Source organism: Arthrobacter pascens (assembly GCF_030816475.1).
Taxonomy (GTDB): Bacteria; Actinomycetota; Actinomycetes; order Actinomycetales; family Micrococcaceae; genus Arthrobacter; species Arthrobacter pascens_B.
The window spans coordinates 571,181-628,234 of the sequence record NZ_JAUSXF010000001.1; the positions used below are offsets into that span (position 1 = coordinate 571,181).

The following is a 57,054-nucleotide window of genomic DNA, read 5'->3' on the forward strand; positions in this document are numbered from 1 at the left end:
CCGACCACATCAACTAGGATGGGGGATATGCGTACCCACCAGCTTGTCCTGCATTGGATCGAGAGTCAGCTCTCCGAGGGCCAGCTGAGCGTGGGCGGCCGGCTTCCTGCCGAACGTTCCCTTGCCGAGCAGCTCCAGGTCTCCCGGACGTCCGTGCGGGAGGCCATCCGGATCCTTGAGGCCATGGGCGTGGTCAGGGCCGGCGTCGGCTCGGGTCCGGAGGCGGGGACCGTGGTGATCTCGGATCCGACGGCGGCGCTTGGCTCAGCGCTGCGGCTCCACGTCGCGACGCAGCACCTTCCGGTCTCGGACATTGTGGAGACCCGCGTCCTGCTGGAGTCCTGGGCTGCGGCCCGTGCCCGGCCGGACGCGCCGGAACTACAGGCTGCCGGCGCGCTGCTGGACGAGATGGACGCCTTCGGGAATGACGGCCCGGGGGGACTTGCCATGACCGTTGATGACTTCCTGGCGCTGGATGTCCGCTTCCACCTGGCCCTCGCAGATGCTGCCGGAAATACCGTGGTCAGTGCCATGATGGGCTCGTTGCGCGAATCCATCCAGGGGTATGTTGCCCGGCTTACGGCCAATCTCCCGGACTGGGATGCCACGGCCTCGCGCCTCCGCGCCGAGCACCGTGAGATCCTCGCGGCCATCCGGAACGACGACGGCGGGCGTGCCGCCAGGTTGGTGGCCGAGCATATCGAGGGGTACTACCGGGAGGCCGGTCTCAGGCATCCGGATGAGGGCATCCGGTCTTCCCTGTGACCGGCCGCTAGTTTTTCGCGGGTCCGCTGCTGGCCCGGACCTCCAGGCGGGGCTGGTACCGGCCGCCCGGTGTGTCGCTGCTTTCCTTTCGGATGAGCGCCCTCAGCTGCTGCCACGCCTGCTCGCCGAGTTCAGTGATGGGGACAGCTGCAGTGGTGAGGGTGGGCGTGGTGTACCTGGCGAAGGGGATGTCGTCAAAGCCCGTCACCGAGATGTCTTCGGGAACGCTGACGCCGCGTTCATGCAAGCCGCTCAGGAGGCCCATGGCTACGAGGTCGTTGAAGGCCAGAATGCCCGTGGCGCCGCTGTCCAGGACGGCATCGACCGCCCCGTGGCCTGTATCGAAGTCCGAGCCGCCATCGAGCATCCGGACTTCCACCTGCGGGTGGGCGGACTTGAATGCCTCCAGGCCCTGGAGACGGAGCGCGTTGGACGCGCTGCCGGCTGGACCTGACAGAAATGCGAGCCGGGTGTGGCCGAGCCCGAACAAATGTCCGGCCAGGTCCTGGACCCCCTGGCCGTAGTCCACTACCAGGCTGGGCACCCCCGCGGTCGCCGTCGTCCTGTTGACCAGCACCAGCGGGTGCAGGGACGGCGCTATTTCCTCAAGTTCTGCGTCACTCATGCGCGGTGCGCACAGCACCAGGCCGTCGCACCGGCGCCGGGCCTCGCCGGCCAGGATGGCTTCCTCGCTGGAAACTTCGAAGGAATCTGCGATCAGGACGCGGTAGCCGTCCTGGGCCGCTGCCCGGCTCAATCCGCGCAGGATTGCCTGGAACGTAGGGTTGGCCAGGTCCGGCACCACAATGCCGATGGTGTCTGTCTTGCCGAGTGCAAGGCTGCGCCCGACCGGATTCGGCTGGTACTTGAGCTCCGCTGCCGCCGCGCGGACCCGTGCCGCGATGTCAGGATCAACAGTGAAGTTTCCGTTCATCACCCGCGAAACCGTGGCATGTGAGACCCCGGCCTTGATGGCAACGTCCGCGATGCCGATCCTGCCGGTTGCCGATTTCCTGACCATGTCTGCCTTTCGTCAGTCCCTGGAACCATTCTGCCGGCCGGGGCGGGCGCAGGATCCGGGACCAGAGGTGTCCTGAGAGAAGCATATAACGCTGGGAAACCGATTTCTGCCCCGGTAAAACTTCCTTTGAAGCTCCAGGACCCTTGAATCACCAGGCTCTAAGGAGTCCATCGCCAGAAAACGCTTTCTCTTATAAGAATAGTGGTTGACGGGACCGTGAGTCTCTTGATAGAAATCATATAACGAACCTGAGAAAACGCTTTCTCGTCCATTGTGACACCACCTACTGCAGCGCAGGGAACCACGCTCCGCCCGCACCAACCACTGCCGGCAACCGTCCGAGCACGAAGCCATTTGAGAGGGCCCCATGGTCAACACAGCCGAGTCCAGTTCTGCGACCACGGTCTCCACTTCCGAATCCCTCACGGGCAAGGCAGCAGATCCGGCTGCCGGGACATCCCGGTCCACCAAAGCGCGGATCGCACTCATAGGCACCGGCGGCCGTTCGGAAATGTATATACGCGCCATCTTCGGCAAGCACTCGGACCCTGCGGAACTTGTGGCCTTCTCGGATATTAACCCCGGCCGCGTGGGGTTCTACCAGAAGCTGATCCGGGAACTGGGTGCTGCCGGTCCCGTCGCTTCCTTCGATCCCGCGGACCTCACTGCCTTCATTAAGGCCAACAACATCGACCGCGTCGTGGTGACCACACCTGACTACACGCACGCGGACTACATCGTTGAGGCGCTCACGGCCGGCGCCGACGTCGTAGTGGAAAAGCCGCTCACCATCGATGCGGAGGGCTGCCGCCGGATCACCAAGGCCGTGCATGAGACAGGCCGCAACGTGGTGGTCACTTTCAACTACCGTTACTCGCCGCGCAACAGTGCGCTCAAGGAGATCATCCAGAGCGGCGTGATCGGCAAGGTCACCTCCATCGATTTCAGCTGGTTACTGGACACAGTCCACGGCGCGGACTACTTCCGCCGCTGGCACCGCGAGAAAAAGAACTCCGGCGGCCTGCTGGTCCACAAGGCTTCCCACCACTTCGACCTCGTCAACTGGTGGATCGATGACGTGCCGGAGCGTGTCTTTGCCTCCGGCGGACTCAGGTTCTACGGCGACCAGAACGCAGCCGAGCGCGGCCTCGGGCCCAGGCCTGAACGCGGCACCCCGGACGCAGGGGCCCCGGCCACCGGCGAGAAGGATCCGTTCGCCCTGGACCTGCGGGAGGACGAGCGGCTCAAAGCGCTCTTCCTGGACAACGAGCACTACGACGGCTACCGCCGCGACCAGGACGTCTTCACCGCCGGCATCACCATCGAGGACAATCTGGCACTCGTGGTGGAGTACCAGGGCGGTCCGCGGTTGAGCTACTCACTGAACGCGCACAGCCCCTGGGAAGGCTACCGGGTGGCCGTCAACGGAACCGAAGGCCGGGCCGAGCTTGACGTGGTGGAACGTGCCGCAGTGCAGTCCAGCACAGACAAGAAGATGGTGCTGGACCCGAGTGCAACCCCGGTTGAAGAGGACGACGCCGTCCGCCGCAACGGCGAACGCCTGGTGGTCCAGCGCCATTGGGAAGCTGCCTACGAGGTGCCCATCGTCAACGGTGAAGGCGGCCACGGCGGCGGTGACGAACTCCTTCTCTCCGACCTCTTCAACGGGCCGGGCGAGGACCCGCTGGGCCGGCCCTCCGGATACCTGGACGGACTGCGCTCCGTGTCCGTGGGCATCGCCGGCAACCGCTCCCTTGAGTCCTCCCTGCCCGTCCGCATCGAAGACCTGGACCTCGGCGTCGACCTCCGCCGCGGCAACTGACTCCTGCCCGGGAACAATCAATCGAAGGAAAAACCATGAGCAGGATCTTCGTTACCGGCGGCTCCGGCCGCCTCGGCCGCAGCGTCGTGGCCGGACTCGCCGCAAAAGGCCATCAGGTAATTTCCGTAGATCGGGACGCCGTCCCGGCCGATCAGCTGCCAGCCGGCGTCGTGCAGGAAACCGCTGACCTCCTGGCTCCGGGGGAGGCCTTGCGCCTTCTGCAGGAAACCACGCCCGACGCCGTCATCCACCTGGCTGCGATAGCGGTGCCTTTCAGCGCGCCGGAGGATGTCATCTTCGCCACGAACACGCGGCTCGCCTATACCGTTATCAGCGCGGCCACGGAGCTGGGCGTGGGCAGGATCGTCACGGCCAGCAGCCCCACGGTCCTGGGCTACGGTTCGCCGGCGGGCTGGCTGCCGGCAGGCTTCCCGGTGGATGAGCGCACCACGCCGCGGCCCTGGAACGCCTATGCGTTGTCCAAGCTGATTGCCGAACAGACACAGCAGATGTTTGCTGCGGCTCAGGGGGACAGGATCCGTTACGCCGCTTTCCGCCCCTGCTACGTGATCTCACCGGAGGAATGGGAAGGAGCGCCCACCCAGCAGGGGCATACCGTCGCCGAACGGCTCGCCGATCCGGGCCTGTCCGCACCCGCCCTGTTCAATTACGTGGACGCCCGGGACGTGGCGGACTTCCTGGACCTGCTGCTGCAGAAGATGCCCTCAATTCCCAACGGGGAAACCTTCTTCGTCGGAGCCGCGGACGCCCTGGCCACCGCGCCCCTCGCTGAGCTGATGCCGAAATTCCTGCCGGGCAGCGACGCCCTCAGTGCCGGACTCACCGGAACCAGCCCCGCCTTCTCCATCGCGAAGGCCCGGCAGCTGCTCGGCTGGGAGCCCAGGCGCAGCTGGCGGACTGAACTCAAGAGCACAACCACCCACGAGACCTCCGCAGCGCTGGTTACGGCCGGAACCGGATCGAAGGAGCCACAATGAAATTCGACGGCGTACTGTTTTTCCCCGTCACCCCCTTCACGCCCGAAGGCGCGGTTGACGTGGACGTCCTCAAGGAGCACATCTCTTCCAGGCTCCCGTTCGGGCCTGGCGGGGTCTTCCCCGCCTGCGGCACGGGAGAGTTCCATGCCCTCAGCATCGAGGAAGTGCGCACCGTGGTGACCGCCGCCGTCGAGATTGTAGCCGGCAAGGTGCCGGTGGTTGCCGGGGCAGGCGGCCCGCTCGGCCACGCAATTGCAGCAGCCCGCGTTGCGGAGGAGGCCGGCGCTGATGCCCTCCTGGTCCTGCCGCCGTACCTCGTCACCGGCCCGACGGAAGGGCTCGTGGCCTACATCGAGGCTGTGGCGGATGCCAGCAGCCTCCCGGTGATCGTCTATCACCGCGGCAACGCGAAGTTTACGGCGGCCTCCATGGCGCAGCTTGCTACCAATCCCAAAGTGATCGGTTTCAAGGACGGACTGGGCGACGTCGGCCTGGCGCAGGAAATCGTGTCGGCGGTGCGCGCGACAGGACGGGAGGACTTTGCCCTGTTCAACGGACTGCTGACCGCCGAACTGAGCCAGGGCGCCTACCGGGGCCTCGGCATTCCGCTCTACTCCTCTGCAGCCTTTGCCATGGCTCCCGAGATCGCCAAAGCGTACTACGACGCCTACATTTCTGGCGATGAGGAACGCCGAAACGCCCTGCTGGAGGGTTTTTACGCCCAGCTGGTGCAGCTTCGGGACGAGACGCCGGGCTTCGGCGTCTCGCTGATCAAGGCGGGTCTTCGGCTCGGTGGACTGGCTGTCGGCCCCGTGCGCCCGCCGCTGGTGGATCCCAGTGAGGACCAACTGATCCGGCTGAAGGCCATCCTTGCCAAGGGCTACGAGCTGGCTGGCCGCTGATGAGCCTGCCGGTAGCCGAAGCAATCAGGACAGCGCCGCTCATCACCGGCCTATCCACCCGGCTGCTGACCGTTCCGCTGCAGCGCAGCTGGGGAGCTGAAGCCCCGGAAAACCATGTGATCGTCACCGAAATCCACACGGACGACGGCGGCTCGGGGTACGGTTTTTCCTGGACACCCACTATTGGTCCCCAGGCGGTCAAAGCCCTCCTGGACTACGACATCGCCCCCTTCATTACGGGGCTGCCCGCCCATCCGGAGCTGGTGTGGGATCAGTTGTGGAAGCGCCTGCACGAGGCTGGCGGCGGAGGCCTGACCACCATCGCGATGGCCGGCGTCGACCTTGCCCTCTGGGATCTCCAGGCGCGCCGGGCGCAGACCTCGGTGACCGGGCTGCTGGGGCAACGCCAGGAGTCAGCCGAGGTGTACGGCTCGGGCGTGAACCTGCACTACCCGCTTGACGAGCTCGTCGCCCAGACAGAAAGATGGGTGGCCGCCGGACACCGGGCGGTGAAGATCAAGGTGGGCAAGCCTGACATCCGCGAGGACGCCGAGCGGGTGGCAGCGGTCAGGTCCGTGCTGGGCCCGGACCGCAAGCTCATGATCGACGCCAACCAGCGCTGGGACCTGCCCACCGCACTTAAAGCCTTGGACGTCCTCACTGAATACGGGCTGGAGTGGCTCGAAGAGCCCCTCCGCGCGGACGACCTGTGGGCCTACCGCCGGCTGCGCAGGCACTCGCCGGTTCCCATTGCCCTGGGTGAAAACCTGCACACCATCTACCGCTTCCGCGATTTCATCAACGCCGAAGCGGTGGACATCATCCAGCCCAACATCGTCAGGGTTGGCGGGATCACTCCGTTCCGGCGGATTGCCGAACTGGCCCCGACCAACAGTATCCGCGTGATGCCGCACCTGTTGCCGGAGCTCTCCGGCCAGCTGGCGCTGACGCTTGCCGAGCCCACGCTGGTGGAGGACGTGGAAGATGCGTCCTTTGAGCGGCTGGGAATCCTGGCCGGGCCATCACCCGTACGGTTCGCCAACAGCCGGCTGACGCTGACCGACCGGCCCGGCCTTGGCCTCCGCTTCCGAACAGCAAACGACGCAAAGAACAGGTAACTCCAGTGACAACTGCAACCCTCTCCCTTTCAGAGCTCACTGCCGCCGCAACCAGGGCGGCATCCGTCGCGGCAGCCGCGTCCGACGAAGAGCGGGCCGGCTGGCTCCACGCTGTGGCAGATGCGCTGGACGCCAACGCGGCCGAACTCGTGGAAATCGCCGACTCCGAGACGAGGCTGGGCTCAGTCCGGCTCACCAGCGAGGTGGCGCGAACGTCGGGCCAGCTGCGGCTCTTTGCCCGCGTAGTCACCGAGGGCTCATACCTTGAGGCCGTCATCGACCACGCCGATCCGGCCTCCACCCCGCCCAAGCCGGACCTTCGCCGCCTCCTGCGGCCCATCGGCCCCGTGGCTGTCTTTTCCGCATCCAACTTTCCCTTCGCGTTCTCCGTAGCCGGGGGCGACACCGCCTCGGCGCTGGCGGTGGGCTGCCCCGTGATCGTCAAGGCGCACTCGGGCCATCTCCGGCTCTCCGAACGGACGGCGGAGGTCGTCGTCGAGGCTCTGCACTCCTCGGGCGCCCCCGAGGGCCTCTTCGCGCTGGTCAGCGGCCGCGAGGCGGGCACCGCCCTGGTGCAGGACCCGGCCATCAAGGCCGTAGGCTTCACCGGATCCATCCCCGGTGGACGTGCGCTTTTTGACCTCGCAGTCTCCCGGCCTGAGCCGATCCCGTTCTACGGCGAGCTGGGCAGCCTGAACCCGGTAGTGATCACTGCCGCGGCGCTCGCCGAGCGTTCCGGCGGGCTTGCAGCCGGGCTGGCCGGATCCTTCACGCTCGGGGCGGGACAGTTCTGCACCAAGCCGGGCCTGGTCTTCATTCCGTCAGGAACCGGCTTTGCCGCGGAGCTGGCGGAAGCCAGCAAGGACAAGCCGACGGCGGCCATGCTCACCACACGAATCGCCGACGCCTACCCGGACGGCTTGCGCAGTGTCGCTTCAGTTCCGAACGTGGACATCGTCAGCGGCACTGTGGACCAGGATGCAACGGTGGACGGCGCGGCACCTGTGGTGTTCTCCACCTCCGCCGCCAACGTCCTGGAACGCGCCGACGAGCTGCTGGAAGAGTGCTTCGGACCCACTACGTTGCTGATCGAATACCAAGACCAGGACGAACTCTCGAAAGTCCTGGCCAAGGTCCCGGGAAGCCTGACGGCCACTCTGCATGCGCAGCCAGGCGAGGACGTCTCGGGGCTCGTGGAGCAGCTGTCCAGCCTCGCCGGCCGTGTCCTGTTCGATGGCTGGCCCACCGGGGTTGCCGTGAACTGGGCACAGCAGCACGGGGGCCCGTACCCGGCTACTACCTCACTGTTCACCTCTGTGGGCGCGACGGCGGTTCGCCGGTTCCAGCGTCCGGTGGCCTACCAGGACGCTCCGGAGGAGGTCCTGCACCCTGCGCTGCGCGAGGGCAATCCGCTGGGCATCCCCCGGCGCGTTGACGGCGAGCTGGTGCTGCCCTAGCCTGTCCTGGCCGTGTCAGGCTTCGGAAAGCATGCCTGGGCCCTGCGGCCCAGGCATGCGGCGCCTACCCGACGGGCTGGGCTTCCTTCTCTCCGGCCAGGAGTTGCCGAGGGAGCGGATCGAGGTGGCTGATACCGGCGGGAGTGATCCGCAGGACACGTGCGGTGGAGATGTCGTAGAACAGTCCGGCTATCTGGATGCGTCCGGTCCCCAACGCTTCCTGAAGGCCAGGCCGGCGCTGGAGCCGTTCCACCTGTACTGCCACGTTGACCATCGCCAGCTGGTCGACGGCGGTGTACCCGGCATCCGCTGCGGCCGCCTGAACCGGATGGGCGTCCCGGAATGCTGCCAGGCTTGGCCTGGCATGATCGAGCCAGACGTCAATGGCTCCCCGTTGCCCGGAGCCGGACGGTGTGGCGGGCGATGATTCCTTGTCGGAAGAGTGCGCATCGGCGTACAGCGCGGTCATAGCGCCGCAGCCCGAGTGTCCGCAGACCACGATTGATTTGACGGACAACTCGTTGACGGCGAAATCCAGTGCAGCGTCGATGGACGCGTCCCGTCCGTCGTCGCCGACTACGTTGCCCACGTTTCGGACAGTGAAGAGGTCCCCCGGGCCGCTGCTGGTGATCAGGTTAGGAACCACGCGGGAGTCCGAGCAGGCGAGGAACAGTGTGTCCGGGTCCTGGAATGAGGACAGCTCCTGGACGTGCGGGCGTACCAGGTGGGCGTTGCGGCGATGGTAATTGTCCACGCCCGTCAGAACCGAACGCAGGGGTGCCGGGACGTCCGGCGCCGCAGCGTGTCCCGCGTGGATGCGGCGCTGCCAGCTGCGCCAGGGCGCGAACCCGCCCCGAAGTGCTGAACGCGATGTTCCCCGGCTGGGCGGCCCGGCCTGCGCTGCATGGAGTGTGGCGGTACCGCTTTCCTCAATCACCACCCTGCCTCCGGTGGCCTCATGCCTGTTGTGCCAGGCATCGAGGGTGTCGTGGACGGGGTGATCGAGGAAGTCCACCTCCAGCTCGACAGTGACATTCGAGCCCGCTGGAACTGACGCCAGCACCGTACTCAGCCTCGGGAGTGAGAGGAAACTGCAGGATCCGTCGATGACCACCCGCCAGTGCCCGCCGTCTCCCGTGGCAAGCTGCTCAGCATGAATGCTGGCCCGGGCCACCCGCCACAGGACAACTCCGACCGCCAGGAGCAGGCCGGTCAGAACTCCCGCGAGCAGGTTGACGAAAACCACACAGAACAGCGTCACGCCGTAGACGGTGAGGTCGCCCGTGACGCGTGCCGTCCTGATGTCCGCCACCCGGACCAGCCGTGAGCCGATGACGATCAGCAGCCCTGCGAGCACGGCCTCCGGAACGAGCTGGATCAGGTTCGCCAGCAGCAGTGAGAAAACCAGCACCCAGACGCCGTGGAGTACTGCGGACTTCCGGGTCCGGGCGCCGGCCTCGACGTTGGTGGCGCTGCGAACGATCACGCCGGTGACGGGAAGTCCTCCCAGCAGCCCGGAGGTCATGTTGGCCGCGCCCTGGCCCAGGAGCTCGCGGTTAAAATTGGTTCGCTGCCCGTGATGCATTTTGTCGACGGCCACCGCGGAGAGCAGGGACTCCACGCTGGCAATCAGGGCGACGGTCACTACACCTATGACCACGGCCGTCCAGTTTCCGTCAGGAACCTGGGGAAAGGACAGGGCGTCCAGCAGTGAGCCGTCGAACGTGATTCTGTCCACGTTGAACGGCAGGGACAGGGCAGTTGCCGCGATGACGGCGACGAGTGGCCCGGGAACCCGGCGGAAGGCGGAGGGAAGGTGCTTCCAGGCGACAAGCACGATGATGACAACTGCTCCCAGGACCGCAGCCGGGATGTTGGCCTCGAGAATGCTTCCCGGAATCGCGGTGATGTTTTCCCAGGCCGAGCTGGCGGATTCCGAGCCGAGCATGACATGCAGTTGCTGGAGCACGATGGTGATGCCGATGCCGGCCAGCATGGCATGCACCACGACAGGTGCAATGGCCAGCGCGACGCGGCCGATCCGGGCCACGCCGAACAAGGCCTGGAGCAGGCCTGCCGCGGCGGTGATGGCGCAGGTGGCCTGCCAGCCGAACTGTTCGATCAGGCCGGCGACGATGACTGTGAGCCCGGCGGCCGGTCCGCTGACCTGCAACGGCGAGCCGCCAAGGCTTCCGGCCACAATCCCGCCCACGGCGGCGGCGATGAGGCCGGCCATGACAGGAGCTCCTGACGCTGCCGCTATGCCCAGGGAGAGGGGAACGGCGACGAGAAACACCACGAGGGATGCGGGGAGGTCCCAGCGGAGCCCGTCTGTCAGGAAGTGCCGGTAGCTCTTGGGTGGAGGTGGGCCCGAGGGGCCCGGCTGGATGTGCTGGACGTCCTTTTGGCTGGGGGTGGGCGGATCCGTCATGGCTGCTGCCGGTGGCATGTGCAGTCCCTTCACTGGTACGTGGCGGTCCTGTTTCACGCTATTGACCTGCACGTTTAGCCCGCAAGGACATCAGGAGTGAGAAGAAACACGCCGGAAAACCGCTGTGGCCCGGTAAAACCGCAGCCAAACGCCGGCACATCAGCTGCCGGCCGGGGGGCCCGTTATGCCTGCCGCCCCGCCGTCATGGGCCGAAGGGCCGGGCTACGGAAAATGGCCGGGGAATCAAGTCAAATCAGCGTTGTGGCGCCTTCCGTGCCGCAGGTCGGCCTCAAATTTCCTGGCAAGACCGGCGAAAAACTCCCATTGGTCTATACCAATGACCCAATGTTGCGGCGCGAATTTTGGCTTTCCGGCCTGACCTGCAATGTTCCCATCGAGGGGCCGGCGGCCGCGGGGCCGACGGGCCGTGGGGCCGACGGGCCGCGGGCCGGAAGGGGTCAGAGCTGCAGGGTGAGCGGCCGCCGGAGGCCGTTGACAATCGTTGACGGCCAGCGTTCGTCGGAGGTGAGGACCGTGAGGCCCGAGTCCGTGAGCTGGACCGTGTCCTCGATCTTGACGGCAGGCGCGGACGGGTTCCAGGTGAAAGCCTGGTTCAGGACAACGGCGTCGGTAGTGGTGGCGGTGACTCTCGGGTCCCGCCCGGCATAGCCCGCAGGCCCGCCCTGGTGGTGCTTTTCCCATTGCTCCGCCCCGAATCCATGCCGGGCATAGGCCGCCTTGACCTCGGCGAATATCCTGTCCAGCCGCGCCCCGGGAACAGTGGCATCGAAAATATCCGCCTCCACTGCAGCGATCCGTGCTTCCGCGTCGCGCTCTGCGGGAGGGCCGTCGTCGAACCTTACCCAGCGCGTGATGTTGGCTACGAGCCCGTCCCGGCGGGCGCACACTACCGCCATGGCGCGGCGGCCTAGCGGCGAGTGGGTGGCCAGGGGATGACGGAAAGTGCTCCGCGAACTGCCGCTGCACAGGAGGACCAAGGGTTCTGCGCCTGCGGCCACTACCCGGCCGGCCAGCCTGGACGCGATCTCGAACTCGGTGGTGTCCGGCCGGGCGCCTGAAAGGACGTCTGTCATCATGCCTGCCAGCTCGGCGCAAAGGCTGGCGTAGCGCGCGCTCTCGCCCGGCAGGAGCTGCTGCCGAGCTTCCCGGAGCTGCCCGCTCACGTCAGCCTCGGTTAGCGGCGCGCTAGCGTGGGTATCGCTGCCGGAACCGGTTCCGACGGCGGCGGCGGCCTTCCTCAGGTCCCCGTACCAGGGCACCTGGTGCAGGGAGACGCCCGCCGGGAGTTCCTCGGCCGCGATGCGCCCGGCCTCGTTGGCAAACGTCACCAGGTGGTCACCGTCCCGGTCCACGAGGATCGCTGCGATGGGGTCCCCGGCGAGGCTGATGTGGACGCGGCTGCCGTCCAGGTACCAGGTCAGCGCAGTGTGGCTGGTCAGCAGGAGGGAGTCCCGGCCCGTCGAATCGAGAATGTCCAGCACCCGTCGCCTTTTGATGTCCCGGTCCGGCGGGGACCCCGGCGCTCTCCGGACGGCAGGGTCCTGGGCTTGCGGAACGGCGTTGGGCAGGCTCCCACCGGTTGGCGCCGCTGTGGCCGGAGCCGCCGGTGGCTGAGCGGCCGCGCTGGTTGCTGTCTGGCTCATGACTGTTTCCCCCGCTGGTTGATCAATCTCTCGACTTCATGCGTTCCCAGAATCCCGTCAGCTATGAACACGGTCACGCTGCGCCGCACCGGAGCACTGGGTTCGGCGATGACGGGCGTGTCCCAGGCAAGGGACTGGCCCACGCCGGGATATCCCTCCACACGGACGAACCAGGGGTCGCGGGTGCCTTCCGAGGCGACGAACACCAGTGTGGCCGCGCCGCCGGTGAACTTCCCCGACCAGGCCAGCCACGGCGTGATACTCCCATGGACTGCAGCCTCACCGGTTCCGGCGGGGGTCCAGACGGTGGCTTCGGCGCATTCCGGGAACCGCCAGAAGAAGCCGCCGTAGCCGCCCCCGGTGCGGCCGTTCGATCCGGGGCTGCCGAGGCTGACCGGCCGGTCACCGGCCGGGGAGAGGGCGAAATCCAGTGTCAGCCGCCAGGCGGAATCACCGGCAGCGGCCCACCCCCAGGTGCGCCGCTCGTAGAGTACGGAGGCGCCGTCGGGACCGTTCCAGGCGAGGGTCTCGCTCAGCCGGCCATCCCTTTCGGGGGAAGTGCTGTCATGTGAGGCCCGGACAGGGGAGGCGCTGTCAGGGGAGTCAGTGTCAGCTGAGCCAACGCGCACGATGCGCCCGTGGTCGGGCCGCCAGATGTATTCGCCGGCGGCACGGGTATAGGTGCGCCCGCCCCAGAAATTGATGCCGTCCACGTCCTGGAGTGCCACGCCAGCGCCAAGATGCCACACATGGTCCAGCGGCTGGTGGTCTGTGACAACGGTTCCGGCGAGGGTGCGGACCGGGTGAAGGTAGGGCCGCGGCGACGAAATGGCGCGGACCCGGCTCCCATCCTGGTAGTCCGCGACGGGCTTACCGTCGATGGCGAACGTCCGGACCGGGGGCACGGTGCGGGCCCAGGGCAGACCCAGCTCCGCAAAGGTTGCCTGGGCCGTGACGGCCCGCCCGATCACTCCGGCAATGCCATGGACCACCGGGTGCGCGTCGTCGCCGTCGCCCTCCCAGCTGAGGTATTCAGGGCCGATGTGCCGGGGCTCGGGTGCAGCGCGGATGGCTTCCAGTACGCATGTGAAGGCGCCGGTGTCGGCGAGGCCGGAGAGCAGCGGCGAGCCGGACTTCCGTGCCTCAATCAGGTTCTCCAGGAGGTCGGTCCGGCCGAAGGCTTCACGGCGCTCGCCATCCGGCGTGGTGATGACCAGTTCGTCCTCTGTGTAGAAAAACGTGATGTCCCCGCGCGTCCCGTGGACAGTTACGGACGGATGCTCTTGTTCGGGGGCGCACAGGGTGAGCGCGCAGAGCAGGGTTTTTCCGGCGGCGGTGCGGACCCGGATCACGGAGGTGTCGTCACTCTGGGTGTCATGCGCGCGGTAGAGGTCCGTCTCCACAGAGTCGACGTCGGCAATAGTGTGCGCGCCCGCCACACTGAGGGCGGTGGCAACAGCATGGGCCAGGGCATTGGTGGCCACGCCATCCACCACGTCTACACCGTCAAGGCTCCGCTTTCCGGCCCAGCGTGAGCGCTTGAAGTATCCCTTGGTCCGCAGCCACATCCCCTGGGCACTGAGGCCAAGCACGTCCCCGATGGCACCGGATTCGATGGTGTTGCTGATGGCCAGCAGGGCCTGGGAACCTAGGCTCTGGAAGCCCACCTGTACCAGTCGCCCAGCGGATTCTGCTGCTGCGAGGAGCTCCTGGAACTGGGCCATGGAGGCCACCGGCGGCTTTTCCACGTACACGTCAGCGCCGGCGCCGAGGGCCGCCAGGGCAAGGGGCGCGTGCGTCTGGATGGGTGTGGCCAGGATGACGACGTCGGGGACCGGTCCCGCTGCCAGCAACTCGTCCAGGGTGTTGTAGATAGCGACGGAACCCGCGAGCCTTCCCGCCTCCGGAGGATTAGGGTCCGCGACGCGGACCAGCTCTACAGCGCCGGCTTCCTCCAGCCTGGCCAGGTTCGCGAGGTGCTGCTGTCCAAAGCCGTGCACTCCCACCAAGGCAATGCGCGGGCGGACAGCAGGGATCCCGCTTCCTGCTGCGGAGAGGTCGGAGGCTACAGGGGCGGATTGTTGAATCATCGATGTCCTCGGGCGCTAAGGGTTGGGGGATGAACGGGTGCGGTCAGGCGGGCTTCCGGCGCCCAGGGTCCTGGCGAGATAGCTGATGGCTTCATGCTGCATTTCCGCTGTGAACATGTGGTTGCCGGGCCAAAAGCTGCCTGTGTAGGTATCCCGTCCGTGCAGCGACTCCAGCATCCGGTGCGCGGCACGCATGCCTTGTTCCGGGAAGAGCTCGTCTGCCAGGGCGTACTGGACCAGGAAGCCGGCCGCGGCGGACCGGGCTGTCAGCTCCGGCCATTCGTCCAGTTTGCTGAGCCCGGGAGTCTGAAACAGCCAGGAATGGGCATCCACGTAGGCAGGAAGCAGCGACTTGAACGTTGTCATCATGCACGTCACTACGTAGCTACGGATCCTGGGGCTGAGGGCGGCCAGCGTCAGGGAACGTCCACCGCCGCCGGAGAAGCCGATGCATCCGATCCTGTCCGCGTCCACTCCCGGTAACCCGGCGAGGATCTCGAGAGCGGCAAGGTCATCGTGCGCCACCATTCCCGCCAGGCTGGTGCCCAGCAACCCCGCGGCCTTGGCCACGGTGTCCTCATGGAATCCTGCGGCGCTGTTGTAGAGTTGCGCCTCGGAACCGACGACGCCGTCCTCCCGCCATTGCGCCTTCCTTGCCTCGAGCGCGGACGCTGTCCGCCAGGACGGGGCGGAGAGGTCAAAGCGCCGGCTGCCCCAGGCGAACGCGTCGTGGGCGAGGACAGCGAAGCCCCGGCGGGCGACATCTGTAGCCAAGGCGTGGCCGTCGTAGTAGCCAGGGCGTGCGGCCGCAGCCAGCGGGTGGGCTTCGGGAAGCTCCACGAGCCTGTCCGCGCCGCTGAACTTGTTGCCACCATGGCAATGCAGGGCCAGGACGCCAGGCAGCGGCCCGGATATTCCGGCGGGCCTGACCAGCCAGACTGTGGTCCGGGAACCGAACCCCAACTGCCAGCTGAGCTGGGAGGTGGTGACGCCGTCGTACGTTTGTTCCCAATGGACCGTGACGTCAGGGGCCGGGAGAGCTCCGGGAATCCCGAGGACATCCGAAAGCTCCTGGGCTGCCGTGGCCGCTGCCTGGTAGCGGGGATTGTCCTGAACGTAGGCAGGCCAGTCCTCATAGCCCGCAATCGCGCTGGGCCGGATCGGCTGGACATTCATCTCACGGGCCTGCCTGTCGTCGAGGGGTCTGCGTTCAGTTGCCTGGCATGCGTGTTGGTCACCGCGGAAGGTCTGTCCAGGTTCTGGTCGTCTCCGTAAATGAAGCCTTCGGAGCTTCCTGGGGGTTCATCTTCCGAAGAGTACATGGGTGTTGAACTTGTTCAGGACCTCCATCGTGTTCAGGACCTCCATGGTGCCCGACCGTCCGGCCGGGAAGGCCAGCGGCGATTCGATGTCATCTTTGCCGGGCATGGAGGTACATGGCTTCCCTTTGGGTCGACGGTGAAACCTTGGAGCGATCTCCTCACACAGAAAACGCTTTCTCAAAAACTAACAAAGGGCTATACAGGAGTCAAGAAACCGTTTACTTTGGTACGGACCGCATTCAACGTTTCCCGCCCAGGAGCTCAATGTGGCAGCCTGCAACAGCCCCTCTCCATTGAGGGCGGACCCTACATCGATCGTCCTACGATGATCAATCACGACGTGGATGGCCACGATGACCAAAGGAGACCATATGGCCGCTAGGCACATACCCAGAATTTCGGCGCGATGTGCGGCTGTAAAGTCCGTGCTGCCCGCAGCAGGCCTGCTGCGACCGGCGGAGTCGTCCTGATGAGCGCCATCAGCGAACTCAGTTCCCTTGCCAAGCGCAAAGCGCCGGTAACTGCCGAAGAGAAGAAGGCAAACGGCCGGGACAACAAGGCCGCCTACATCTTCCTCTTGCCCTGGCTCGTGGGCCTGGTGGCGATCACCATCGGTCCTATGCTGATGTCCCTGTATCTGTCCTTCACGGACTACAACCTGCTTCAGCCGCCGGAATGGACGGGCTTGGACAACTTCATCAGGATGTTCAGCGATGCCCGGCTCCATAACTCACTGCGGGTAACCTTCACGTACGTTCTCGTGGGCGTTCCGCTGCAGCTTGCCGTTGCCCTCCTGATTGCACTCGTGCTGGACAAGGGGCTCCGGGCGCTTCCCTTCTACCGCTCGGTGTTCTATTTGCCGTCGCTGCTGGGCGGCTCGGTGGCTGTTGCCATTCTGTGGAAGCAGATCTTCGGAACCACAGGCCTGGTGAACCAGGTCCTGGCGATGTTCGGAATCCAGGGCCCGGGGTGGATTTCCGATCCCAGCACAGCCTTGGGATCCATCATCCTGCTGCATGTGTGGACCTTTGGTGCCCCCATGATCATCTTCCTGGCCGGACTCCGGCAGATCCCTGCAATGTATTACGAGGCCGCGAAGGTTGACGGCGCCGGTACGCTCCAGCAGTTCTGGCGGATCACCCTGCCGATGCTGAGCCCCATCATCTTCTTCAACCTTGTGCTTCAGATCATTGGATCATTCCAGTCCTTCACACAGGCGTTCATCGTCTCCGGCGGCAACGGCGGCCCATCGGACTCGACGATGTTCTTCACGCTGTATCTGTACCAGAAGGGTTTTGGCCAGTTCGACATGGGATATGCCTCCGCCATGGCATGGTTCCTGCTGGTCATTATCGGTGTGTTCACCGCCATCAACTTCATCGCCGCAAAGTATTGGGTTTTCTATGACGACTAAGCTTGAGACGCTGCCGATTCAGGACAAGAAGTCCGCCGGCAAGCCAAAGAACCACCGCGGGCCGAAGAGAGCCAGGGAATCCCGTGGCACGCTCGCATTCAGCCGGGCGGCACGCACCAAGGCCCTGACGAAGCATGCAATCCTGATCCTGGCCGGCGGCCTGATGATCTACCCGCTGCTGTGGATGGTGGTCTCATCGCTCCGGTCCAACGAACTCATCTTCCGCGAGCCGGGCCTTTGGCTCAACAGCCTGGAGATGGGCAACTACACGGACGGCTGGTCCGCGCTGACCCATCCGTTCGGCCACTACATGCTGAATTCCGCCGTTGTGGTCCTCGGGTCCATCCTGGGCAACCTGATCTCGTGCTCCATGGCGGCCTACGCCTTTGCCCGGCTGCAGTTCACAGGCAAGAAGCTGTTCTTCGGCATCATGCTGCTGACCATCATGCTGCCATTCCATGTGGTGATTGTGCCGCAGTACATCCTGTTCTCGCAGATCGGATGGGTGAACACGTTCTGGCCTCTCCTGGTGCCCAAGTTTCTCGCTACGGATGCGTTCTTCGTGTTCCTGATGGTCCAGTTCATCCGGGGTATCCCCAAGGATCTTGACGAGGCTGCCAGGATCGACGGCGCCGGCCACCCGCGGATCTTCCTCCGGGTCATCCTGCCGCTCATGGTGCCCGCCCTGGCCACCACCACCATCTTCACCTTCATCTGGACGTGGAACGACTTCTTTGGGGCCCTCATCTATCTGACGGATCCGGACATGTTCACCGTTCCGGTGGCTCTGCGGGCCTTTGTGGATTCACAGTCCGCCACCAGTTGGGGATCGCTGTTCGCGATGTCCATTGTGTCCCTGCTGCCTGTGTTCCTGGTGTTCCTCTTTGGCCAGAGGTTCCTCATCAAGGGAATCGCTACCACGGGCATCAAATAGGCTGCGCTGCTCCTTGTTCGGCGTGGCCGCTCTCAGGCCGGCCAAAAGCATCGTGCCGCTTTTGGCGTGGCCTTGGGCGGGGGCAAAGCCGGTTCATGGAGATCGCAAAATAAGCTTGTATTACAAGTTCCACACTTGTAGTATCAGATCTTAAGAAAACGGTTCCTCATTCTTTCCCCAGCAAACAAGATCAAAGAAGATCGGAGTTCCCAGTGCCGCTTTTTCCCCACTCTGACCCTGCAGCCAAGAAACATTCTGCAGAGACCCCATCCAACGGCGCAAAGCGCCGCCTACGCAAGACGGGCGTCGTTGCCGCCGCAGCCGCCGTCGTCCTGGCCCTGAGTGCCTGCGGAGGGGGAGCCGCTCCGCAGAGCGCAGACGGTAAAGTCGAGCTCCGCTTCTCATGGTGGGGCGGCGATAAGCGGGCCCAGCTGACGCAGGCCGCGATTGCCGCATTCGAGGCCGAGAACCCGAACATCAAGATCAAGCCGGAATTCGGCGACTGGAGCGGATACTGGGACAAGCTCGCCACCCAAATGGCAGCCAACGACGCCCCGGACATCATCCAGATGGACGAGAAATACATCACCGAGTACTCCAGCAGAGGGGCCCTGCTGGATCTCTCCAAGTACGACATCGATACCTCCAAGCTTGATGAAGCCGCCCTGAACGCAGGCAAAGGACCCAAGGGCCTGACTGGCATCGCGGCCGGCATCAACGCCGCGACCATCCTTGCCAACCCTGCTGTCTTCAAGGCCGCGGGGGTTGCACTTCCTGATGACAAGACCTGGACATGGGAAGACTTCGGGCGTATTGCCGCGGAAGTTACGGCCAAATCGCCGAAGGGCACGTATGGTGCAGCGGCCTATGGGACAGACGAAGCCTCACTGGGCGTCTGGCTCCGGCAGAACGGCAAATCCCTGTACACCTCGGACGGAAAGCTGGGCTTCGAGCCTGGTGACATCGCCGAGTGGTGGGCGTTCCTGAAGGAACTCAGCGAGAAAAAGGCCGTCCCTTCGGCATCCGAGGTGGTGGAGGCCGAGGCTGCACCGCTGGACCAAAGCGGCCTGGCCACGGGCAAGAACGGGATGGCCTTCTGGTGGTCCAACCAGGAGCCCGCGCTGGAGAAGGCAGCGGGCAGCGAACTGCAGATCCTGCGTTTCCCGTCCAAAACCGGGAAGTCCGCAGACGCACAGCTCTGGTACAAGGCTTCCCAGTTCTGGTCGGCATCCTCACGGACCAAGCACCCTAAGGAAACAGCCAAGTTCATTAACTTCCTGACCAACAACACCAAAGCAGGCGAAGCTCTGCTGGCCGACCGCGGGGTTTACCCCAACTCTGATGTCCGGGCAGCCATAGCATCCAAGCTGACGCCCGCCGACACCAAGGTCGTCAAGTTCATTGACCAGATCAAGGACGAGCTCGGTGAGGCTCCGGCTCCGCCGCCAAAGGGCGCAGGCGCTATCCAGGAAATCGTCAAGCGGTACACGTCCGAGGTCCTCTTCAACAGGCTGTCCACCGATGATGCCGGCAAGAAGGCAGTCGACGAAATGAAGTCGGCCATCAGCAGCTAAGTTTCACACCGCCAACAGGGCCCTCGATTGACCCTGCGAACGTCTCGTTTATTTGGGGGGACGTCCGACGGCGGGTGGCGGCTTCCGTCCCGACTGGAACCTTTTGGTTCCAGCCGGGACGGAGTTGTTTAAGGGCGTTTCAGCTGTCCAGCATTCACACTCTTGCCGCTAATCCGGGCCGTTTTGGTTTCGCCCGAATGACTTGTACTTACCCATACGGGCTCCGACTCGGAGGGCGGGGGCATATTCGCCGCCCGCGTTATTCGTGGGGTGGTGGTGGGGGTTTGAAGTAGTGGTTTTGTTGGGGTTTTTGGGTGGGGTCGATGTGGGGTGGTGGGATGAACCAGGGGATGCCGGTTTGGATTTGGATGGTCCATTGTTCTTTGTGGATGAGGTGGTGGTGGTGTGGGCAGAGGAGGGTGCCGTTGTCGGTGTTGGTGGGTCCTTGGTGGGACCAGTAGGTGATGTGGTGGGCTTCGCACCAGGGGGCGGGGATGGTGCATTGGGGGAAGGTGCAGCCTTGGTCGCGGGCGGTGAGGGCGAGGCGTTGGGTGGGTGTGAAGAGGCGGGTGGCGCGGCCGAGGTCCAGGATTTCGCTGTGGGTGCCCAGGAGTGCGGGGATGATGTCGGCGTCGCAGGCGGTTTTGCGCAGGGTGGTGGCGGCGATGGGTCCGGTGAAGGTGAAGTTCCCGGTGCCTGTACCCGCACCCGTATCTGGGCCTGTGCGTGTGTCCGTACCCCTGCCTGGCGGGGTGTGGTTGGGGTGGGGGAGGAGGTCTTGGTAGTTGATGGTGGCGAGGATTTGGGGGCGGTTGCCGCCGGTGGTGGGCAGGGTGTTGGTGGTGAGTGCGGCTTTGATGGCGGTGATGATGCCGTCGAGTTGTTTCTGGGATCTGGTCCGCTGGTCCAGGTCGGGTCCGGCTTCCTGCCAGTCGTGTGCGGGGCTTGTGTTGCCGTCTGTGCCTGTGCCTGTGCCTGTGGTGGTTGGTTCTGTGTGGGTGCGGGGGTTGGTGGCGGTGTTCATGACGGTGAGGAGGTGTTCGTATTGGTCGGTGGTGGCGAAGATTTCGAGGTGGTGGAGGCCGTGGCGGGGTTTGCGGATGAAGGCGCCTTGGGTGTGGTGGAGGGCTTCTTCGGTGGGTTCGGTGCCGTCGGCGTCGATGGTGTCGGCCCAGCGGCGGGCGACGCGGGTGAGGAAGTCGGGGTCGGCGGTCGCGGCGGTGCGGGTGAGGTGTTCTTCGATCCGGGTGAGGGTTTCGGTGGTGGTGTGGTGTTGGAGGCGGTCCAGGGTGGTGCTGATGATGGTCCCGGCCCGGGAGGACACTGCAGGGGCGGTGGCTTCGATCATGAGGTTGGGGTGATCTGCGCTGCTGTCGGAGAGCCAGTGACCCGTGGGGGTGAGTGCTGGGGCGAGGTGTTCCAGGGCTGGGGGTGTGGTGTTTCCGGTGAGGGTGGTTGCGGGCAGGGTCTGTTGGGCCAGTCGTAGGCGCCGTCGGGCTTCGGTGATGCCGATCCGGAGCCTGATGCGCAGGAATTCGGCGGTGTTCCTGCATCCGTCATCGGCCGGGGAGTTCGGCACGGGCCTGAGGTTGCTTTCGGTGGCGGGCCAATTAGCGTCGGTCTCGGCGACCGGGCAGGTCCCGCCGTCTCGGCCGGTGGTCCAGCCTGCTGCGCTCCGGCCGGTTTGGTTGGCGGCTGTGTGCGTGTGCGGGGTGCTGGCGGCCGCGATGGCCTGGGTCCGGGTACGGTCGACGGCACCTGCGGCGAGGATCAGGAAGTAGTCAACGGTCCGCGAGAGTTCCTCGACAAGCCCGGCAAAATCAGCAGCCTGGACATAATCGGCCATTGCCAGATCATCAGCTGCGGCGACGGCGGCGGCGTTCACGAGCGCGACCGCCTGTACAAGCGGGACAGCCTCCACCACCGGCACGGCGCGAAGCCGGGCCGGGCGGCTCGCTGCTGAACCGCCGTTGGACGTTTTGGTGCCTGAGCCGCCGCCGGATGCCGAACCATGCTCAAAGCCACCGGAAGCACGCGTCAGCAAAGCGGTAGTACCGCCAAACCCCGCAAGCTGATCCCCCATGGCTTCCATACGATTACTCTGCCAAAAGGGTACGACAATAATGATGGAATTGGCTTGTGCGAGCGGGCTGCGGCTCGGATCCGACTAACGCACTGCGCGGGTTTGTCACGGGAATGGCTGCCCTGACAATCTACGTTTGCGGCTTGCCAGTCGGTTGAAGTCCTCGGGTCAGGCGCGCGAGCGTTTCAGGGATCCTGCGCACGGTCATGCTCTGTTGCAGGAGGTCGAGGTTAGCGCCGTGAGCGCCGAGGTGGGCCAGTAGCGGCTGGTACCGGTCCGGGCGATCGCGGAGGAACTCGGTGGTCAGCCGGAGCTCCAGCCGCACGCAGTCGACGCGGTGCCCCCCCAGTCCACAGTGACGTAGTGCTGCCAGGGGCCGGGTCCTTGGCACTCCCATCCATCCTCCTCGCACGGTACTTCCACCGTGCTGACGCTGAATCCGACGCCGTCCAGGACGTAGCAGGCGAAGTACTGCCAGGCAGATGGGAGCCATTGGGGAGCGGTCGCACACGGCAAGTCCGCCAGCGCCTCGGCGACGGCATCCACGTCCGTGCGCCGGTCGACCAGGATGTCGATATCGCCCAGGGGCAGGTCGAAGCCCTGCAGACTAGCCGCTGCCGTGCCGACGAGTCGGTACCGGAGCCCCGGAGCGACGGTCCTGATCAGGTCAAAGCCGGTGCGAAGCATCGCGTCCAGTTCGTGGCGGTCGCGCGGCGGCCGAGTTTCGATCTCATCCATGGTCGGCAGGATACCCACCGGGTCTGACAGTAATGACCAAAAGGACTCAGTCCTCGGCGATGACGGCCACGCTTCCTGCCTCAACCTTGCCGCTGAACCGCTCACCGGTCAGCAGATCAATCCCTGCGGCGCGCACTGCTGCGGAAGAGCGCGAGTGGTTGATCGCAAACAGGAAACTTCCACCATCGTCCGAACGGCGGCGCATCAGTTCAACGCCCATGTCCGCAGAAGCGAGCGGCTCAACGCCGGATTCTGCAAGCAACCGGTCCACGGTCGCCTCGATACCGAAGGCGTCCGGGAACGTCGCAAGGTACCAGGCAGCGCCCTCGCCAACACTGTTGCGGGTGAGTGACGGCACGCCCTCCAGCGGGAATTCCGTGAACGTCTGGACGGCTTCGGCGCCGGTGAGATGGAGGTCCTCGCTCCATACGGAGGAGACTCCGCCATCGCTCAATTTCAACTGCGAGCCTGGCAGCAGAGGATGGAATTCTTCCACCCGAACTCCCAGAAGGTCACGGAAGGCCCCCGGATATCCGCCCAGCCGGACGTGGTCATTCTCGTCCACAATCCCGCTGAAATAGCTGACCAGTACAGTGGCGCCTGACTGCGCGGCGGCAGCAATGTTGGCAGCATCGGCATCGGAAACAGCGTAAAGCGTGCAGACCAGGACCAGGCCGTAGCCCTCCAGTGAGGAAGAAGGATGGACGATGTCCGTCGGGATGCCCCGAAGGAACAGGGACCGGTGGAACGCCCGCATCAGGTCCAGGTATTTCACATCCCGGCTGGGCTTGGAATCGATTTCACTGGCCCACCACGCCTCGTAGTCGAACACGATGGCCGCCTTGGATTCCACCCGGGATCCCCGCACCGGCGCAAGCTTCTGCAGCGCAGACCCTAGGCCTACGACCTCGCGCCACACCCGTGTATCGCGGCCGCCGTGCGGAACCATTGCCGAGTGGAACTTCTCCGATCCCGCAAAGCTCTGCCGCCATTGGAAAAACATCACTGCATCCGCCCCACGGGCCACATGGGACAAGGAGTTGCGCAGCATCTCGCCTGGCATCTTGGGCAGGTTGCGTGGCTGCCAGTTGACCGCCGACGTCGAATGTTCCATCAGGATCCACGGGTCACCGCCCGCAATTCCCCGGGTAAGGTCCGCGCTGAACGCCAGTTCGATGTGCCGCTCGGCGTCCGCAGCCAGCAGGTAATGGTCATTGGCGATCACGTCCAGGTCGCCGGCCCAATCGAAGTAGTCCATGGATTTGGCGCCGCTCGACGCCATCAGATTGGTGGTGGCCGGAATCCCCGGCGTGACCTGACGCAATATCGCCACGAGCTCACGGTAATAGTCCATCAATGCCCACGAGCTGAACCGCTGGAAGTCAAGCTGCTGGCTAGGGTTCAGGGTGTAGGGGGCAACACGGGGTGGCACGATCTCGGTAAAAGAGCCGTAGTTCTGCGACCAGAAGGCGGTGCCCCAGGCCGCGTTAAGCGCCTCGATGCTGCCATACCGGCGCTCCAGCCAGAGGCGGAAGGCGGCAGCGTCTTCCTCGCCGTAGAACTCGGAGACGTGGCAGCCCAACTCGTTGTCCACATGCCAAAGCGCCAGCGCCGGGTGATCCTTGTACCTCTCCGCGATGAACCTCGTGATGCCGGTTGCGTACCAGCGGTAAACGGCCGACGACGGCGTGTAGTGCCGCCGGGAGCCCGGCCCCAGCGCCGTCCCATCGGCAGAGACCGGCAGGATCTCCGGGTGCTTGCGCACCAGCCATGCCGGAGGAGCCGCGGTGGCCGTCGCCAGGGCAACCTTGATGCCGGCTGCGGCAAGATTGTCCAGCACCTCGTCGAGCCAGCCGAACTCGTACTGTCCCTCGACCGGTTCCAGGAGGGCCCAGGAGAAAATACCCACGCTAAGCAGGGTGACGCCGGCTTCCTTCATGAGTTCCAGGTCCTCGCGCCGGACGTGCTGCGGCCATTGCTCGGGGTTGTAGTCGCCGCCATAAGCGATGCCTTCGACGTTGCCCCAGACGGAAGCCGGGCGCGATGGTTCCTGCAAAGTCATGGGACTCCTTGGTCTACTGGTGAATTACGAACCTACCTGAAACTGTACGTCTGGAAAACGCTTGCCCAGATCGTGGATAGCCATATTCATTGGCAGTAACAGGCAGCCGGGACAGTGAGACGCCGGTCTGCCGACAGGTGCCCCGTCAGGGTGCTGTCCGCTGCCCGGCTGAAGCCTTCCCGGCTGAAACGTTCGGGGCGGAAGCCGGCGGAGGCGAAGCTAGCGGGGTTGAAGCGGTCGGGTTGATGCGGCCCAGGGGAGGCCTAGTTCGCTGAACGTGGCATGTTTCCGGGTGGCTCGATCCAGCGCGTCTTCGATCCCGACGACGACGGCATGTGCAGCGTCGCCGTCGCCCTCCCATCGGATGTAGGCAGGGTCGATCGGGGCCGGAAGCGGTGCCGTACGGACGGCCTCAAGGACACGCATGAATGCCCCGCTATCCAGGAGCGGACTGATGAGCCTGGCACCATTGTTCCGGTGCGCGATCAGGTTTTCCGTCAGGTCGTCCCGGCCGTAGGCCTGCTCGGTCTGGCCGGCCGCGGTGTTGATGGTGAGGCGGTCCTCGGTGTAGTGGAAGACGGCCGTGCCTTCCGAGCCTTGGAGCGTGACGTAGGGTTCCACAGATTCGGCAGCACAGATGGTCAGGGCGCACGTCACAGGAATGCCGGAAGCGGTCCGGATCCGGATTACGGAGGTGTCGTCAGATTCAATGTCGTTGGCGCGGTACAGGTCCGTTTCAACGCTGGCAATGTCGCCCAGGGTGCGCGCTCCGGCAATCCGGAGGGCGGTTGCCACCGCATGGGCCAGGGGGTTGGTGGCAACCCCGTCGACGACGTCGATGCTGCCAATGCTTCGCTTCCCGGCCCAGCGGGAGCGTTTGAAATATGCGCGGTCCCGTACCCAGCGGCCGGTTGCAGAAATGCCCTGAAGAGTACCGATGGTTCCGTCGGCAATGACCTCCTCGATGGCCGCCAATGTGTGGGAACCCAGGCTTTGAAAGCCGATCTGCACACTGCGGCCGGAGGCGTCGGCGGCCGCGGCCAGCTTGTTGAAGTCCGCGAGCGACGCAACCGGAGGCTTCTCCAGATAGAGATCTGCGCCCGCGGCGAGGGCAGCGAGGGCGAGCGGTGCGTGGGTCTGGATGGGAGTTGCCACGATAATGATGCCCAGGTCCTTGGTTTCCGCCAGGAGTTCGTCGAGCCCCGGAAAAACTGCGGCGGTTCCCGGGACGGCACCGGGGGCCGGTGGCTGGGGATCGGCCACGGCGACCAGTTCGACGACGCCGGCCTTCTGGAGTCGTTCAAGGTTGCTCAGGTGGTGGGTGCCAAAGCCGTGGACACCGACGAGGGCTACTCGAGTTGCTGCCTGCGTCGCTGCGGCCGGGAAGGCGGCAGGGATGGCATTGAGGGGTAGCGAATCGGCGGCGCTGCCGGACGGGGTGCGCATTGTTCTCCATTTCTGCCCCAGGAGGCTTGTACGTCTAATGTGGCATCTGCTTAATGCACGCCTGCTTAATACACGCGGGCGTTCATGGCCGGAATGGTTGCTCATGAAACTGTCCCCGGCATGAGGGCCGGGGAGGCTCCCAGACTGTGCCCAGACACAACATCCAGCAAGCGCTTTCCAAGATCCAGTCTGAACCATGCCCAGTTCCCAAGTCCAGTCGTGTAACGATTCAAGTTCCCGCTTGACCTGCAGGCTTTTCGGGGTCTACATTTTCGAGAAACCGATTACCAACGTGACGTGGACCACCATGGCCTCCGTTCCGGCAATGAAGAAGAACCGAAAGGAGCACGCCATGATGGCTGGAACATTCAGTGCGCGTTCCTACTCATTCTTCGACACCCTGTTCTGGATCGCGTGCCTCAATTTGCTGTGGATAGCGTCCACGCTGCTGGGGCTTGTGATCCTGGGGGTAGGTCCGGCGACTGCGGCAGCGCAGATTCTGGTCCGCCGGAGGGTGCGGGGTGATGCTGCACCTTTACTTCGCGCCTTCGTGGCTGAATATATGAGGAACTTAGTCCCGGCCAATCTGCTGGCCCTGCCCGTACTGGTGGTGGCCGTGGCCCTGGCCTTGAACTGGAATTATTTCGGCGGCGCAGCGGACCTCCTGTCGCAGCTGATCGCAGCAGGAACCGTCGTCGGGGCTATCTTCCTGGCCGCCGTTGTCTGCTATCTGTTTCCAATGTATGCGCGCTACGAATTGCCGCCGGGGCGGCACCTGATGATGAGTTCGCGATTCGCCGTCAGGCATCTCGCTGGCACCGTGATTCTGCTGTTCGTCTCGGCAGCAAGTATTTACGCAAGCCGGGCCCTGCCTGGTCTCATACCTTTTTTCAGCATCGGTGCCTGGCTCTTCGTGACCGGCTGGCTCTGCGACCGCTTCTTTACCGCGAACGATGAATCAGTGGCCGCCTTGGCGGCGCTGCAGGAAAACCTTACGGACGACGGCGGGCATATCCACGTTTCCAGCCGTTCAGCCATGAAGTCGCCGACCTCCAAGGCCGTGGTCCATCGTGGAGCATCCGTGACCTGATCCCCCTGTGGGGAAAGTCCCCGGCCGCCCCCAACAGTTAAGTGAAACGTATCAACAAAGAACCCGCGGCGGATCAATCCGACCGTACTGCGAGCCGAAGCGGCGGACCACACGCAGCAAACCTACAAACCCCAACGAAGTGGAAAAGGAACAACATGATCCCCAGAAAACTCAGCCTGGCCGCCGCCGTCGCGACCGCTGCGGCACTGACTCTGACTGCCTGCGGCGGGGGTGAACCGCCGGCCGCCGACTCTAAAACGGTGACCATGATGGCCCCGTACCTTGGAGCACAGCCGCCCAACACGAGCGGCGCCGTACAGAAGAAGCTTGAGGAACTGACGGGCAAGACGGTGAACATCACGTGGGCGCCCAACGCTTCCTACGAGGACAAGACCAACATCACCCTGGCCTCATCCGAGATCCCCCAGGTCATGGTCGTTCAAAGCAAGTCACCGGGGTTCGTGAAGAATGCCGAAGCCGGTGCCTTCTGGGACCTGACGGACAAGCTCAAGGACTACCCCAACCTCAACACCACGCTTCCGGATGTGCAGAAGAACGCCAGCGTCAACGGCAAGGTCTACGGTGTTTTCCGCGGCCGGGCACCCATGCGTACCGCCGTCATGTTCCGCCAGGACTGGCTGGACAAGCTGGGTCTGAAGGCGCCGCAAACCGTTGAGGACCTCTACACGGTGGCAAAGGCCTTCACCCAGCAGGACCCGGACGGCAACGGTGTGAACGACACCTATGGCATTACCATCCCCAAGTGGGGCGCCCTGGGAACAAACAGCCCCTACGACGTCATCGAAGAGTGGTTCGGCGCCGGGAACCGGTGGACTGAACGGGACGGCAAGCTGGTCCCCAGTTTCGAAACAGATGAGTTCTTGGAGGCCGATCGGTTCATCAAGAAGATGATTGACGAGAAGCTCATCAACCCTGACTTCGCCACGTTCGACAGCACCAAGTGGAATGAGCCGTTCTTCAACGGCAAGAGCGGCGCCATCATCGAAGTCGACTCCCGGGTGAGCGCCTTGATCAGCCTGTTCAAGCAGGCGAACCCCAATGACTTCCAGAACAAGGTGGGCTTTGTGGGCAACCTCAAGGGCCCGGACGGAAAGCTCCACGCCCATCCCACCGACGGTTACTCCGGCTTCCTGGCCATCCCGAAGACCAGCGTGCGCACCGAGGCCGAGCTGAAGAACGTCCTGTCCTTCCTGGACAAGATGAACTCCAAAGACGTCAGTATCCTCCTGAACAACGGCATCGAGAACGTCAACTTCACCGTGGTGGACGGCAAAGCCGCACCCGTCACGCCGGAAACGGCCGAAAGCAAGGCCGTCGCCGAAGACATCAAGAGCTACTCCCAGCTCGGCACCAACGTCAGGAACAACGAGTTCTACCCTGTGAAGCAGGCGTCGGACTACGAACAGAAGGTCTTCGACAAGCGCACCGACGTCATGGCGCAGGACCTCAAGAGTGCGGTCTACAACCCGGCCGCGGCCTTCGTTTCCCCCACCTACGTCGCAAAGGGCGCGCAGTTGGACAACATCGTGGCGGACGCCCGGATCAAATACCTGGCCGGCCAAATCGATGAGCAGGGGCTGAAGGACGCCATCAAGCTGTGGGACACCAGCGGCGGGGACAAGGTCACGGAAGAAATTAACAAGCTCTGGAAAGAGAACAAGTAGCAGCTTCCCGTCGCCGTCGGCCGTCCACTGCACCTACCGCAGTAGCCGGCCGGCGGCGGACCATCACCACTGTAGAAAGGAGGCCTGAATGTCGCAGCTGACAGATGCCCTGACCTCGAAGACCGCTACCGGCAACGGTGCCGGAGCGGAGCCCGGAACGGGCAAGCACGGCAGAAGTCCCGGTAAGAAGCCGGGGAAGGCGCCGAAGATTCCACAGGGCAGGTTCTCAGTCCATTTCGCCCATTACAAATGGCTGTACCTCCTGCTCCTGCCCGGCGTGATCTATTTCGCGGTCTTCCGCTACGCCCCCATGTACGGCGTCAGCATTGCGTTCAAGGACTACGTACCGTTCCTGGGCGTTAACGGCAGCCAGTGGGTGGGCTTCCAACATTTCGAGGACTTTTTCAGCAATCCCGATTTCCCCCGGCTGCTGGGCAACACGCTGATCCTGGCTGCCCTGAGCCTCCTGGTGGCCTTTCCGCTGACCATCATCCTCGCGCTCCTGTTGAACGAGGTCCGGCTCAGTATCCTCAAACGGACTGTGCAGACCCTCGTTTACATTCCGCACTTCCTGTCCTGGACTATCGTGGCGTCCTTGAGCTTCCTGCTGTTCGCGCTGGATATCGGACCGCTCTTCCAGTTCATCAATGGATTGCTGGGAACCCATATCGACATCCTTTCCGGCCCGAACTGGTTCCGGCCACTCATTGTGCTCCAGGACATCTGGAAGAACACCGGCTGGGGGACCATCATCTTCCTGGCGGCCCTTTCCACGGTGGACCAGGACCAGTATGAGGCCGCCATCATCGACGGCGCCGGCCGGTTCCGCCGGGTCTGGCACATCACGCTGCCCGGGATCCGGAGCACCATTATTGTGATGCTGATCCTGGCCATCGGGCAGATGCTGAACACCGGCTTCGAACAGATCTACCTGATGACCAACGCCCTTAACCGCAGCGTGGCCGACGTCTTCGACACCTACGTGTACTTCGTAGGCATCACCCAGGGCGCCTACAGCTACAGCACCGCCGTCGGACTTTTCAAGTCCGTGGTGGGGATCGTGCTGATCTTCGGCACCAACTGGCTGGCCAAGCGATTCAACCAGAGCGGACTGTTCTAATGAAGATTCATAACACCCGGGGCGGCCGGATCTTCGATGCCGCCAACTACGTCTTCCTGGCACTGATCGGCATCATCACGCTGCTCCCGTTCGTCTATGTGTTCGCGGGTTCCTTCGCCAGCGAAGCCGAAATCACCCGCCGGGCATTTTTCGTCTGGCCCGAGCAGTTCAGCCTGGCATCCTACGAATACATCTTCTCCACGCAGGCCTTCATCCGTGCCCTGGTCACCACAGTCCTGGTCACCGCGGTAGGCACACTGATCCAGCTGATCCTCACAGTGACCATGGCCTACCCGCTGGCCAAGCGGAACCTGCGGGGCCGCCAGCTGATCCTGAGCCTGGTGGTGTTTGCGATGGTCTTCTCCGGCGGAATGATCCCCACCTTCCTGGTGGTCAAGGACCTGGGCCTGCTCAACACCTACTGGGCGCTCATCCTGCCCGCTGCCATCAACCCTTTTAGCCTGATCATCATCAAGAACTTCTTCCAGGAACTGCCGGCGGAGCTGGAGGAATCCGCCAAGATGGACGGCGCCACGGAAGTCGGAATCCTGTGGCGGATCCTGCTGCCGCTGTCCAAGCCGGTGCTGGCGACGTTCGCGCTGTTCTACGCGGTGGGCATCTGGAACGACTTCATGTCACCGCTGCTGTATCTCAGTGACAATTCCAAATGGACCCTGCAGATGTACCTGCGCCAGGTCACGGCCGCCAGTGATCTCCTGGGTACGGGGAACGTGGACCCGGCCTACGTCCCGCCGGAACAGGGCATCAAGTTCGCCGTCATCGTGGTGGCAACCCTGCCCATCCTGATCTTCTACCCGTTCCTCCAGAAGCACTTTGCCAAGGGCATGCTGATCGGCTCTGTCAAGGGCTAAGCCGGTCGAGCGGGTCCGCCTGTCATCGAAATCCAGCAACAGAAAGCACAGCATGAAAATACTGCTCGCCGGCGATTCCACGGTGGCCAACTGCCCCACCCACGAATATCCCATGAGCGGCTGGGGTGCCCATTTGCCCCGGCACGTGTACTCCTGGGCTGCCGTGCATAACTTCGCCAAGGGCGGAGCCAGTACCGAATCCTTCCGGACAGAAAGGCTCTGGGACCAGCTCCTGCACGCTGCGGAAGAAGGCGACCTGGTGCTGATGCAGTTCGGGCACAACGACCAGAAGAACCTCCACCTTGCCGCAAGGACCGGGTATGCCGCGAACCTGCGGACGATGGTTGCAGAAGTCCAGGCTCTCGGCGCCGTTCCGGTGCTTTGCACCCCAGTGGAGCGGCGGCACTTCCAGGACCCTCCGCGTCCGGCTGCGCCAGCCGTCCTGGAGGAATCCCTCGAAGACTACCCTGAGGTGGTCCGCGAAATCGCGCTTGAGCTGCAGCTGTCCCTCATCGACCTCAACAGCTGGACCCGCGCCCTGTACGTCCGGCTCGGGCCTGAAGAGTCAAAGTCACTCTTCTGCCACTTCGCACCGGGAGAGCACGCCTACTGGCCTGCCGGGCTGGCTGACAACACCCATTTCTCACAGCGGGGCGCCGGGCTGGTCGCCGCGTACGTGGCAGGGCAGTTGACAGTTCTCCGCTTCGGTCAGGACCAGGGCGAGGCCACGTCATCCGAAGGCCCCGGACGGGCCGGAACTGACCCGGCGTCACTGATAACGACGACGGCGGGACCGGCCTAGTGGGGACGGCCAGGGTTAAGGGGGAGGTGCTGTACAGCAACCCGCTGGCCGGCCCCGACGACGTCGCTGACTGGGTAGCGGAGGGGCCGCTTAAGCTGGCAGGCGGCCGGGGTGCTTTGCAGCTCTCCGGGTTCCTGGATGATGAAGAGTTCGGCGACCACGCGCACTGGACCTTCTGGTGCCCCGTGGAGTTTCCGGATGGCGTCCGGATCAGCTGGGAGTTCCTGCCGCTGGCGGAGCCGGGACTGGCGATGGTTTTCTTTTCGGCCTCAGGTCACGGCGGACTGGACCTCTTCTCGCCCCGGCTCGCGCCGCGAACCGGCCACTATCCTCAGTACCACTCAGGGGACCTCGACGCCCTACACATCTCCTATTTCCGGCACAAGCACGCGGAAGAACGGGCCTTCCGGACGTGCAACCTGCGCAAGAGCGCTGGCTTTGAGCTCGTGGCCCAAGCAGCCGATCCTTTGCCGCCGGCCGGGGATGCGCTGGATTTCTACCGGATGGAACTGGTCAAGGACGGCCCGCTGGTGGAGTTCTCCATCAACGGGTTGCCTGTACTCGCCTGGACGGATCCGGGAGGCCAGGTGCTGGGCGGAGGGTACTTCGGGTTCCGGCAGATGGCCCCGCTGCGGGCCGGATACAGGAATCTTGTTGTCGCGAGACTCTAGGGGTTTCATCTCCGGATGCCGAGGGTGGCGATGAGGTCCTCGTGCACCTCGAACCATATGCGGTGGAACGAGTCCCGGTCTGTAGCTGTGTACCAGCCAGGGTCTGTGGCTGCATTGGCTACTGCCTGCTCAAGGCGTTTCGTGTATCCGCTGAACCTCGGTAACACCGCCGTCAGGCGGGCTTTCAGAGCGCGGAGGGCGGTCAGGGCCCGGGTGAAGGTGAGTTGTGTTTCCTCGTCGATCCCGTCGTTTTGCTGACGCCGGCCGGAGATCCACTGGAGTTGCAGCTTGCTGCAGGCAGCTACGACGTCGTTGTTCACCGGTGAAAATTCCGCCTGCACGGCGGTGACCGGCTGGTGGGCGCCAGCAGCGTTCAGCTCTTCAGCCAGGAGCCGTTCGTTTTCCGCCCTGCCGGCGACAGTCAGGGACCAGCCCCCGCTTCCGGCGAATGAGGCCCGCGTTGCCCACCCGTTGCAACCTGCATCAATCAGGAGCCCTTCGACGCCGAGGGGATCCTGGCCGAACCGTTCCGCGACCGGCTCGGTGTCCGCGAAGCCGAGCAGCCTCATGGCGTGGAGTGTGAGCAGCAGAGATGGCTGCCGGGGGCTCATGGTGGAGCCCCGCCGGGATTGCGCGGATCCTGGTGGACGGTTCCATGTGTTCCGTCCACCAACAGCCTTGTTCCGGGCCTGATACGGGTCAGGGCGTCGGTGATCCCCACGACGGCGGGTATGCGATATTCACGGGCGACGATTGCGGCGTGGGACAGCACACCGCCTGTTTCCGTGATCACCGCAGCGGCCATCCCGAACAGCGGTGTCCAAGCGGGGTCGGTCGTGTGGCATACCAGGACGTCGCCAGGCCTTACGGCGGAAAACTGATCCACGCTGCGGATGGTCGGTGCCGTCCCGGTGGTGATACCGGGGCTGGCGCCGATTCCGGTGAGAACCGCGTTCGAAGGATCGATACTTTCCGTTGCGTCCGGGTCGGGAGGGGTGGAGTTCACCTCAGCCCGCCAGACCTGTGTCGTGCCTGCCGGACAGCCGGTCGAGCCGCTGCTGGGCGGCCTGGGCGGAGCGAAGGCCGAGGCTTCCGGCGATCTGGGGCCAGGTCAGTCCTTCCGCGCGTGCAAGGAACAAAAGCGCGGTTTCCAAGGCATCCACCTCCGCCCGGGCGGCGGAAAGCAAGGTGAGTCCTGCACGGATGTCCGCGGTATCCACTGACTCTCCCCGCCCGGGGCCGGTGGCCCGCCACAGGACGTGCTGGACGAGGTCCGTCGCGGAAGGCGGTTGCTTGCCAGCCAGCCAGGGGCGGGGCGGCAGTTCAGATGCGCCCCTTTCCAGCAACGTGCGCGTCGCCTGGGTCTGACGGGCGGCGTCCTCAAAGTCGCCGGCGCCGGTTTCGGCTCCCTGGGCCTCGTTCATACCCCACTCCATCTCCCGTCGGCGTCGTTCGGACTGAACCTACAGCTTCCGCAGCAACAGGATGTTGTCAACAAAGTGTTGAGGCTCTGGAGCAGACTGGCGGGCAATAACCCGGGGCGAATAACCAGGTCGGGGCGCTTAGCGGGGGCTGATCGCGGCGGAAAGCAGCCGATCAAAGCTGGCGGTCCCGCTCTCGGGAGGGATTGCCGTCATGACCACAAGCCATTTCCCGGCAGCATTCTTCTCCAATATCGGAGCCCGTTCCACATGCAGTTTCAACCCGGGCACGCCGTCGACGGTGAGGGCATGCTGCTCTCCGCTTCTGACCAGCTGCCGAAAATGCCTGACTGAGAGTTGATCTCCGCGGTTCCCGGTCACCTCGACGATTGTGTCATTGACCCGCTTGGTAAGCCCCCGCAAATAGCTTCGCTGGCTGGAGATTGCAGGAACCGTGAGAATCGCCGGAAAGATGACCGTGAACAATGCAATGGCACCGAAATTTCTGAGGATGGGCATGAAGATCATGGAAACCAGGCAGAGGATCAAACCAATAATGCTGAGCAGGACGAACCTGACCGCCGGGTCATCGCCTGGTTTCTTGGACCAGCGCACGACTATGACGCTGTTCGTTCCATGCTGGTCTTGCGCTGAATTCTCCACGCTAGTGCCCCTTTACCTCCATCAGTGCTTCAGCCAGGATGACTGCCTCACGTGCTTCCTTGAGATCGCTTCGCAGGCCCAGATCGGGAATGGTCGCGGCGGCCCCGGTAGGGCCGGCAAGTTCGGAAAAGGCCCTGCCCAGGTTTTCGCGGTCGTAAGACAGCATCCGGGACGAATTCAGCTTGGTTCTGCTGAGCTCAAGCTCCAGGAGCGACTTGTCGATTGCGTCCTGGCGTCGTTGCAAGAGCGACAACTTTTCCGTGAGTCGGAAAGCGCGGTTACGGAGCATGGATTCCATCTTCGCCGCCGTGTCGTGCAGCTCACGCAAAGCCGTGTATGTCTGCGGTGTTCCGGAATGCCCGGCTAACTCTTCACTGACGTGGACTCGACGTCGTTCCCATTTCCGCACCGCCGACTGGTAGGGCACTAACAGCAGCGAGACTGCTTTCATCGCCTTGTCCACCGACCCGGCCCGCATGTTCAGGCTGGCCGTGGCGGCGTCCAGCCTCTGGAGGAACGCCGCGTAGCTATCGTGTGGGGGAGTGATCTCAGTCTTCATGGGTCACCCGCCTTGGCCCCTGCGCTCCGCCGGGAAGCTCCCCGCGGTGCTTCGAAAGGCTCAGGCTGGCGGGAATTCCCTCGCCAAAAAGTGACCTGACCACTCATAGCAAGAGGATAGAGGCTCCCGGTCCTTTGTCATAGGCCCGGCGGGAAGTGCTCTAAGCCGGTCCGGTGCTGTGGCGCACCACGAGTTCCGGCGTGAAGACCACCGCGCGGTGCCGGGCGGTGCTCGCCTCCACTTCTTCGGCAAGCAGTTCAATGGCGGTACGTCCGATGGCCTCTGTGGGCTGGCGGATCGAGGAAAGCGGCACCACGGCAGAGACTGCAAAGTCGATATCGTCGTAGCCGATCAATGCGATGTCCTCAGGGATCCTGAGCGTGTGCGTCATGGTGAGGGACTGCATGACGCCGAGGGCCAGAAGATCGTTGGCGCAGAAGATGCCGTCAGGGAGTTCGGCGCGGTGGCGTTCCACCAGCATGTTTCCCACGCTCCGGCCCGCGAGCACGGTCTGCCCCTCCGAATCAAGGACCTCCAGGGTGGCATCCTGCTCCTCCTTGACGGCCCGGCGAGCACCCTGCAGGCGGTCAGCCACCTGACGGATGGAGGCGGGACCGCCAACAAACGCAAGCCGACGGCGGCCGGTGTCCAACAGGTGGCGGGCGGCAAGGTACCCGCCGGCGTCGTCGTCTACGGAAACCGAGCTGTAGTGGTTCTCATCAGCGAGCCGGTCCACCAGGACCGTGGGGATGCCGCGCTCGCGGAGCTGGTCCAGCCGTTCAGTAACGTCACCCACAGGCGAGATCAGCAGGCCCTGCACGCGCTGTTCCTGGAAGAGGTCGATGTAGTTGGCTTCGCGGCCGGCATTGTGTCCGCTGTCGCCCAGCAGCACAGCGCTGCCATGAAGGGCGGCGGCGTCCTCGGCCGCGCGAACCACCGAAGTAAAGAAGGGGTTTCCCACATCCAGGACAATCAGGCCGATGGTCCGGCTTTGGCCGGCACGCAACTGGCGGGCAGCATCGTTACGGATGAAGCCAAGTTCGTCGATTGCGCGCAGGACGCGGTCCTTGGTTCGCTGGGACACCCTGTCCGGGTAGTTCAGTACGTTGGAGACTGTGCCCACTGCCACGCTTGCGTGGGTTGCTACGTCCTTAATGCTGGCTGAACGACTCATTCTTCTTCGTGCCTCCATGTCGAGTCCCGTGCGTTCCCGCATGCCCATCAAACCGAGGTCGGGAAATTGCTTGACACCTGCTTAGCTTCCAGAGTACGTTGAATCGTAACAATGAAACGATTCAAAGAACGAGAAACCGGGGGAGTGTCGGATGAGGGTATGTTTCCGCTCATCGGTCCAGCCAGCGCTGATCGATGAGTACCGGCGCCGGCACGCGGCAGTCTGGCCAGAGATGCTCAGAGCGCTCAACGACGCGGGGTGGAACAACTACTCGCTGTTCCTTGCGGAGGACGGGCTCCTCGTGGGCTACGTGGAGTGCGATGACTTCGACGCGGCCAGGGCACGTATGGCCCTCAAAGACGTGAATGCCCGCTGGCAGGCGGAAATGGCGACACTTTTCGAAGATTCCGGCCAGGCGCCTGACGAAGGGTTCCAGGTCCTAGAGGAAGTCTTCAACCTGGATGACCAGCTGGCTGCAGCCACCCGGAGCTCCAGCTCCTGAAGCACGGCACCCCAGCAAAAGAGCTCCAGCAGCGGGGCGACAACAGACCACAGCATGACAAGACACCGGAAAGAACCATCATGAATGACGTAGCAACGGCGCTGGGCAGGCTCGAGGAGCTTGCTATCGAGGTCCCTTCGTGGGCTTATGGAAATTCAGGCACACGGTTCAAGGTGTTCGGCACTCCCGGCACTCCGCGCACCGTGCAGGAGAAGCTCGCGGACGCAGCGAAGGTGCATGAGCTGACCGGGCTGGCCCCCACCGTGGCACTGCATATCCCGTGGGACAAAGTGGACGACTACTCAGCACTGACGGAGTACGCCGCAGGCCTCGGAGTGGGGCTGGGAACCATCAACTCCAACACCTTCCAGGATGACGAGTACAAGTTCGGCTCGCTGACATCCTCGGATGAATCCGTACGACGCCGGGCCATTGACCACCACCTGGACTGCATCGGGATCATGCACGCCACGGGCTCGAAAGACCTGAAAATCTGGCTTGCGGACGGGACCAACTACCCCGGCCAGGACGACATGCGGGGCCGCCAGGACCGCCTGGCCGAATCCCTGCAGGAAATCTACGCCGCGCTGGGCGAGGAGCAGCGCCTGGTGCTCGAGTACAAGTTCTTCGAGCCGGCTTTTTACCACACCGACGTTCCGGACTGGGGCACTTCCTACGCCCAGACCCTGGCCTTGGGCGAGAAGGCCTTCGTCTGCCTGGACACGGGCCACCATGCACCGGGCACCAACATCGAGTTCATCGTGATGCAGCTGCTGCGCCTGGGCAAGCTGGGCTCCTTCGACTTCAACTCCCGCTTCTACGCCGACGACGATCTCATTGTGGGTGCCGCGGATCCGTTCCAGCTCTTCCGCATCATGTACGAGGTCATTCGTGGCGGAGGCTACGGCAGGAATTCCGGTGTGGCCCTGATGCTGGACCAGTGCCACAACCTGGAAGAAAAGATCCCGGGCCAGATCCGCTCGGTGCTGAACGTCCAGGAAATGACCGCCCGCGCCCTTCTGGTGGACACGGCAGCCCTGGGCGAAGCACAGCGCGCCGGGGATGTCCTGGCAGCGAACGGCATCTTCAACGACGCGTTCTACACCGACGTCCGGCCCGTCCTGGCCGAATGGCGTGAATCCCGCGGCCTCCCCGCGGATCCGCTGGCCGCCTTTAAGGCCAGCGGCTACCAGAAGAAGATCAACGAGGACCGCGTCGGCGGCCAGCAAGCCGGATGGGGCGCGTGAGTATCACTATGCAAAACACCAGCAACAAGACTGTTGAAGACCTGATTTCCCGTTCCAACCGCCTGGGTGCGGATAAGCGGAACACCAACTTTGCCGGCGGCAATACCTCCGCGAAGGGCACGGAGACGGATCCGGTCACTGGCGAGGACGTCCAGCTGCTCTGGGTCAAGGGATCCGGCGGAGACCTGGGCACCCTCAAGGCGGAGAACCTCGCGGTCCTGCGCCTGGACCGGCTCACCGCCCTGAAGAATGTCTACCCGGGCGTGGAGCGTGAAGACGAGATGGTGGCCGCCTTCGATTACTGCCTGCACGGCAAGGGCGGCGCCGCTCCCTCGATCGACACGGCCATGCACGGGCTGGTGGACGCCGCGCACGTGGACCACCTGCACCCCGACTCCGGCATTGCCATTGCGACGGCGGTGGACGGCGAGGCGCTGACCACCAAGATCTTCGGCAACAAGGTGGTGTGGGTGCCCTGGCGCCGCCCGGGGTTCCAGCTGGGCCTGGACATCGCCACGATCAAGGAAGCCAACCCGCAGGCCATCGGCACCATCCTGGGCGGGCACGGCATCACCGCCTGGGGCGCCACCAGCGAAGAGGCCGAGCGGAACTCGCTGTGGATCATTGAGCAGGCAGAGAAGTATATCCATGACAACGGCAAGGCCGAACCCTTCGGGCCCAAGCTGCCCGGTTACGCCGCGCTGCCGGAGGCAGAGCGCAAAGCCAAGGCCGCAGCCCTGGCACCTGTGATCCGGGGCCTGGCCTCCACGGACAATCCGCAGTTGGGGCACTTCAGCGATGACGCCGTCGTCCTTGACTTCCTGGAAGCTGCAGGGCACCCGCGCCTGGGCGCCCTGGGCACCTCCTGCCCGGACCACTTTCTGCGCACCAAGGTCAAGCCGCTGATCCTGGACCTGCCCGCTGACGCCTCGATCGAGGACTCGGTCTCGCGGCTCTCAGAACTCCACACGGCCTACCGGGAGGAGTACCAGGCGTATTACAACCGCCACGCGGACGAGAACAGCCCGGCCCTGCGCGGAGCGGACCCTGCCATCGTGCTGGTTCCCGGCGTCGGCATGTTCTCCTATGGCGCGAACAAGCAGACCGCCCGCGTGGCCGGCGAGTTCTATATCAACGCCATCAACGTGATGCGCGGCGCGGAGGCGATCTCCACCTACGCCCCGATCGAGGAATCCGAAAAGTTCCGGATCGAATACTGGGCGCTGGAGGAAGCAAAGCTGGCCCGGATGCCCAAGCCCAAGTCCCACGCCACCCGCATCGCGCTGGTCACCGGGGCCGCGTCCGGCATCGGCAAGGCCATCGCCACCCGCCTGGCCGCTGACGGTGCCTGCGTGGTCATCGCGGACCTGAACCTGGAGAACGCTGAAAAGGTGGCCGAGGAACTCGGCGGACCCGACGTCGCCATCGGCGTCCAGGCCGACGTGACGGACGAAGCCCAGGTTACGGCCGCCATCGACGCCGCGGTCCTGGCGTTCGGCGGCGTGGACCTGGTAGTCAACAATGCAGGGCTGTCCATCTCCAAACCTTTGCTGGAAACCACCGAGAAGGACTGGGACCTGCAGCACAACGTCATGGCCAAGGGCTCCTTCCTGGTGGCCAAGGCCGCGGCCAAGGTGATGATCGCGCAGGGCATGGGAGGGGACATCGTCTACATCTCCTCCAAGAACTCGGTGTTCGCCGGCCCGAACAACATCGCCTACTCCGCCACCAAAGCAGACCAGGCCCACCAGGTCCGGCTGCTCGCCGCCGAGCTGGGTGAGTACGGTATCCGGGTCAACGGCATCAACCCCGACGGCGTGGTCCGCGGCTCGGGCATCTTCGCTGGCGGCTGGGGCGCCAAGCGCGCCGCCGTGTACGGCGTGGACGAGGAGAAGCTGGGCGAGTACTACGCCCAGCGCACCCTGCTCAAGCGCGAAGTCCTGCCCGAGCATGTGGCCAACGCCGCCGCCGTGCTGACCGGCAACGAACTGTCCCACACCACCGGCCTGCACATCCCCGTGGACGCCGGAGTGGCCGCAGCCTTCCTGCGATGACCGTCCGCAGCGTGTTCGCCGCCGTCGACATCGGAGCCTCCTCCGGCAGGGTCATCCTTGGCCGGATCAAAGCCGCGGACCTGTCCGGGGCCGGGACCGGCGTCGAGCTTGAAGTCGTGCACCGCTTTTCCAACGGTGTGGTGGAGATCGACGGCGGGCTCCGCTGGGACTTCGACGCCCTGTTCGAGGAGGTGCTTGAAGGCCTCCGGGCGGCATCCACAGTGGCCGCCGCGCAGGGCGAGCAGGTGGCCAGCATCGGGATCGACACCTGGGCGGTGGACTATGGCCTGGTCAACGCGGCAGGAAAGCTCACTGCCCAACCCTTCAGCTACCGGGATAAGCGCAGCCGGGCTGCTGTTGGACCCGTCCACCGGAAACTGGATCCGGCGCGGCTGTACGCAACGACGGGGCTGCAGTTCCTGCAGTTCAACACCATTTACCAGCTCGCCACGGAACCGGCCTTGAAGGGAGTGCAGGCGCTGCTCATCCCGGACCTGATCGCGTTCCTCCTGACGGGGCAGCGGCGAACCGAGGCCACCAACGCGTCTACTACAGGCCTCTTTGACGCCGTGGCGGGGGAGTGGGCGACGGAGTTGTTCACGGCGCTCGGACTGCGGAAGGACCTGTTCCCGCCACTCATCCAGCCGGGTGAAACCGTCGGCACGCTCCTCCCTGAAATTGCGTCCCGGGTCGGTCTGCCGGCCAGTACCTCCGTGGTGGCCGTCGGCTCGCATGACACCGCATCCGCCGTCGTCGCCGTGCCTGCCCAGGAGGAGGATTTTGCCTACATCTCCTCCGGCACCTGGTCCCTGGTGGGACTGGAGCTGAGGCATCCGGTCCTTACCCAGGCCAGCCGCGAAGCGAACTTCACCAACGAACGCGGCGTGGACGGCACCATCCGCTACCTGCGGAACATGGGCGGGCTCTGGCTCCTCAGCGAATGCCAGCGCACGTGGGCCGGGGAAGGTTACCGGCGGGACCTCCAGGCCTTGCTCCAGGACGCAGGCGCGCTGCCGGCGGGCGGACCGCGAATCAATCCCGATGATTCCTACTTCATCGCCCCGGACAACATGCCGGAACGCATCCGGGCAGCGGTACACCATACGGGGGAACTGCTTCCTGACGACCCCGCGGCCATCACACGTTGCATCATGGACAGCCTGGCCGCAGGTTATGCCAGAGCCATTTCCGCTGCGGAGCGCCTGGCGGAGCGGACTGTTGACGTGGTGCATGTGGTCGGCGGCGGCTCGCAGAACCAGTTACTCTGCCAGCTCACGGCTGACGCCACCGGCAGGCGTGTGGTGGCAGGTCCCGTGGAGGCAACTGCCCTGGGTAACGTATTGGTGCAGGCGCGGGCAGCCGGGCAGGTCACCGGCGGGCTGCCCGAATTGCGGGCCCTCGTAGCCGGCGGACATGAGTTGAGAGTCTTCACACCGGAGCTTTCGACACTCTAATTTTCCCTCATAGATCTGACCATCCAGCCTCCCGTCTCGGCGCCAACTGGCAGATGATGCCCTCAAACTACCGAAAAGGGGTCATTATCTGCTGGTTCGCGCTAAGTGATGCCAGCGACCCCCTGTAATCATCCGATGTTCTCCTCTAGGATTTAGTCCCGTGCACACAGAACATATCCTTGAATACGACGCCCCGGCCGCCGATTGGCTGGAAGCCCTTCCACTGGGGAACGGTCGCCTGGCCGCCATGGTGTTTGGCGGGCAGACGCTCGCCGGGAATCCAGCCCCTGCCGGTACACTCGAGCACAGATTCCAGCTCAACGATGGCTCCGCCTGGTCCGGCTCGCCGCTCAGCCAGGATCTGGAACCGACGTTCAGCCGGGAGCGGGCGGACCGCATCCTTGCCACCTGCCGTCGGCTGATCAGCCAAGGTGACTATGCGGCCGCACACGAATCGCTCAAGGAATTACAGCACCGCCACTCGCAGTCGTATCTTCCGTTCGCTGACCTGTTCCTGACGGTCGCCCCTTCAGAGGTCCCCGGATCTGTTCCAGGCACAGGCAACCCGCCCAAGGATTACCGCCGCATCCTTGACTTGGCCCGCGCCCTCAACTCGACGAGCTACAGTGTGGACGGCCACCGGGTCCGGGTTGAGGCCTTTGCCAGCCACGACCCCTCCGTGCTGGTTATTTCGGTGGAAACGGATGCCCCCGGCGGCCTTGACCTGGCCCTCCGTCTGGAGTCGCAGCTTCGGATCCTCCGCCGTTCCAGCTCCCCGGCCCTGGCGGCCCTGGAACTGAAGATGCCGTCCGACGTCGGGCCCTCGCACGACGGCGGGCTGGTGGAGTACTCGGAGGACGATTCCCTCAGCCTCCAGGGTGCCGTGGCTGTGGCCTGGGAGCACGACGGCAACGCAGCCGAACCGCCTGCAGACAAAACGGACGACGGCGGCCTCGCCGCCACGGGCGTCCGGCACGCGGTCATTTGGGTGACCACAGAAACAACTTTCATGGGGCTGGGCAAGCGGCCGGAGGGCACGTCATCCGAGGCTGCCGCCGCCGCCCGCCGGACCCTCAGCGCCGCCATGGCATCAGGGCGTGACGTCCTCCTGGCCCGCCATGAGGACAGCCACACACGGCTCTACGAAAGCTGCCGGGTCAGTCTGGACGTGCCGGCGTGGACAGGAACCAATACCGGGCAGCGCCTGCTGGCTGCCAACGCGCATCCGGACGGAGCGCTTGCCGCCGATCCCGGGCTGGCCGCGCTGCTGTTCAACTACGGCCGGTACCTCCTGATTTCCAGCTCGAGGACCGCGCCGCCGGGATCCAGGAAAGGCACAGCCTGGCGGGGGACCCCGGCCAACCTCCAGGGCATCTGGAATGACCAGCTGTGTGCCCCGTGGAGTTCCAACTTCACCACCAACATCAACCTCCAGATGAATTATTGGGGAGCAGAACCCACCGGCCTGGCCGAATGCGCCGGACCGTTGTTTGCGCTGGTTGAAGCGATGCAGGAGACCGGAGCTCCTACCGCCCAGGAATACTACGGCGCCCGCGGCTGGGCTGTGCACCATAACTCGGACATCTGGGGCTACAGCAAGCCGGTCGGCCATGGCGCACACTCACCGGAATGGTCCTACTGGCCCATGGCCGGGCTGTGGCTGGTCCGCCACCTGTGGGAGCACCTGCGATTCGGCGCCGGTGACGTTGCTGCCGGAGCAGGCTTCGCCCGCGACGCTGCCTGGCCATCCATCCGCGGTGCCGCCGAGTTTGCCCTGGATCTGCTGATGGAGTTCCCGGACGGCACTGTGGGCACCAGCCCCTCGACCTCGCCGGAAAACAGCTTCACCGTACCCCTCCATGCCGGAGGCTCCGGCAGGGCGTCCGTTGCCGAATCGTCCACCCTGGACCTGGCCCTGATCCGCGACGTCTTTGGGATGCTGGCAAGCCTGGCCGAGGATCTTGGACTGGAGTCCGATCCCGTAGTGGCCGAGGCCCGGGCGGTCCTTCCGCGGCTTCCGGAGCCCTCAGTCGGCCGCGGCGGCCGGCTCCGCGAGTGGCTGGCAGACCCGCCTGAGTGGGAGCCTGAGCACCGTCATGTCAGCCACCTGTACGTGGCATACCCCGGCGACTTGCCCCTGACACCCGAGCTTGAAGCCGCCGTGGGACTTAGCCTGGACGGCCGCGGCGACGAGGCCACCGGCTGGTCGCTGGCCTGGAAGATCCTGCTCCGGGCCCGCCTTCGCCAGTCCGGGAAGGTCAGCGACCTCCTGCGCCTGTACTTCCGGGACATGGCCACTGACCGTGACGGCCACGGCGGGGGACTGTATCCAAACCTGTTCGGGGCGCACCCGCCCTTCCAGATCGACGGCAACTTCGGCTTCGTGGCCGGCCTGGCCGAGTGCGTGCTGCAGAGCCACCGCCTGGCCGAAGGCGTGCCGGAAATCGAGCTGTTGCCGGCGCTGCCCCCTGAATTGCCCGACGGCGTCGCTCACCGGCTTCGCGCACGCCCCGGGGTGGAGGTGGACCTGGAATGGAGGGACGGCAGGCTGGTTGCGGCAACGCTCGCTTCTGCCCGGCCGGCGAGGGTCGCCATCCGCTACGGCGCGCGCGTGCTGGAGCTGGATCTTGAGCCAGAGCAGCCGGCAGTCCTCAACCACGCCACATTCGACGGTGCAGCCCTGCCTGCGTGACATAGGATCGCCAAAAAGTCCCATCCCATCAGCCCGACAACTTCTAGAAACGACAGGACCGGAAGCAGCATGCCCCTCTTCGATCTACCCCTGGACCAGCTACGCAACTACACCTCGGAAGTCACGCCACCGGCCGACTTCCAGGCGTTCTGGGACGCCACGATCGAGGAGGCACGGACATTTCCCCTGGAGGCCGTGTTCGAGCCCGTGGAGAACTACCTCACGGTCATCGACACCTTCGACGTGACGTTCGCGGGCTACGGGGGAGCACCTATCAAGGGCTGGCTCCACCTTCCCGCGAACCGTGAGCCCGGAACCCGGCTCCCCGTCGTCGTGCAATACGTTGGCTATTCGGGAGGTCGCGGTCTGGTCAACCAGGAAACCCAGTGGGCGCAGGCCGGGTATGCGCAGCTCATCATGGATACCCGCGGCCAGGGTTACGGCTGGAAGGTTGGGGAGACGGCGGACCCGCACCCTACCGCTGGCGAGGTTGCCTATGCCGGACTCATGACCAGGGGGGCGGGGAGCCGCGAGGATTACTACTACCGCCGCGTCTACGTTGATGGCTTCCGTGCGGTCGAAGCGGCCCGATCCCACCCGGACGTGGACGACTCGCGCGTCGTGCTGGCAGGGGTAAGCCAGGGCGGAGGCATCGCGGTGGCGGTCGCCGGGCTGGTGGCGGGAAGGCTCGACGGCGTGATCGCCGCGCTGCCCGACGTCCCGTTCCTGCAGGACTTCCCGCGCGCCATCGACATCACGCCGCGTGGCCCGTACCCGGAAATTGCCAGCTTCCTGAGCCGGCACCGGGACCGTTACGAGTCCACGCTCGCCGTGCTGAACTATTTCGACGGCGTCAACCTTGCCAGGGCAGCTACGGTACCGGCGCTGTATTCGGCAGCCCTGATGGATGACGTCTGCCCGCCGTCGACCGTGTTCGCCAGCTTCAACGCCTACGGTTCCGGAAGGACGGATTCGTCCGGAACCGGGGCCGCGAAGGAGATCGAGGTCTACCGTTTCAACAACCACGAGGGCGGCCAGGAGCACCACTGGATCAAGCAGCTGCAGTTCCTGCGCAAGCTCCTGGGCTGACCCGCCACCCCGAAGCCGCTCCCAGACCCCGCCCGACACCGCGCTGAGGTTACAGGCGGATTTGCCGACGCCGGGTCAGTGCGGTTATGGTCTTGGCTATGACTAACCGTTGGTATGCGTATTTTTCGTTGGCTCTGGAGGGGCCCGCGTCTAACTGACACGCATCCAACTTTCCTTCAGAGCCAACAGGGCAGAGATCATTCTCTGCCCTTCGCCATTTCTCCGGCGGGTTCTGATCTGGGCCCGCTTCCTACCTGGAACAGGACCCGAACATGACCACCGCAACAGCCGGAACCTCTGCCGACGGCAAACATGCCGGCGCATCCTCAGCATCCGAATCTTCAACGAAGTCAACGTCCAACCTCCGCGTCAACGAGTTCACTGCGCTGCCCACCCCTCAGGAGCTCATCGCCGAGCTGCCGATGAACGGCAGGGTGACGGACGTCGTCGAACGCGGCCGGGATGAAGTCCGCGCGATCATGGACGGCGTGGATGACCGGCTCCTGGTCATCGTGGGCCCGTGCTCCATCCACGATCCGCTGGCCGGCCTCGAATACGCCCGCCGGCTGGTGAGCCAGGCAGAGAAGCACAAGGAAGACCTCCTGATCGTGATGCGCGCCTACTTCGAAAAGCCGCGCACCACTGTGGGCTGGAAGGGCCTGATCAACGATCCGCGCCTGGATGGCAGCCATGACATGGCCACCGGTCTGCGGGCCGCCCGCAGCTTCCTCCAGCAGGTCACGTCGCTGGGGCTGCCTACGGCCACCGAATTCCTCGAACCCATCAGCCCCCAGTACATGGCGGACCTGGTCTCGTGGGGGGCCATCGGGGCACGCACGACCGAAAGCCAGATCCACCGCCAGCTCGCGTCCGGGCTCTCCATGCCCATCGGCTTCAAGAATGGCACCGACGGCGACCTCCAGGTGGCCATCGATGCCTGCGGTGCCGCTGCTGCCGCCCAGGCCTTCCTGGGCATCGACGGCGACGGCCGCGCCGCACTCGTATCCACGGCCGGCAACCCGGATACGCACGTGATCCTCAGGGGCGGACGGAAGGGGCCGAACTACTCGACCGCCGACGTCGAGGCCGCCTCGGCAAAGCTTGGCGCCAAGCAGCTGAACCCCAGGCTGATTGTGGACGCCAGCCACGCCAACAGCGGCAAGAGCCACCACCGGCAGGCGGAAGTGGCGCTGGAGATCGGGGCCCAGCTCGAGGACGGCGGCCAGGCAGCACAGGCAATAGCCGGTGTCATGCTGGAGAGTTTCCTGGTGGGCGGGGCCCAGAACCTGGACGTAGCCGAGCATGCGGCGGGCCGGTCTGAGCTGGTATACGGGCAGAGCGTGACCGACGCCTGCATGGAATGGGACGTGTCCGTATCCGTGCTGGACCAGCTGGCGGCGTCCGCCCGGAAGCGCCGGACGGCGAAATGATTACCGGGATGACTTTCACAACAGCCCCATGAACCTCTAGAGTATCTAGCACATGGTTGGTGGATGGCTCAGCATCGGCACACCGCAATGGCATATACCTGGGGTCAGTGTTGTCCATCCGTCAGCAAAGGAATAAGGGAAATGTCCGCAGAACAGAACTTCTCGAACGCGAAGTTCCTGACCGTGGCCGAAGTGGCTGAGGTCATGCGCGTCTCCAAAATGACCGTGTACCGTCTTGTTCATTCCGGCGAAATGCCGGCCGTGCGTTTCGGCCGTTCATACCGGGTGCCGGAAAAGGCCGTCGAACAGTACCTCAAAGGTGCTGTGGTGGACGGCGGCCACTCGCAGGCCTCGGAGACCGCCTGAAGGGCCCTGTCAGAAGCCGCTCCCGATAAGCGGTACCCTGTTAAGGAACGTTTTACGTCATTGTAAGAATCTGTCAGTTGTCCAGTCTGTAGCTCTGTCCACGGACCATTTCCATCAGACAGGTACTGCATCTAGTTTGTAAGGAACTTTCGTGGGTTCAGTTATTAAGAAGCGTCGCAAGCGTATGGCCAAGAAGAAGCACCGCAAGCTGCTTCGCAAGACCCGTCACCAGCGCCGCAATAAGAAGTAGAGATACTTCGAACTGCAGAAATGCCCGTTGCCATTCCGGCGACGGGCATTTTGTTTTGGTGGCGCTGGGCCATGGAGCGCTGGACCCGTGGAACGTGGAGCGCAGGCCGCTAGAGCCGCGGGCCGCGCATGCGGGAGTATCCACGCCAGAGCCCGTAGACGGCGCCCCCGGCGGTGGCGGCCTTGAGGCCGAGAGTGGCGGCCCTCCGCCCAGAGCGGAAGTCGTAGACAGGCCAGTTGTTGTCGCGGGCATGGCGGCGGAGCCTGGAATCGGGATTGATCGCGACAGGATGCCCGACGAGGCTCAGCAGCGGGATGTCATTGTAGGAATCGCTGTAGGCCCAGCACCTTTTGAGGTCCAGGCCCTCGACGTCGGCGATGCCCTGGACAGCCACTGCCTTCGCGGACCCGTGAAGGATGTCGCCTACCAGCCGCCCGGTGTACATTCCGTCGGCCACCTCGCCTACTGTTCCCAGCGCTCCGGTGAGGCCCAGGCGGGTGGAGATCACGGTGGCCACTTCAATGGGGGTGGCGGTGACCAGCCAGACGCGCCGGCCGACGCGCAGATGCTGTTCCGCCAGGGCCTTGGCTCCCGGCCAGATCCTGGACGCGATCATTTCGTCGTAGACCTCTTCGCCAAGGGCTTTGATGTCTTCCACGGTGATCCCGGCCGCGAGCGTGAGGGCGGAATCGCGGACTGCGTGGACGTCGTCGATGTTCTCGCCGCGCGTCACGAACTTGAACTGCTTCCAGGCAAAACCGGCGGCCTGCAAAAGCGTGAAAGCGCCGCGCTGGTGCATCTTGCGGGCCACATGGAAAAGGCTGGCGCCCCTCATGAGGGTGTTGTCGACGTCGAAGAAGGCGGCTTCACCGGTCTGCGGCAGCGCAGCCGGCTGGGTCACCACAGCGACGTACTTCTCCTCGGGCATGTCCCCGAGTCTAGTCAATCCAAAGGGCCGTCGCCTTCCGCGTCGCCGTGCGCCGCGCTGCCGCTCCTAAAGGGCGATACGGTTGAACTATGGCAAAACCGCAGGTTGTTCTGATCACCAAGGCTGACTGTCACCTGTGTGCGGACGCGCGCGACGCCGTCGGGCGGGTCACTGCCTCGCTGGGGCTTGAGTGGACGGAGCAGCCGGTGGACCAGCTGCCGGAATTGCGCGAACGCTACGCCGAAGAGATCCCCGTGGTGCTGGTGGACGGTGTCCAGCGTGACTTTTGGAAGATCGATGAAGTCCGCCTGGAGCGCGTCCTGCAACGGGCCATGGCGGAGTAGGAACGGCGGTTCCGTGCAATGGCAGCCGCTTTGTTGGCACCGGTGATGGGGCTCTAGAGTGGAGTCACGACGCGACGGGATGGAGGGGATAGTGACTTCACTGGATTCTTCTCCCCATGCTGTCCAGGGGGTTCAGCCCGTCCCGGCCGGCCAGGAGGGCAAAGCGGCAGGTGGCAAGCAGATTCCGCCCGCGGCTGTTGCCCGCCTGACGCTGTACCTCCGCGCCCTGAACACCATGCTCGCCGAGGGCGTGGAACGGGTTTCTTCGGAATCGCTGGCCGAGGCGTCCGGTGTCAGTTCCTCGACTCTTCGCAAGGACCTTTCCCACGTGGGTTCCTATGGCACCCGCGGCGTGGGGTACGAAGTGCAGTACCTGAGCCGTCACATTGCCGCTGCGCTCGGACTCACCCACGACTGGAAAGTCGCCATCGTCGGCGCCGGTAACCTGGGCAAGGCCCTGGCACGATACGGCGGCTTCGAATCCCGGGGCTTCGACGTTGTGGCCATTTTCGACGCCGACCAGATGGTGGTGGGCAACGAAGTGGGTTGGCTGCGGGTTAGCGACGTTGCCGATCTTGAGACGGTGCTGCACCGCACGGGTGCCAACATGGTGGTCCTGGCCCTGCCTGCCGCAGTGGCGCAGGGTGTGTGTGACCGCGTGGTGGCAGCGGGCGTCCACAGCATCCTGAGTTTCGCGCCGGTGATGCTGCAGGTCCCCGACGGCGTCAACCTCCGAAAAGTGGACATGGCCACCGAACTGCAAATTCTTGCCTACCACGCACAGCGGGCGCAGACCCCGGGCCAGACTGCCTAAATCTCGCTGCCGGCCAGGGGTCCACGCCCGTCGGGTGGTTTACTGCTTGGGGTTTCCAGCTGGTCTAGGTTTCCAGCTGGTCTGGGGGTCAGCGGGTACCGTAGGGATTGCCGGGCTGGCCGTAAGGGTTGGCGAACGGCTGCTGCCTGCGGAAGTACGGAGCGGCCGACGGCAGGTACAGCAACACGATGGCTGCAATGCCGGCCAAAGTCCCCAGGGTCCCGATGTTAGGGACCCCGAACAGTCCGAGGACCGAAATGGCAGCGAAGACCGTTCCCAGGATGCGGGCCCAGTTTTTGCCCTTGCGGACGAAGAACGCGACCAGCGCGTAGAGCCCGGCGCCGATGATGGCGAATACGACCAGCGTGCCGACGATGACGCCCTTCATCTGGTCATAGGAGACGGCGGTGCCACCGCCACTGTTTTTGATGGCCTCCTCGAAGGTGTTCCGCATCGCCGGATCATCCAGCTGTCCGATGCCCATGAGCGTGGAGATGACAAAGAGAATGCCGGCTCCGATCAACAACCAGAACGAAATATCGACCAGCTTGGGGATTCCCGACGCTCCCGTGGCCTGTGGCTGCTCCGAGGGAAACTGCCCGTAGGGTGACTGTCCGTACGGTGACTGTCCGTAGGGCTGGCCGAACTGCTGCTGCCCGTACGGCTGGCCGAACTGCTGCTGCCCGTAGCCGGGTCCTTGCGGGGCGTTTTGGCCGTACTGGGGTGTGGCGGGGTTCTGCTGCCCGTACTGCGGGGCGTTTTGGCCGTACTGGGGTGTGGCGGGGTTCTGCTGCCCGTACTCCGGGGCATTCTCGCCGTAACGCGGAGCCGGGCGCTTGCCTTCGGACTCAGGCTCATTCGGGTTGGGAGGCGGGACAGGGGGAGTGCTCATGAGGATCCTTTGCAATGTGGAGTTTCAGATGGGCTGCCGGGATCGGTCACTGGCCCTGTCCCCAGCGCGGCTTACTTCCACCGTACCCCCGGTCACGCCTGCCGCGGGTCATTCCGAAGAGGTATTCGGCCACCGGGGCTGCACTGAAACGCGGCGGAAGGCTGCGGCCTGGTGGTGCTCACCTGGCCGCAGCCTTCCCGATGGCACAGGGGCGGGTCCTTCCCCTGCAATGTGTCCGGGCTCAGCCCTTGAAGTGCTCCCGGGACTGCGGGAGCCACATCATGATGGCAGCCGCCACTGCGGCAGCTGACCCGACAGCGCTGGGGTTCATGAAGATGAGGTTGGCGAGGAAGCCGATCACTGCAAGGCCGCCCAGGATTGAGAGGACCAGGCGGGCCCACCTGGCGCCCTCCTTCAGCCGGATGGCGATGAACACGTACAGGGCCGCAAAGATGAGCTCAAAGATGAATCCTCCGACTCCCCCACCCATCATCAGGCTGAAGACGATCCCAAGGGCCGCCGCTGCGATCCAGAGCCAGTAGGACACGACTAGCTGCTGCGGAACACCCCTGGTGTCAGTCAGCCTCTGGCCGATGTTGTTGAAGTCCAGCCCGAAGGCATTGCGCGGAGGAGCGGCGTAGCCCAGGCCGGCCGGGGGATTGTTTGACGGTGCGGTGCCAGCAGGATAGGCAGCCTGTCCGTATGGCTGGCCCTGCGCGTAGGGCGGGTTCTGCGGCGGAAACGCCTGGCCGGGCGGGGGATAGGCCGGACCTGGGGCCTGGTATCCCGGCGGTGGCGGCTGGTAGCCCTGCGGCTCGTTGGCGGTGGCAGGAACGCCGCCGGCAGGAGGAACGCTGCCAGCGGGAGGAACACCGCCGGCAGGAGGAATGTTGCCGGCAGGCGGCTGCTCTGGCGGCGGTACTTCATTAGGGTTGCTCATGGCTCTCACTGTAGACCGCGCAACCCTTCTTACCCGTGAGGAAGGGGTGGGTCCGGAAGAGGAACGTCAGGCCCTTGCCAGGCAGTGGATTCCTGCCGCAGCGGGGGCGGCCCGTGGACTCCGGGGTCAAACAATGCGATAAACAACGGCACCCCGGTCCGGACTCCTGGAGGAGTCCGGGCCGGGGTGCGGTTAGAAGCGGGCTATGCGGCCGGTGCGATGAACGCCAGCTCCAGGTTGATGCCAACCTTGTCGCTGACCAGCACGCCGCCGGCCTCCAGCACTGCGTTCCAGGTGAGGCCGAAGTCCTTGCGGCTGATGGTGGTTTCAGCGCTCACGCCTGCGCGGGTGTTACCGAACGGGTCCACTGCCACGCCATTGAACTCTGTCTCCAGGGAGACGGGACGGGTAACTCCCTTGATGGTGAGGTCGCCGGTCAGCTCGTAGCTGTTGCCCTTGGCCACCAGGCCGTTGGAAACGAAGGAGATCTCCGGGAACTTCTCCACATCGAAGAAGTCTTCGCCGCGGACGTGGCCGTCGCGGTTGACGTCCCCCGAATCGAAGCTGGCGGTCTGGATGGTGGCACTGATCTTTGAGTCGGCGACGTTTTCAGCGAGATCCAAGGTTGCTGCGGCATCCTTGAACTGCCCGCGGACCTTGCTGATGCCTGCGTGGCGGACGGTAAATCCGATTTCGCTGTGCGAGTTGTCGAGGGTCCAGGTGCCGGTGGTGACGTCTGCGGGAAGTGCCATGGTGAATCTCCTTGGAAATATGTCGGGTGGTACTACGGGATAGGTTGAAACTTCATCTGTTGAAGCATCAACTAACTGCTGCATCCAGTATAAACATGCATTTGCATCTTTTGTTCCCGTTTCCGGAACATTTTTCAAAAAACTTCAGTTCTACTAGATGTAGAAGATTTCGGATAGCACGCCATCTTTGAGAAACTGGTACACATGCCCCAAGCCACTGTCCATCTGCTCCGCCACGGCGAGGTCCACAACCCCGACGGCGTTCTATACGGCAGGCTGCCCGAATTCCACCTCTCCGAGCTGGGACGGCAAATGGCGGAAACCCTTGCGGAGCACTTCCGGGACCGTGCGGCACACGGGGCGAGGATCGTCTATCTTGCGGCTTCACCGCTTGTCAGGGCGCAGGAGACGGCCGCCCCGACAGCGCAGGCCCTTCACCTGGAGATCCACACCGATCCGCGGATCATCGAGGCGGAAAACTACTTCGAGGGCCTGAAGGTCACCAAGGCAGAGCTTCGCAGGCCCAAGCACTGGCCGCGGCTTGTCAACCCGCTTAGGCCTTCCTGGGGTGAGCCCTACAAGGAGCAGGCGGCCCGGGTCAGGGCTGCAGTCCAGGATGCCAGGATCCGTGCCATCGAGCTTGCCGGCGGCGACTTCGGAACACACGGCCCGGAGGCCATCATGGTCAGCCACCAGCTCCCCATCTGGGCCACCCGGCTCAGCGCCGAAGGCAGGCCGCTGTGGCATGACCCCCGCAAGCGTGAGTGCACGCTGACGTCCATCACGTCCCTCGTGTTCGACGACGACGGCTCCCTTCTCCGCGTTGAATACAGCGAGCCTGCTGCCGCCCTTCTGCCTGGTGCGGCCAGCACCCCGGGAGCCTGAGCCGTGAGCATCAACCCCGTTACCTCCCGCCGCGGCCTGCTCGCCGCCGGAGGCGCCGCCCTCACGGCCCTCACGCTGGGACTCTCAGCGTGTGCGCAGGAGGATGCCCTCGCAAAGCAGGCCAAGGCCGGCGACAACAAGAACTATGTTGCGGGGGACGGTTCAGTCACCGAGTTCGCCGCTGCGGACCGCAAGTCCGCCGTCGCAATTAATGGCACGCTGTTCACCGGCACCGCCGTAACTCCAGCCGATTTCCAGGGCAAGGTGACAGTGCTGAACTTCTGGTTCGCGGCGTGCGCGCCGTGCCGGGTGGAGGCCCCGCAGCTGGAAGCGCTGCACCAGGAGTTCAAGGACCAGGGCGTGCAGTTCTTCGGCGTCAACCTCCGGGACGAAAAGGCCACGGCGGAAGCATTCGATAAGACCTTCAACCTGACCTACCCCAGCTTCGACGACAAGAATGGCGGGGTCCTCCTCGCTGTCTCGGGCCTGGTACCTCCCGGTGCCGTTCCGACAACCCTGGTGCTGGACAAGCAGGGCCGGGTGGCCTCGCGCGTACTGGGCGAAATCGAGAAGGGCACCCTCAAGGCCCTCATTAGCGCAGCAGTGGCGGAGTAAGCAGAGTCGTGAACAGTCCCTTCGCCGAAGCCATCCTGAACGGCTCACTCCTCCTTGCCATTCCGGTGGCGCTCCTGGCCGGACTCGTGTCCTTCCTGTCGCCCTGCGTGCTGCCCCTAGTGCCCGGCTACCTGGGCTACGTCACGGGACTTAGCGGCGTGGACCTGGAGCGCCAGAAGCGCGGCCGGATGCTCGCGGGCATCGGCTTGTTTGTGCTGGGGTTCTCGGTGATTTTCGTGCTGCTTGGCGGGGCATTCGGCCAGCTCGGGACCTTAATCACGGGTGCCCAGAACGCCTGGATCACGCAGCTGCTCGGTGTCCTGGTGATCGCCATGGGCGTCGTGTTCATGGGCGGCTTCGGCTGGCTCCAGCGTGATGCCAAGATCCATGCCAAGCCGCCGGCCGGGCTGTGGGGTGCTCCGCTGTTGGGGATCACATTCGGGCTGGGCTGGGCGCCGTGCATCGGACCCACCTATTCCGCTGTCCAGCTCCTGAGCCTGTCCGGCGGTTCGTCCGCCGCCAAGGGTGCCCTCCTGGCCTTTATCTACAGCCTCGGCCTCGGCATACCGTTCCTGCTCATTGCACTGGCAGTCCGGCGCGGCATGGGCGTGATGTCCTTCTTCCGCAAACACCGCCTGGCCATCCAGCGGACGGGCGGAGGCATCCTGATAGTGCTGGGCCTGCTGATGGCCAGCGGAGTCTGGGGCGCCTGGGTCACCGGGCTGCAGTACTGGTTCCAAACCGATGTGAAGTTGCCGATCTGATGAGCGAGCGCGTGAACGTAAAGAAGAAGCCCCCGGCCCCTGTGGCCGCAGCCAAGGCAGAAGCAGCCCTGCCAGCACTGGGGCCGGTGGGGATGCTCCGTTGGGCCTGGACCCAGCTGACCAGCATGCGCACCGCGCTGTTCCTGCTGCTGCTGCTGGCTGTCGCCGCGGTTCCCGGATCGCTGTTCCCGCAGCGTCCGGCCAACCCGTCCAACGTGACGCAGTACATCCAGGACCATCCCGACTACGGCAAGCTGCTGGACACCCTCCAGCTGTACGACGTCTATTCGTCAGCCTGGTTCTCGGCCATCTACCTCCTGCTGTTCATCTCCCTGATCGGCTGCGTGGTTCCCCGGGCCATCGCCCATTACAGGGCCATGCGCTCCCAGCCGCCCAGGACCCCGCAGAGGCTCTCCCGGCTCCCGGAGTACGGCACACTGGTGGTTCCGGCAGAAGCCGGCCTCCCGGCGTCGGACGCCATCCACAGCGCCGCCCGGCTGCTCAGGAAGCGCGGCTACCGCGTCGATGTAAGGGACGACGACGGCGCGCTGCCGTCTTTAGGAGCCGAGCGCGGCTTTCTGAAGGAAGTGGGGAACCTGGTGTTCCACACGTCGCTGATCGGTGTGCTCGTCTCGGTGGCCGTCGGAGGGCTGTTCGGCTACAGCGGCCAGCGCATCCTGGTGGAGGGCGACACCTTCGTGAACACGCTGGTGGGCTATGACCAGTTCACGCCGGGCACCAATTTCCAGAGCAGCCAGCTGCAGCCATACTCCATCCAGCTGGACAAGTTCGATGTCACCTTCGACCGTGAATCCAAGGGCAAATTCGGTCAGCCTATCGACTTCACGGCGGCCGTCACCACCAAGGAGACGCCTGACTCCCCGGCCCGGCAGCAAATCCTCAAGGTCAACGATCCCCTGAACCTTGGCGGCACCAGCGTCTACCTCACGGGCAACGGCTATGCGCCGATGGTCACCATCCGCGACGGCGCCGGCAACGTGGCCATGCAGGGTCCCGTGGTCGCCAAGCTCCAGGGTGACAACTACTACTCGTCCGTGGTGATCAAGGTCCCCGACGCCAAACCCGACCAGCTCGGTTTTGTCGGCTTCTTCCTTCCCACGGCGTTCGTCAACGAACAGGGCGTATCCTTCAGTGCCGATCCCGCGCTGTTCAACCCCCAGCTGACGCTGAACTCCTATTACGGGGACCTCGGCCTCAACAACGGGGCGCCGCAGAACGTCTTCGAGCTGGACGTCAGGAAGCTCACACCGTTGAATGCACGTGACCTGGCAGCCGGCGGCATCACCCTGACGCCGGGCGCCACGTATACCCTGCCTGACGGGAAGGGAAGCATCAGCTTCGACGGCGTCAAGAAGTACGTGGGCGTGGATATCCACAACAACCCGGGCCAGGTCTACGCGTTGGTCTTCGCCCTGCTGGCTGTGGCCGGCCTCATCCTGTCGCTCTACGTGAACCGGCGCAGGGTCTGGGTGCGGACCGGCACCCACGAGGACGGCCGGACCATGGTGGAATACGGCCTCCTGGCCCGCGGCGAGGATCACAGGCTTGCAGCCGAATCGGCAGCAATCCGCAATCTGCTGACCGCGGAATGGCAACTCCCGGAAGAGGCGCGCCAGGATTCCGACCCGGCCGGCTCCTCGGCCACCCAGCAAACTCCCAGCCGCCAGGACGATAATGGCGCAGACTCCGTCACCACCCCAGCTGGCCCCGGCGGGCCGAAAAAGGACCAGTAATGCCTTTCCCCATCAACGAAACCATGGGCCAGTACAGCGAGCTGTTCATGTTGCTCGCCGCCGGCACCTACACCGTGGCCTTCATTGCCTTCGCCTGGGACCTGGCGAAGAGCAGCAAGGCCCTGCGCGCCGTTGACCTCAAGGCCGCAGAAGCCGCCCTGGCGCAAAAGGTGCCGGTGGTAGCTGGTGTAGGAAGCGCCGGCGCGGTTGCCGTCATGGACCGGACAGAGTCCCACCTGGCGGGGCCGGTGGGCCGGGCCGAACGGCCCACATCATCGGCGTCGAAACAGGCCGGCCCCGCGTCGGGCGGCGGACAGACAGCCGACGGCGACATGCGCTACGCCGCTGTCCGTCGCGTTCCCGCTCGAGTGGCAGTAGCACTCGCGGTGCTGGGTGCCGCGATCCATGCCGCCGGCGTCATTACCCGGGCCATCGGCGCCGGTCGCGTGCCGTGGGGCAACATGTACGAGTTCCTCACCACGGGCGCGTTCGTTGTCATGGCCATGTTCCTGCTGGTGCTGATCCGCCGTGACCTTCGTTTCCTGGGCACGTTCGTGGTAGGCCTGGTGATCATCATGCTGGTGGCTGCCTCGGTGGCGTTCTGGACCCCCGTAGGCCACCTGGTGCCCGCCCTGCAGAGCTATTGGCTCATCATCCACGTCTCCATCGCCGTGATGTCATCCGCGCTTTTCACCCTCACTTTCGCCATGTCCGCACTGCAGCTGGTCCAGGCACACCGGCAGAAGACGGTGGCGGCAGGCAGCACGGACAAGCTGGGCTTCATGCGGCTGGTGCCTTCCGCCCTGAGCCTGGAGAACCTCTCATACCGGATCAACGCCATCGCCTTCATTGGCTGGACCTTCACGCTCATGTTCGGTGCCATCTGGGCGGAAAAGGCCTGGGGCCGCTTCTGGGGGTGGGACACCAAGGAAGTGTGGACCTTCGTCATCTGGGTGGTCTACGCAGGCTACCTGCACGCCCGGGCCACGCGCGGCTGGACCGGCACACGGGCCGCGTGGTTGTCGATCGTCGGCTACTTGTGCGTGGTCTTTAATTTCACCATCGTCAACCAGTTCTTCAACGGGCTGCACTCCTACTCAGGCCTCTAAGGAGGTCTTTCCAGTACCGCGTTGATACGCTGCAGCACCGAATAGCAAATCGGTGTACCAAATAAGGGTGTTGCCCGCGATCCGGTGATGCTACCTTGGTGGGAGTTCGCCTGTGATGCAGCTCGCAGACGACTCGCAGCGTTTCTCGAGGTACCTATGAACTACGTTCTCGCCATTGATGTCGGGACCAGTTTCACTGCGGCCGCTGTAGCCCGACTTGACCGGAACGCCCGGCCTGTTCCGGAGAGCCTACCACTGGGCCTCCGTGGAACGGC

At 64.5% G+C, this 57,054-nt stretch carries 52 protein-coding genes (1 of these 52 running past the window's edge); 32 read left to right on the top strand and 20 right to left on the bottom strand.

Translation table 11 applies throughout. The annotated features are described in order from the left end of the window. Positions 1-27 precede the first annotated feature (27 nt). Complete coding sequence (locus QFZ40_RS02610) at positions 28-765, top strand: FadR/GntR family transcriptional regulator (protein ID WP_306902691.1); 738 nt, start codon at positions 28-30, stop codon at positions 763-765. Between the two features lie 7 nt (positions 766-772). On the opposite strand, the gene QFZ40_RS02615 is transcribed toward QFZ40_RS02610, so the two are convergent. Further along, entirely contained in the window at positions 773-1,786 is a 1,014-nt protein-coding gene (locus tag QFZ40_RS02615) for a LacI family DNA-binding transcriptional regulator (protein ID WP_306902693.1), read from the bottom strand. Positions 1,787-2,153: 367 nt separating this feature from the next. On the opposite strand from QFZ40_RS02615, the gene QFZ40_RS02620 reads away from it, so the two are divergent. Genes QFZ40_RS02620 through QFZ40_RS02640 form a run of 5 tightly spaced genes read left to right on the top strand, consistent with a single transcriptional unit; the run spans position 2,154 to position 8,083 of the window. Then, positions 2,154-3,608 (top strand): Gfo/Idh/MocA family protein, encoded by a 1,455-nt coding sequence (locus QFZ40_RS02620; protein WP_306902694.1) that lies wholly within the window; start codon positions 2,154-2,156, stop codon positions 3,606-3,608. Positions 3,609-3,643: 35 nt separating this feature from the next. Beyond that, positions 3,644-4,606 carry an NAD-dependent epimerase/dehydratase family protein gene (locus tag QFZ40_RS02625; protein WP_306902695.1) on the top strand — a complete coding sequence of 321 codons (963 nt, stop codon included), beginning with the start codon at positions 3,644-3,646 and terminating at the stop codon, positions 4,604-4,606. Then, entirely contained in the window at positions 4,603-5,508 is a 906-nt protein-coding gene (locus QFZ40_RS02630; protein ID WP_306902696.1) for a 5-dehydro-4-deoxyglucarate dehydratase, read from the top strand. Before QFZ40_RS02625 ends, QFZ40_RS02630 begins: the two co-directional genes overlap by 4 nt. Next, complete coding sequence (locus tag QFZ40_RS02635) at positions 5,508-6,626, top strand: mandelate racemase/muconate lactonizing enzyme family protein (RefSeq protein ID WP_306902697.1); 1,119 nt, start codon at positions 5,508-5,510, stop codon at positions 6,624-6,626. Before QFZ40_RS02630 ends, QFZ40_RS02635 begins: the two co-directional genes overlap by 1 nt. Positions 6,627-6,631: 5 nt before the next feature. Then, the gene (locus QFZ40_RS02640) at positions 6,632-8,083 is read left to right on the top strand and encodes an aldehyde dehydrogenase (NADP(+)) (protein ID WP_306902698.1); all 1,452 of its coding nucleotides are present in this window, start codon (positions 6,632-6,634) and stop codon (positions 8,081-8,083) included. A 64-nt stretch (positions 8,084-8,147) separates the two neighbouring features. On the opposite strand, the gene QFZ40_RS02645 is transcribed toward QFZ40_RS02640, so the two are convergent. From QFZ40_RS02645 to QFZ40_RS02665, 5 genes are all read right to left on the bottom strand, one after another. Continuing rightward, the gene (locus tag QFZ40_RS02645; RefSeq protein ID WP_306902699.1) at positions 8,148-10,532 is read right to left on the bottom strand and encodes a bifunctional SulP family inorganic anion transporter/carbonic anhydrase; all 2,385 of its coding nucleotides are present in this window, start codon (positions 10,530-10,532) and stop codon (positions 8,148-8,150) included. Positions 10,533-10,972: 440 nt separating this feature from the next. Then, positions 10,973-12,178, bottom strand: a complete 1,206-nt coding sequence (locus QFZ40_RS02650) for a M24 family metallopeptidase (RefSeq protein ID WP_306902700.1) — start codon at positions 12,176-12,178, stop codon at positions 10,973-10,975. Beyond that, positions 12,175-14,268 carry a DUF6807 family protein gene (locus tag QFZ40_RS02655; RefSeq protein ID WP_306902701.1) on the bottom strand — a complete coding sequence of 698 codons (2,094 nt, stop codon included), beginning with the start codon at positions 14,266-14,268 and terminating at the stop codon, positions 12,175-12,177. The genes QFZ40_RS02650 and QFZ40_RS02655 overlap by 4 nt, the downstream gene beginning before the upstream one ends. 15 nt (positions 14,269-14,283) lie before the next feature. Then, positions 14,284-15,444 (bottom strand): acetylxylan esterase, encoded by a 1,161-nt coding sequence (locus QFZ40_RS02660; protein ID WP_306902702.1) that lies wholly within the window; start codon positions 15,442-15,444, stop codon positions 14,284-14,286. A gap of 126 nt (positions 15,445-15,570) precedes the next feature. Further along, positions 15,571-15,696 carry a hypothetical protein gene (locus tag QFZ40_RS02665; protein ID WP_306902703.1) on the bottom strand — a complete coding sequence of 42 codons (126 nt, stop codon included), beginning with the start codon at positions 15,694-15,696 and terminating at the stop codon, positions 15,571-15,573. A gap of 363 nt (positions 15,697-16,059) precedes the next feature. On the opposite strand from QFZ40_RS02665, the gene QFZ40_RS02670 reads away from it, so the two are divergent. From QFZ40_RS02670 to QFZ40_RS02680, 3 genes are all read left to right on the top strand, one after another. Beyond that, positions 16,060-17,004 (top strand): carbohydrate ABC transporter permease, encoded by a 945-nt coding sequence (locus tag QFZ40_RS02670; RefSeq protein ID WP_306902704.1) that lies wholly within the window; start codon positions 16,060-16,062, stop codon positions 17,002-17,004. Then, positions 16,994-17,938, top strand: coding sequence for a carbohydrate ABC transporter permease (locus QFZ40_RS02675; protein ID WP_306902705.1), 945 nt, complete (start codon positions 16,994-16,996; stop codon positions 17,936-17,938). The genes QFZ40_RS02670 and QFZ40_RS02675 overlap by 11 nt, the downstream gene beginning before the upstream one ends. 212 nt (positions 17,939-18,150) lie before the next feature. Then, complete coding sequence (locus QFZ40_RS02680) at positions 18,151-19,512, top strand: ABC transporter substrate-binding protein (protein ID WP_306902707.1); 1,362 nt, start codon at positions 18,151-18,153, stop codon at positions 19,510-19,512. A gap of 259 nt (positions 19,513-19,771) precedes the next feature. Here the strand turns inward: QFZ40_RS02680 and QFZ40_RS02685 are convergent, their stop codons facing one another. The 4 genes from QFZ40_RS02685 to QFZ40_RS02700 form a co-directional block, all read right to left on the bottom strand. After that, a complete protein-coding gene (locus tag QFZ40_RS02685) occupies positions 19,772-21,604 on the bottom strand; it encodes an HNH endonuclease signature motif containing protein (protein WP_306902708.1) in 1,833 nt (610 codons plus the stop codon). A 294-nt stretch (positions 21,605-21,898) separates the two neighbouring features. Next, the gene (locus QFZ40_RS02690) at positions 21,899-22,333 is read right to left on the bottom strand and encodes a hypothetical protein (RefSeq protein WP_306902709.1); all 435 of its coding nucleotides are present in this window, start codon (positions 22,331-22,333) and stop codon (positions 21,899-21,901) included. A 46-nt stretch (positions 22,334-22,379) separates the two neighbouring features. Further along, positions 22,380-24,395, bottom strand: a complete 2,016-nt coding sequence (locus QFZ40_RS02695) for a beta-galactosidase (protein WP_306902710.1) — start codon at positions 24,393-24,395, stop codon at positions 22,380-22,382. A gap of 219 nt (positions 24,396-24,614) precedes the next feature. Then, entirely contained in the window at positions 24,615-25,841 is a 1,227-nt protein-coding gene (locus QFZ40_RS02700) for a Gfo/Idh/MocA family protein (protein ID WP_306902711.1), read from the bottom strand. Positions 25,842-26,082: 241 nt separating this feature from the next. Here QFZ40_RS02700 and QFZ40_RS02705 point away from each other — a divergent pair, with 241 nt between their 5' ends. The 6 genes from QFZ40_RS02705 to QFZ40_RS02730 all read left to right on the top strand — a co-directional run bounded on the left by QFZ40_RS02705 (position 26,083) and on the right by QFZ40_RS02730 (position 32,081). Further along, positions 26,083-26,931: a YesL family protein gene (locus tag QFZ40_RS02705; RefSeq protein WP_306902712.1), complete on the top strand. Its 849-nt coding sequence runs from the start codon at positions 26,083-26,085 to the stop codon at positions 26,929-26,931. Between the two features lie 155 nt (positions 26,932-27,086). Further along, a complete protein-coding gene (locus QFZ40_RS02710) occupies positions 27,087-28,616 on the top strand; it encodes an extracellular solute-binding protein (protein WP_306902713.1) in 1,530 nt (509 codons plus the stop codon). A gap of 88 nt (positions 28,617-28,704) precedes the next feature. Then, positions 28,705-29,736 carry an ABC transporter permease gene (locus tag QFZ40_RS02715; RefSeq protein WP_306902714.1) on the top strand — a complete coding sequence of 344 codons (1,032 nt, stop codon included), beginning with the start codon at positions 28,705-28,707 and terminating at the stop codon, positions 29,734-29,736. After that, the gene (locus QFZ40_RS02720; RefSeq protein ID WP_306902715.1) at positions 29,736-30,608 is read left to right on the top strand and encodes a carbohydrate ABC transporter permease; all 873 of its coding nucleotides are present in this window, start codon (positions 29,736-29,738) and stop codon (positions 30,606-30,608) included. Before QFZ40_RS02715 ends, QFZ40_RS02720 begins: the two co-directional genes overlap by 1 nt. Before the next feature lie 52 nt (positions 30,609-30,660). Beyond that, positions 30,661-31,410, top strand: a complete 750-nt coding sequence (locus tag QFZ40_RS02725) for a rhamnogalacturonan acetylesterase (RefSeq protein WP_306902716.1) — start codon at positions 30,661-30,663, stop codon at positions 31,408-31,410. A gap of 26 nt (positions 31,411-31,436) precedes the next feature. After that, positions 31,437-32,081, top strand: a complete 645-nt coding sequence (locus tag QFZ40_RS02730) for a DUF1961 family protein (RefSeq protein ID WP_306902717.1) — start codon at positions 31,437-31,439, stop codon at positions 32,079-32,081. 5 nt (positions 32,082-32,086) lie between these two features. Here the strand turns inward: QFZ40_RS02730 and QFZ40_RS02735 are convergent, their stop codons facing one another. The 6 genes from QFZ40_RS02735 to QFZ40_RS02760 all read right to left on the bottom strand — a co-directional run bounded on the left by QFZ40_RS02735 (position 32,087) and on the right by QFZ40_RS02760 (position 35,898). Further along, positions 32,087-32,650 (bottom strand): hypothetical protein, encoded by a 564-nt coding sequence (locus QFZ40_RS02735; protein ID WP_306902718.1) that lies wholly within the window; start codon positions 32,648-32,650, stop codon positions 32,087-32,089. A 38-nt stretch (positions 32,651-32,688) separates the two neighbouring features. Further along, positions 32,689-33,087: a PEP-utilizing enzyme gene (locus QFZ40_RS02740; protein WP_306902719.1), complete on the bottom strand. Its 399-nt coding sequence runs from the start codon at positions 33,085-33,087 to the stop codon at positions 32,689-32,691. 1 nt (position 33,088) lies between these two features. Continuing rightward, positions 33,089-33,505: a hypothetical protein gene (locus QFZ40_RS02745; protein ID WP_306902721.1), complete on the bottom strand. Its 417-nt coding sequence runs from the start codon at positions 33,503-33,505 to the stop codon at positions 33,089-33,091. Between the two features lie 138 nt (positions 33,506-33,643). Further along, a complete protein-coding gene (locus QFZ40_RS02750) occupies positions 33,644-34,165 on the bottom strand; it encodes a hypothetical protein (RefSeq protein ID WP_306902722.1) in 522 nt (173 codons plus the stop codon). A 1-nt stretch (position 34,166) separates the two neighbouring features. Further along, entirely contained in the window at positions 34,167-34,724 is a 558-nt protein-coding gene (locus QFZ40_RS02755; protein ID WP_306902723.1) for a hypothetical protein, read from the bottom strand. Positions 34,725-34,884: 160 nt separating this feature from the next. After that, positions 34,885-35,898, bottom strand: a complete 1,014-nt coding sequence (locus QFZ40_RS02760) for a LacI family DNA-binding transcriptional regulator (RefSeq protein WP_306902724.1) — start codon at positions 35,896-35,898, stop codon at positions 34,885-34,887. A gap of 151 nt (positions 35,899-36,049) precedes the next feature. Between QFZ40_RS02760 and QFZ40_RS02765 the strand changes: the two genes are divergently transcribed. The 9 genes from QFZ40_RS02765 to QFZ40_RS02805 all read left to right on the top strand — a co-directional run bounded on the left by QFZ40_RS02765 (position 36,050) and on the right by QFZ40_RS02805 (position 46,982). Beyond that, entirely contained in the window at positions 36,050-36,400 is a 351-nt protein-coding gene (locus QFZ40_RS02765) for an L-rhamnose mutarotase (protein ID WP_306902725.1), read from the top strand. Positions 36,401-36,480: 80 nt separating this feature from the next. Beyond that, positions 36,481-37,647 (top strand): L-rhamnose isomerase, encoded by a 1,167-nt coding sequence (gene rhaI / locus QFZ40_RS02770; protein WP_306902726.1) that lies wholly within the window; start codon positions 36,481-36,483, stop codon positions 37,645-37,647. Between the two features lie 8 nt (positions 37,648-37,655). Continuing rightward, positions 37,656-39,701, top strand: coding sequence for a bifunctional aldolase/short-chain dehydrogenase (locus tag QFZ40_RS02775; RefSeq protein ID WP_373427458.1), 2,046 nt, complete (start codon positions 37,656-37,658; stop codon positions 39,699-39,701). Further along, entirely contained in the window at positions 39,698-41,155 is a 1,458-nt protein-coding gene (locus QFZ40_RS02780) for a rhamnulokinase (protein ID WP_306902728.1), read from the top strand. Before QFZ40_RS02775 ends, QFZ40_RS02780 begins: the two co-directional genes overlap by 4 nt. Positions 41,156-41,315: 160 nt before the next feature. After that, positions 41,316-43,847, top strand: coding sequence for a glycoside hydrolase family 95 protein (locus QFZ40_RS02785; protein WP_306902729.1), 2,532 nt, complete (start codon positions 41,316-41,318; stop codon positions 43,845-43,847). A 69-nt stretch (positions 43,848-43,916) separates the two neighbouring features. Further along, on the top strand, positions 43,917-44,936 hold the full coding sequence (locus tag QFZ40_RS02790) for an acetylxylan esterase (protein ID WP_306902730.1): 1,020 nt from the start codon (positions 43,917-43,919) through the stop codon (positions 44,934-44,936). 272 nt (positions 44,937-45,208) lie between these two features. After that, a complete protein-coding gene (locus QFZ40_RS02795) occupies positions 45,209-46,366 on the top strand; it encodes a 3-deoxy-7-phosphoheptulonate synthase (protein WP_306902731.1) in 1,158 nt (385 codons plus the stop codon). Between the two features lie 141 nt (positions 46,367-46,507). After that, positions 46,508-46,732, top strand: coding sequence for a helix-turn-helix domain-containing protein (locus QFZ40_RS02800; RefSeq protein WP_306902732.1), 225 nt, complete (start codon positions 46,508-46,510; stop codon positions 46,730-46,732). A gap of 151 nt (positions 46,733-46,883) precedes the next feature. Next, positions 46,884-46,982 (top strand): 30S ribosomal protein bS22, encoded by a 99-nt coding sequence (locus QFZ40_RS02805; RefSeq protein ID WP_003792170.1) that lies wholly within the window; start codon positions 46,884-46,886, stop codon positions 46,980-46,982. Between the two features lie 109 nt (positions 46,983-47,091). Here the strand turns inward: QFZ40_RS02805 and QFZ40_RS02810 are convergent, their stop codons facing one another. Continuing rightward, on the bottom strand, positions 47,092-47,910 hold the full coding sequence (locus QFZ40_RS02810; protein WP_306902733.1) for an HAD family hydrolase: 819 nt from the start codon (positions 47,908-47,910) through the stop codon (positions 47,092-47,094). A gap of 89 nt (positions 47,911-47,999) precedes the next feature. Here QFZ40_RS02810 and QFZ40_RS02815 point away from each other — a divergent pair, with 89 nt between their 5' ends. After that, a complete protein-coding gene (locus tag QFZ40_RS02815; RefSeq protein ID WP_306902734.1) occupies positions 48,000-48,254 on the top strand; it encodes a glutaredoxin family protein in 255 nt (84 codons plus the stop codon). 91 nt (positions 48,255-48,345) lie between these two features. Next, positions 48,346-49,068 carry a redox-sensing transcriptional repressor Rex gene (locus QFZ40_RS02820; RefSeq protein ID WP_373427382.1) on the top strand — a complete coding sequence of 241 codons (723 nt, stop codon included), beginning with the start codon at positions 48,346-48,348 and terminating at the stop codon, positions 49,066-49,068. 88 nt (positions 49,069-49,156) lie between these two features. Here QFZ40_RS02820 and QFZ40_RS02825 read toward each other — a convergent pair whose 3' ends face one another. From QFZ40_RS02825 to QFZ40_RS02835, 3 genes are all read right to left on the bottom strand, one after another. Beyond that, positions 49,157-49,960 (bottom strand): hypothetical protein, encoded by an 804-nt coding sequence (locus tag QFZ40_RS02825; protein ID WP_306902735.1) that lies wholly within the window; start codon positions 49,958-49,960, stop codon positions 49,157-49,159. A gap of 241 nt (positions 49,961-50,201) precedes the next feature. Continuing rightward, a complete protein-coding gene (locus tag QFZ40_RS02830; RefSeq protein ID WP_306902736.1) occupies positions 50,202-50,900 on the bottom strand; it encodes a hypothetical protein in 699 nt (232 codons plus the stop codon). A 203-nt stretch (positions 50,901-51,103) separates the two neighbouring features. Next, positions 51,104-51,652, bottom strand: coding sequence for a YceI family protein (locus QFZ40_RS02835; RefSeq protein ID WP_306902737.1), 549 nt, complete (start codon positions 51,650-51,652; stop codon positions 51,104-51,106). A gap of 204 nt (positions 51,653-51,856) precedes the next feature. Here QFZ40_RS02835 and QFZ40_RS02840 point away from each other — a divergent pair, with 204 nt between their 5' ends. From QFZ40_RS02840 to QFZ40_RS02865, 6 genes are all read left to right on the top strand, one after another. Continuing rightward, entirely contained in the window at positions 51,857-52,537 is a 681-nt protein-coding gene (locus tag QFZ40_RS02840) for a histidine phosphatase family protein (protein ID WP_306902738.1), read from the top strand. 36 nt (positions 52,538-52,573) lie between these two features. Then, on the top strand, positions 52,574-53,152 hold the full coding sequence (locus QFZ40_RS02845; RefSeq protein WP_373427459.1) for a TlpA family protein disulfide reductase: 579 nt from the start codon (positions 52,574-52,576) through the stop codon (positions 53,150-53,152). Positions 53,153-53,160: 8 nt separating this feature from the next. After that, on the top strand, positions 53,161-53,916 hold the full coding sequence (locus QFZ40_RS02850; RefSeq protein WP_306902739.1) for a cytochrome c biogenesis CcdA family protein: 756 nt from the start codon (positions 53,161-53,163) through the stop codon (positions 53,914-53,916). After that, positions 53,916-55,670: a cytochrome c biogenesis protein ResB gene (resB, locus tag QFZ40_RS02855; protein ID WP_306902740.1), complete on the top strand. Its 1,755-nt coding sequence runs from the start codon at positions 53,916-53,918 to the stop codon at positions 55,668-55,670. The genes QFZ40_RS02850 and resB overlap by 1 nt, the downstream gene beginning before the upstream one ends. Continuing rightward, entirely contained in the window at positions 55,670-56,779 is a 1,110-nt protein-coding gene (ccsB, locus tag QFZ40_RS02860) for a c-type cytochrome biogenesis protein CcsB (RefSeq protein ID WP_306902741.1), read from the top strand. Before resB ends, ccsB begins: the two co-directional genes overlap by 1 nt. Positions 56,780-56,935: 156 nt before the next feature. Next, a protein-coding gene (locus QFZ40_RS02865) for an Hsp70 family protein (protein WP_306902742.1) crosses the window boundary here: on the top strand, positions 56,936-57,054 show its 5' portion. The gene runs 1,987 nt beyond the window's last position; only the first 119 of its 2,106 coding nucleotides appear in the window; it begins with the start codon at positions 56,936-56,938; the stop codon falls past the right edge of the window.

Excerpts from the sequence above, each read along its gene's own strand:
- QFZ40_RS02610 (WP_306902691.1), top strand. The coding sequence starts at position 28 with ATGCGTACCCACCAGCTTGTCCTGCATTGGATCGAGAGTCAGCTCTCC.
- QFZ40_RS02615 (WP_306902693.1), bottom strand. The coding sequence starts at position 1,786 with ATGGTCAGGAAATCGGCAACCGGCAGGATCGGCATCGCGGACGTTGCC.
- QFZ40_RS02620 (WP_306902694.1), top strand. The coding sequence starts at position 2,154 with ATGGTCAACACAGCCGAGTCCAGTTCTGCGACCACGGTCTCCACTTCC.
- QFZ40_RS02625 (WP_306902695.1), top strand. The coding sequence starts at position 3,644 with ATGAGCAGGATCTTCGTTACCGGCGGCTCCGGCCGCCTCGGCCGCAGC.
- QFZ40_RS02630 (WP_306902696.1), top strand. The coding sequence starts at position 4,603 with ATGAAATTCGACGGCGTACTGTTTTTCCCCGTCACCCCCTTCACGCCC.
- QFZ40_RS02635 (WP_306902697.1), top strand. The coding sequence starts at position 5,508 with ATGAGCCTGCCGGTAGCCGAAGCAATCAGGACAGCGCCGCTCATCACC.
- QFZ40_RS02645 (WP_306902699.1), bottom strand. The coding sequence starts at position 10,532 with ATGCCACCGGCAGCAGCCATGACGGATCCGCCCACCCCCAGCCAAAAG.
- QFZ40_RS02650 (WP_306902700.1), bottom strand. The coding sequence starts at position 12,178 with ATGAGCCAGACAGCAACCAGCGCGGCCGCTCAGCCACCGGCGGCTCCG.
- QFZ40_RS02655 (WP_306902701.1), bottom strand. The coding sequence starts at position 14,268 with ATGATTCAACAATCCGCCCCTGTAGCCTCCGACCTCTCCGCAGCAGGA.
- QFZ40_RS02660 (WP_306902702.1), bottom strand. The coding sequence starts at position 15,444 with ATGAATGTCCAGCCGATCCGGCCCAGCGCGATTGCGGGCTATGAGGAC.
- QFZ40_RS02665 (WP_306902703.1), bottom strand. The coding sequence starts at position 15,696 with ATGCCCGGCAAAGATGACATCGAATCGCCGCTGGCCTTCCCGGCCGGA.
- QFZ40_RS02670 (WP_306902704.1), top strand. The coding sequence starts at position 16,060 with ATGAGCGCCATCAGCGAACTCAGTTCCCTTGCCAAGCGCAAAGCGCCG.
- QFZ40_RS02675 (WP_306902705.1), top strand. The coding sequence starts at position 16,994 with ATGACGACTAAGCTTGAGACGCTGCCGATTCAGGACAAGAAGTCCGCC.
- QFZ40_RS02685 (WP_306902708.1), bottom strand. The coding sequence starts at position 21,604 with ATGGAAGCCATGGGGGATCAGCTTGCGGGGTTTGGCGGTACTACCGCT.
- QFZ40_RS02690 (WP_306902709.1), bottom strand. The coding sequence starts at position 22,333 with ATGGATGAGATCGAAACTCGGCCGCCGCGCGACCGCCACGAACTGGAC.
- QFZ40_RS02695 (WP_306902710.1), bottom strand. The coding sequence starts at position 24,395 with ATGACTTTGCAGGAACCATCGCGCCCGGCTTCCGTCTGGGGCAACGTC.
- QFZ40_RS02700 (WP_306902711.1), bottom strand. The coding sequence starts at position 25,841 with ATGCGCACCCCGTCCGGCAGCGCCGCCGATTCGCTACCCCTCAATGCC.
- QFZ40_RS02710 (WP_306902713.1), top strand. The coding sequence starts at position 27,087 with ATGATCCCCAGAAAACTCAGCCTGGCCGCCGCCGTCGCGACCGCTGCG.
- QFZ40_RS02715 (WP_306902714.1), top strand. The coding sequence starts at position 28,705 with ATGTCGCAGCTGACAGATGCCCTGACCTCGAAGACCGCTACCGGCAAC.
- QFZ40_RS02720 (WP_306902715.1), top strand. The coding sequence starts at position 29,736 with ATGAAGATTCATAACACCCGGGGCGGCCGGATCTTCGATGCCGCCAAC.
- QFZ40_RS02725 (WP_306902716.1), top strand. The coding sequence starts at position 30,661 with ATGAAAATACTGCTCGCCGGCGATTCCACGGTGGCCAACTGCCCCACC.
- QFZ40_RS02735 (WP_306902718.1), bottom strand. The coding sequence starts at position 32,650 with ATGAGGCTGCTCGGCTTCGCGGACACCGAGCCGGTCGCGGAACGGTTC.
- QFZ40_RS02745 (WP_306902721.1), bottom strand. The coding sequence starts at position 33,505 with ATGAACGAGGCCCAGGGAGCCGAAACCGGCGCCGGCGACTTTGAGGAC.
- QFZ40_RS02755 (WP_306902723.1), bottom strand. The coding sequence starts at position 34,724 with ATGAAGACTGAGATCACTCCCCCACACGATAGCTACGCGGCGTTCCTC.
- QFZ40_RS02760 (WP_306902724.1), bottom strand. The coding sequence starts at position 35,898 with ATGAGTCGTTCAGCCAGCATTAAGGACGTAGCAACCCACGCAAGCGTG.
- QFZ40_RS02765 (WP_306902725.1), top strand. The coding sequence starts at position 36,050 with ATGAGGGTATGTTTCCGCTCATCGGTCCAGCCAGCGCTGATCGATGAG.
- rhaI (WP_306902726.1), top strand. The coding sequence starts at position 36,481 with ATGAATGACGTAGCAACGGCGCTGGGCAGGCTCGAGGAGCTTGCTATC.
- QFZ40_RS02775 (WP_373427458.1), top strand. The coding sequence starts at position 37,656 with ATGCAAAACACCAGCAACAAGACTGTTGAAGACCTGATTTCCCGTTCC.
- QFZ40_RS02780 (WP_306902728.1), top strand. The coding sequence starts at position 39,698 with ATGACCGTCCGCAGCGTGTTCGCCGCCGTCGACATCGGAGCCTCCTCC.
- QFZ40_RS02790 (WP_306902730.1), top strand. The coding sequence starts at position 43,917 with ATGCCCCTCTTCGATCTACCCCTGGACCAGCTACGCAACTACACCTCG.
- QFZ40_RS02795 (WP_306902731.1), top strand. The coding sequence starts at position 45,209 with ATGACCACCGCAACAGCCGGAACCTCTGCCGACGGCAAACATGCCGGC.
- QFZ40_RS02800 (WP_306902732.1), top strand. The coding sequence starts at position 46,508 with ATGTCCGCAGAACAGAACTTCTCGAACGCGAAGTTCCTGACCGTGGCC.
- QFZ40_RS02810 (WP_306902733.1), bottom strand. The coding sequence starts at position 47,910 with ATGCCCGAGGAGAAGTACGTCGCTGTGGTGACCCAGCCGGCTGCGCTG.
- QFZ40_RS02815 (WP_306902734.1), top strand. The coding sequence starts at position 48,000 with ATGGCAAAACCGCAGGTTGTTCTGATCACCAAGGCTGACTGTCACCTG.
- QFZ40_RS02825 (WP_306902735.1), bottom strand. The coding sequence starts at position 49,960 with ATGAGCACTCCCCCTGTCCCGCCTCCCAACCCGAATGAGCCTGAGTCC.
- QFZ40_RS02830 (WP_306902736.1), bottom strand. The coding sequence starts at position 50,900 with ATGAGCAACCCTAATGAAGTACCGCCGCCAGAGCAGCCGCCTGCCGGC.
- QFZ40_RS02835 (WP_306902737.1), bottom strand. The coding sequence starts at position 51,652 with ATGGCACTTCCCGCAGACGTCACCACCGGCACCTGGACCCTCGACAAC.
- QFZ40_RS02840 (WP_306902738.1), top strand. The coding sequence starts at position 51,857 with ATGCCCCAAGCCACTGTCCATCTGCTCCGCCACGGCGAGGTCCACAAC.
- resB (WP_306902740.1), top strand. The coding sequence starts at position 53,916 with ATGAGCGAGCGCGTGAACGTAAAGAAGAAGCCCCCGGCCCCTGTGGCC.
- ccsB (WP_306902741.1), top strand. The coding sequence starts at position 55,670 with ATGCCTTTCCCCATCAACGAAACCATGGGCCAGTACAGCGAGCTGTTC.